Raw genomic sequence first — 56,606 nt, 5'->3', positions numbered from 1 at the left:
ACCCGGGTGTGGACCGAAGGGGCGGCGGAAACCGTGGAGCTTGTGGTCTTCCCCGCCGGGCGAGGGGTGGCGTTTGATCCCTCCTGGCCAGCCAAGCCCCTGGCCCGGGTTACCGGCAAACCCGGGAGCCTGCTTTCCCTTTCGGTGGACGCCCCTTTGCCCCTCCGGGTGGAGGTGCGGGCCCCCGAACATGTGGCCATGGCGCTGGAGGTATGGCTTCCCCAGCAGCTCCCCTTACCGGAGGCGTGGCTTTCCCGGGGTGAAACCAAACTCCTTCACACTCCGTCCCTTGGGAAAGCCTCCACGGTTGCCGTGTTCAGCCCGCTGGCCCAGCCAACCAACCTGGTAACGGCAGCGCTTCGCTGGCGTCCAATCGTGGCCAGCCAGCGGCTTCCGGCTGAAAAGAAAGTGGCGGTAGCGCTTCCGGAAAGAATTCCGGTTCCCTTAGTGGCTCTCGCCGAGGACGGCCGGTGGGCCCTTGCCAACGCCAGCCTCTCCGAATTCCACTGGATCTACGCGTCCAAGCCCATCCGCGTGCGGGTGGTGAACGAACAGGGGCAGCCGGTGGCCGGGGCAGAGGTGGCCACTCAAGGGGGGCCTCTGGGGTCGGCTGTACGAACAGCTGAGGACGGGACAGCGGTGGTCTGGCAGTACTCGGAAGAGCCAAGGGGCGTTGTGGCGACACAGGGCGCTTTGGGCGCCGCGGCCGTGACCCGGGCAGCGCAGGTGGAGCTGGTGCTCAAGCCGGTGCCCGCCCTCCGCCTGGTTCCGGCAAAGCCCTACGGCCCGCTTCTGGTGCGCACCAGCGGCTGGCCCGAGGCCTTGAGCGGGACCTTTTGGGTGCTCCCTCCCGAGGGCGGACAGGTCCCCAATCCCGGCCTCGAAGCTGCCCTCTGGGTGGCAGCTCCGGGTCAGTGCTTTGCCACCTATCCCCTGGAGAGGGATCGTGAGGAGCTGGTGGTGCGTTTGGTCCCTGCCGCTTCGTTGAAAGGGCGAACCCTGGACCCCCAGGGGCGACCTCTGGCCCACGTACCCATCCGGGTGGCGGCACCGAACAGGGCGCCGCTGCGCCCGGGAACCCAAGAGAAGGGCAACGACCAGGGCGTGCTGGCGGTAAGCGACAGCCTGGGGCAGTGGCAGGTGGCGGGGCTTCCCCCCGGGGAGGTTTGGGTTCAGGCGAGGTGGGGTCAGTGGGTTGCCAAAAGCCCAAGCTTGCAGCTGGCCGCCGGTGAGGTTGGCTCGCTGGATTTGACGCTCAACCCGGGCGTTCGCTTGAGCGCTACCGTACAGGATCAAAGCGGCCAGCCGTTGTCGGAAGTGCAGGTAGAGCTTTACAGGCTGGAGGAGGATGAAACCTTCTCCGCGTTTTTGGCCGAACGGGAAGCGCCCTTTGCCAAAGGGAAAAGCGACACCCAGGGAAACGTGGTGATCACCGCTCTTCCCACCGGCAAATTTGGCTTGCGCTTGCACCGAAGGGGCTTTGTGCCGTGCCTTCTGACCGTGCAGCTGCCGGCCAGCGGTTTGCACCTAGGGGTGGTCACGCTGGAGCCGGGGGTAAAGGTGGCGGGAAGGGTGGTGAACGAACGGGGAGAAGGGGTGGGCCAGGCAACGGTTTGGCTGGGGAGCTCGCCAGGCGCCAACGATCTGGGGTGGGCGCTGACCGACGAGCATGGCTTTTTCAGCTTTTCTGATCAACCGGTAAAAGGCGTGGTCTACCTCAATGCCGTGGGCGATGATCTCATTCCCGGCTCCCCAACAAAACTGGACCTTCCTCCGGCCGGCCCCGTGGAGTTGCGGGTGACCACTGGCCTCCGCCTTCAGGGGAGGGTGGTGGACGAAGCTTCCGGCGAGCCGGTCCGGGGCGCGCAAGTCCAGGCCGGCGCCCCCGTGCCCCTCGTAGGCGCCGGCTGGGCGTACCGCCGGATCTACCAAGACTTCGCGTTAACCGACGACCAAGGGACGTTCCAGCTGGGCGGCCTCTCCCCTGGAACCGTGGTGATTCAGGTGGAGGCCAAGGGCTACATCCCGGTATCCCGCACCGTGGAGCTGGAAGCGGGCAAGGAACACCGTCCCTTGCTCATCCGGTTAAGCAAAGGCCTGGCCATCCGCGGGAGGGTTTACGAAAACAGCGGGGAACCGGCTGCCGGTGTGTGGGTGTCCGCGGAGGAGGCCCGTCCGCAGCAAGCAGCGGCCACAGCAAAAAGCTCCATTTACGTGTCAGACCTTACCGACTCTGGTGGTTACTTCCAGCTTTCGGGGCTTCGCCCAGGAACCTACCAGGTGCAGGCTACGGGGTCTTCCGGCGAACGGGACCGGGTCTTGGTGGCGGCGGGAACCACCGACGTGGAACTCCACCTGGGCAGCCTCGGTGAGCTGGAGGTGCTGGTGACCGATCGGCAGGGGGTTCCGGTGGCCCACAGCCGGGTGGTGCTTGCCGGCGGCTTGCACGAAGAGCGGGAAGGCGCCAGCGAGGGTGCCGGGCGATGGCGCTTTTCCAACCTTCCCCCCGGCAGCTACTGGCTGGAGGTGCAAGCCGAAGGCTTTGCGCGCGCCACGGAGTCGGTAGAGGTTGCGGGGGGCAAAACCGTAACCCGTACCGTTCAGCTCAAACCCGGCGGGGTGGTGGAGGGTGTGGTGCGGGGCCTAACCGCCGAGCAGCTTTCGCAAACCGAAATCCGCGCCTTTCATGGGGCCCGGACCACCGTGCAGGCCGATGGCCGCTTCCGCCTGGAGGGCGTTCCCCTGGGCAAAGAGCCGGTGGCTGCCCGCTTCCTGGGTTCCGGGGCCACCCGTACGGCAGTGGCGGAAGTGGAAGCCGGAAAGCCGGCGTTCGTGGAGTTTGACTTCAGCCACTCGCTCACCCTTCGCGGGCGTTTGCAACGGGCTTCCACGCCCGTCACCGGCTTTTTGGTGCGGGCACGGGTGGAAAACAAGGCCAGCTTTGCCGAGGACGTCACCGACCAAAACGGGGAGTTTGTGCTCGGGGAGTTGGAACCGGGAAGGGTACGGCTCACGGTCGTGGACCCCTCCGGGCAGATTGCCCTGCTCCATAGCCTGGACCTCACCAAGGACGACCAGGTGGAGCTGCGGCTGCCCACCGGTGCCCTCACCGGGAGGGTAACCGGCCAGGGCGAGCCCATCAGCGAAGCCACCGTTACCGTGAACCTGGGCCCCGGGGGCTACCCCGAGCGCGTGGCCCGCACCCTGGATGATGGCAGCTTCAGCTTTCGGGACCTGCCACCCGGGAGGCTGCGGGTAACGGCGGTGGCTAACGGCTACGCCCCTTCCCAGCGGGAGGTGGAGCTGACAGAAAGCGGCTCCCAAACCCTGGAGCTGAAGCTGGAGCCGGAATCCGCGCTCCATGTGGTGGTGCGGGATGAGGATGGCAGCTTTCCGGAAGCGGTAAGCCTGATGGCGGTGCAACCGGGGTCCCCGCCGGTATGGCAGTGGGTGGAGCTGGATCGGCACGGCAGGGGGTTCGTGACCAGCCTTCCATCGGGGACCTACCTGGGCCTCTGGCGAAGCACTGGCGCCGCGGTGGCGTCCTTTTCAGTGCCCGGCAGGTTGAACCTGCAACTGCAACCGGCAGGGAAGCTGGAAATCACCGCAGAAGACGGCGACGAGGTGCTGGTGGTTGCTGCCGACGGCACACCCTTACCGCCTTTCAGCGTTTCCCTTGCCACTGCCGACGGCTGGACCCGGCTGCCGGCCTACTACAGCCCAACGCTTGCCCTCCCCGCCGGCGAGTACAAGGTGCAGCTCAGGCGCCAAGGCCAGCTGTGGCAAAAGAGCGTGCAGGTGCGACCAGGCACGGTGGCTGTGGTCAGCTTCAAAGACTGAGGGCCGCCGGGAAGCGGCGGCCCCGAAGGAAAGTTTTGGCCAAAGACGGTCAGTGGGTGGCCAGGTACTGGGCGGCACCTTCTGGCGTGGCCACCATGGTGTCCTTGCCCTCATCCCAGTCGGCCGGGCAAACCTCGTTGGTGTGCTGGGAAACGTACTGGAAGGCCTTGAGCGTGCGCAGGGCTTCCCGGGAAGAGCGACCCACCGGCAGGAAGTTCGTGGTTTCGTGGACAATCACCCCTTCGGGGTTGATGAGGAAAAGCCCCCGCAGCGCCACGCCCGCTTGCTCGTCCAACACGCCGTAAGCGCGGGAAACCTCCTTGGTCAAGTCTGCCAGCAGGGGGTAGTTCAACGAGCCACCCAGACCCCCTCGCTCCCGGGGCGCATCCACCCACGCCTTGTGGGTGTACTTGGAATCCACGGAAACGCCAAAGATCTGGCAGTTGCGCGCGGCAAACTCATGGGCGTCCCGGGAAAAGGCCAGCACCTCGGTGGGGCACACGAAGGTGAAGTCCAGCGGGTAAAAGAGCAAATACACCCACTTGCCCCGCAGCTTCTCCAGAGAAACGCTTACAAACTCGCCGTTGTGGTAACCCTCCAGGGTAAAAAGCGGTGCCGGTTTGCCTACCAAGCTCATGAACGTTCCTCCTTTCACGTGATCGCCTTGGGGGCATCACGTTCGAGAAGAATTATCCAAAAATTTCGAGCCGCAGTCAACCCACGGGGTCGTGAAAAGCTGTCAGGGTTTTCGAGGAACAACCTTCAGGTTGGGCCGCGCTAGGAACCCGCCGGCACCACCAAAACCGGAATCTTCAGCAGGTGCCGAAGGTGGTTTACGGTGGTGCCGTGCACCAAATCAGCCATCCCGACGTGACCGTGGCTGCCCACCACCATGAGCTCGGCGCCGTGCGTTTCGGCCAGGCGGGCCAGCTGCACCGCCGGTTCGCCAAACCCCAGCTCGTACACCGCTTCCACCCCCTGCTCCGCCAGCTCGGTGCGGTAAAGCTCCAGCCTCTCGGTGTCGGACCGCACCTCGCGGTCGTCCATCTCTCCGCCCAGGATCCTCACCCCCCCCGACTCCACCACGTGGAACAACAGCACCTGCGCACCCCGGCCGGAGGCCCGGGCCAAGGCCACGGCGTAGGAAAGCACCGCCGTATCCGCCGGCGAAAAGTCCACCGCCGCGGCAATGCGCTGGGGTGGGCGAGGGGGGGCCAGGGCCGGCATGGAAGCGGGACCGTGGACGCTGGCAATTTCCGGCAGCGGCAAGCCCTTCATCCTCTGCCAGAGCGGGCCGATGATCACAAACCCCAGAAAGACCACCAGACCCACCGCGGCAGGCACCACCGTCACCCACAGAAGCCACGCCCAACTCCCGGCGGCCGCCAACCAGCCGCTGATTTCCTGGTAGGCCAAAAGGGCGTTGAGACCGGTAATGAGCCCCGCCACCAGCCAGGCCAGCACCTTCAGCCGGCGGCCGATGGCGTACTGCCCCAACCACCGGCCGTCGGAAACCAGGTGCACCAGGGGAATGACGGCAAAGGGCAGTTGCAGGGAGAGAATGACCTGCGAAAGAACCAGAAGCTCGCCGGTGGCTTTTTCCCCCATGGTGGCAATCACCGCCACCGCCGGCACGATGGCCACCGCCCGGGTGAGCATGCGCCGCACGATGGGGCGCAGGCGCAGCTGCAGGAACCCCTCCATGACGATTTGCCCGGCCAGGGTGCCGGTAATCGTGGAGGACTGCCCGGACAGCAAGAGCGCCACGGCAAAGGCCACCGGGGCTATGGCCTCGCCAAGAATGGGCTCCAGCAGGCGGTGGGCCTCCAGAATGTCCTCCACCCTGTGAAACCCGGCCTTGTGGAAGGCCGCGGCAGCCATTACAAGCAACGAAGCGTTGACGAACAGAGCACCGTTGAGCGCCACGAAGGAGTCAATGGTGTTAAAGCGGATCCCCGAGCGGATCCCGGCAGGGGTGGGGGCAACCCGCCGCGACTGCACCAAAGCCGAATGCAGGTAGATGTTGTGGGGCATCACCGTGGCCCCCAGCATCCCCATGGCCAGGTACAGCGCCCCTTCCCCCGGCAACGACGGCACCAGGCCTGCAGCCACCTCCGCCAGCCCAGGTTTGGCCAGGAAAACCTCCAAGGCCAGACACACGCCAATGGTGGTCACCAGCACCACGATGAAGGCTTCCAAAAGCCGCACGCCGCGGCCGTGCAGAAGCAAAAGCAAAAAGGTATCCAGAGCGGTGATGAGGATGCCGGCGATGAGGGGCAAGCCGAAGAGCAGCTGCAGACCAATGGCGGAGCCCAGGACCTCCGCCAAATCGCAGGCCACGATGGCAATTTCCGCCAATACCCAAAGGGCCAACCCCGCCTTCTTACCGTAAAGGGCCCGGCAGGCTTGGGCCAGGTCCATGCGGGTGACGATCCCTAACCGGGCGGAAAGGCTCTGCAGAAGCAGCGCCATGAGGTTGGACATCACCAAAACCCACAGCAGCGCGTAGCCAAACTTGGAGCCTGCGGCAATATCCGTAGCCCAGTTCCCCGGGTCCATGTAACCCACGCTCACCAGGTAAGCGGGACCCGAAAAGGCCAGAAGCCTCTTCCAAAAGGAAAGCTGGGGGGGAACCGCAATGACCCCCGGCTCCAGCGCATCCCCCTTGGTGTAAGGCGCGCGTATCACGGGAGAATCCTTTGCGAATGTGTCTCAGAAGTCAAGGTTGCCTGGAGTCGTTAGTACCGGAAACCGATCCAGAAGCTGGTGTTGAACCCTTTGTCCAGGGTCTTCTTGAAGTCCCACCGTTTGGCAAAGTCCCAGTGCACCGGCAAGCCGAAGAGCTCCACCGAAAAGCCAAAGCCGTAGGAGGAAAGCCCGTCCTGGAGCTGTCCGTCTTTCATGAAGCGGAAGGGCTGGGTGTACCCCGGGACGTCCACCCGCGCGGCTCCCACGTCCAGGAAGAACCGTCCCCGGAAATCCCGCAGGTGCAACCAGGGAAGCACCAGGTGGTCAATGAGCGGGAAGCGCCACTCGGCGTTGAAGTAAGCGGCCTGGTTACCCAGCACCGAGCGGTAATCAAAGCCCCGCAAGGTGTCCACGCCGCCAAAGTAAAAGATGCTGGGGCGGTTGCCATCGGCCACCGCCGCAAACAAACGGAAGGCCAGCTCGTTGCGGCGGGAAAGCGGCAGGTACTGGCGGGCGTCCAGGCGCAGCTCCCGGGACAAAGTTCCCCCGTTTTTGGCGTCAAAGGCCTGGGCCAAAAGCAGCGACCACCGCCGGCCCCAGTGCGGGCCGTAGTCGTTCCAGCCGGTGGTGTCGCCGGTAAGCCCCGCCTGCACAAAGGGGATGTGGTCGGTGATGGGGATGAAGAACAGCTGCCCGCCAAACAAGACGGGGTAGTCAATGTCGCGGTAAATGTAGCCAGCCGCCGCTTCTGCACGCAGGTAAAGGGAAAGCGGGTACTGGGCAAACACCGCGGCCCCGGTCTCTCGGTAAAGCCTTTTAAGACGCACTTCCCTTCCGGTAAAGGTATCGGCAGCCACGAAGTAGGAGCGATCGTCGAAAACCGTGACCCCCCACTGCCAGCGCTTCTCCAGGTTCACGTAGGCTACCTGGAAGTTGGAGTACCCGGAGACCGACTCCAACAGCACGTTGAGGCGGCGGTCACCGTAGTGGTCGGCAAAGGAAAGGAAAGCCTGGGAGATGAGCGTTTGGTCTTCGGAAAACTGCACGGCAACCTGCACGTTGTCGGCAAACAGCTTGTGCCCCTTCACCGGCGAGATCTTGTCCTGGGTCACCGGTACGGTAATGGCCGGCACGAAAACCTCCCGCTGCTGCACCGGGGCAGCCTCTTCCTCCCGCCCCACCTCTTCCCCTTGCCCCGGATCGGTGAGGTAAAGCTGCCAGCGACCTTTGGTGTAAGCCTGGTACACCACCCGCTCCCCGTCCTTGGTCACCACCGCCACCGGGTTTAAAGCGGCACCGATGACCTTGGTGAGGCGGGTGAGCTTGCGGGTTTCCAGATCCAGGCGGTAGATGTCAAAAACCCCTTGATCGCGATCGGAAGCAAAATAAAGGGCCTTGCCGTCCCGGGAAAAGCTGGCGCCTTCATCGTCCCCGGCCCCAAAGGTGAGCTGCACGCGGTTTTGGGGGTTGGCCAGCTCCAGCTGGAAGAGCTTGGCGTGTTCGCCGCTTTGGGAGGAGTACACCAGGAACTTGCCATCGGGGGAAAACACCGGGGCGGCATCGTAAGCCGGGTCGTTGGTGAGGTTTTGCACCGTGCCGCTGGCCAAATCCAGAAGGAAGATATCCGCCTGGCCGTTGGCAAAGGCGTGAAAGGCCACGGTTTTACCGTCGGGGGAAAAGGCCGGCTCCATGGCCTGGTCCTGCGGGATGGGATACTCCTTCGCCACACCCCCTTTCAGGGCATCCAGAAGCAAGAGCACCCGTCCCCGGCCACTACGGGCAAAGACCGCCACCGTGTCGCCGTCGGGGGAAAAGGCCAAATCCCTGCCGCGGTTAGGTCCCACCGTGAAAAGCTGCGCCACCAGGTACTCGTAGCGGGTGGTGTAGCCGCGGGTGAGGTTTTTGTAGAGCTTGCGCTTGGGCACCGAAAACAGCGCCACGTCCACATCGTCCTTATAGGTGGTAAAGGCGGCAATGAGCTCCCCCGAGGGCGAAACCGCTGGGGAGGCCTCCGCCGAGCGTACCCCCTCCTCGATCCGGAACGCCGGGCCAAACTCCCGGGGGTCCCCCCGCTCCAGGGCCACCGGCTGGTACTTCTTGCGCAGCCACGCCCGGAAGCGGGCGTCAAACTCCTCCACGTCCAAATCGAAGGCGCGCTTCACCGCCTTGTCCACCGCGCCGGTGAGGGTGTTGCGGGTTTCAAAGATGAAGTCCCGTAAGCCCTCCACCCCCCACTCGCTTTCCACAAAGGCAAACACCATGTGCCCAAAGCGGTAGGCGAAGTAGCCGGTGACGTTATCGGCCACCGAGGGAACGCGATCGGCCAGGGTCGCATCCCGCATCACCGCCTTGGCCCGGGAGTCCTCGTCCTGGGCCAGGTACGAGGCCATGCCTTCCATGAACCACTGGGGGATGTTGGTAGTGAGGGCCTTGCCCAGCTTGCCCTGGAACAGGATCTCGTACTGGAAGATGTGCACCAGCTCGTGCTGGATGAGCTTTTGCAGCTCAGCATCGGGCAAATCCACCGGCAGCACCATGCGGTTGCGGGCCGGCACCGCAAACGCCCCCACGCCTTCGGGGATGCCTTCGATGATCACGTTGGTTTGCTCAAACTCAGCGTGGGTGGCGTAAGCGATGAGGGGAATGGGTTCGGGAATCTGGAAGTTGAGCTTTCTCGCCAGCTCATCGTAGGCGCTTTCGGCAAAGGAAGCCACCTTGCCCAGCTGCGGCTCCACCCGATCGTAAAAGGAAATGCGAAAGTGCGGGGTGGCAAACTCTTGCCAGGAAAAGGTGTCGTAGCGGACCTTGTTCTTGCCAAAGTACTGGGCGTGAGCTGCAGCAGCCACCAGTACGCTTAACGCCAGGATCTTGCCACGCATAAGCGCCCCCTTTTAATCGGTAAACAAGATGCGCTTGCTCTTCACCGTACGCGGGACAAAAATGCCGATGAGCTGGTTTTCCAGAGCGTAAAGGTTGGAAAACATGCCGGTAAACTCGTCAAAGCTGCGGTCGGCTCGCTCCTGGAAATCCTTAAGGGGTTGCTCCAGAAGCAAAGCCCCGGTGCGGCCGTCGTAAACCTGCAGCAGGATGTCGTAGGCAAAACCGGTTTGCTCCACCAGCACCTGACGGTAGTAGGTGCGGCCGTCAATGGGGGAAACGTACTCCTCGGTCTTGTACCCCGAGCGGTCCTGCACCTGGAAGTCCACGCTCCCCGCCACGATGAGGTCCGCCCCCGTTTGCGAGCCCAGCTCGCGCCAAAACTGGGTGGCGCGGGCCAAGGCAAGGGCGTCGGCGGCGGGGGGCCGTAGCCCTTCCACCGGGGGCAGCAGCTGCAGCTTGGATTCCCGGCGCAAAAGCCGGCGCAAGTAGCGTTCGAACTCCTGAGCCACGTCAAAACCCAGCTTCTGCTGGGGCACGTCGGCCTTGGGTGCCTCGCGGATAAAGGGACCCAAATACACCCTTTCGTGGCCGGTGAGCAGGAGCTTGGGCCGCACCGGCAGGGAAATTTCCACTTCCCGCACGCCGGCCAAGGCCACCGCCGGAACCAGCACCGCCAAAAGCCAGCTAACGCCCCTCATCGTCCCCCCCTTTGGGCCTAATGCCGCGGATGTAGGAGGCGTAAAACTCGGCAAAACGCGCGTAGTTGCGGCGGATGCGGGAGTTGTGGGGGGAAAGCTCCAGCGCCCGTTTGTAGGTGGCCAGGGCTTCCTCGTAGCGACCCAACGCCTCGTACGCAACCGCCAAATTGTTTAAAAGCTCCGGGCTCTCCCCCGCCAAAGCCCGGGCGCGCTCAAAGCGGAAGGCCGCCTCCTGCCAGAGACCCGCCACCGCCGCCTCCACCCCCTGCCGCATTTGCTCCCGCGCCGAAAGGGCAGACTTTTGACTGGCGCAAGAAGCTAGGAAAAGGACCGCCACCCCAAGCAGGACCGCCCGCCTCATACCCGTCCCCCACGCAATGCCACGGTTATGATAACGCTTGCCGGCCATGGATGATTCTCTCTCGGCACTGGCTTGGGTATTGGCGGGCTCCGGGCGCAAGGGGCGGGAGGAAGCCCGACGGCACCTGCAGGCTGGGGAAAGCCCCGAACCAGAGTTCGGTGAGAAAGCCCAGCGCGCCTTAGCCGAGGCCGCCCGCGCCGGCTTTACCTGGTATCCAGCTTCCGATCCTTCCTTCCCCGAGCCGCTCCGGGCCCTTGCCGATCCGCCCTTGGGGCTTTTCCTCAAGGGCCGCTTTCCCACCGGACCCACGGTGGCCATTGTGGGATCGCGGCGGGCCTCCGCATACGGCAGGGAAGTAGCGCACTACCTGGGGCGGGAGCTGGCGCAAGCCGGGGTGTGGGTGGTTTCGGGAATGGCTCGGGGGGTGGATGCGGCAGCGCACCGCGGTGCTCTCGAGGGAGGTGGCCTCACGGTGGCGGTTTGGGGGAGCGGCTGCGACCGGGTTTACCCACCCGAACATGGGGAGCTGGCCACGGCCATTGCCCAGCGGGGTGGCATCCTCACCGAGTACCCCCCGGGCACCCCTCCCCGCCAGGAGAACTTCCCCGAGCGCAACCGGCTCATTGCCGGGCTTTCCCAAATTTTGGTGGTGGTGGAAGCCGACCAGCGCTCCGGGGCCTTGCTTTCCGCCAAGCTGGCCCTGGAGGAGGGGCGGGAGGTCATGGCCGTGCCCGGTTCGGTGTTTTCCCCGCTTTCCGCCGGTCCCAACGGTTTGCTGCGCGCCGGTGCCGCTCCCGTGCTGTGTGCCCAGGACGTTTTGGATGCGCTAGGGCTTACCGCCAGCGCTCAGCCACCGGCCGTAAGCAAGGAAGAGCCGGGCTTGTTGCGGTTTTTCCCCCAGGGGCTTTCCTTAACCGTGGACGAGCTGGCCGCCCGCTGCGGAAAGCCCGTGGCCGATTTGCTGCCGGAGCTCACGGCCCTGGAGCTGGAGGGCAAGCTGGTGAAGGAAGCCGATGGCCGCTTCCGGAAGGCTTAGCGGGCCTTGAGCACAAAGGGCACCCGCACCTGGGTTTCCACCAGGTCAATGCCCAAGGTCCAGCGGCCGGCTTGGATCCCTCCCGGCACGAAAAAGTAAAGCCTCCCCTCGCAAACCCGCCGGTCGTCCAGGTGCACCGAAGGGTAAACTAGCCCTTCCCCCGGTGCCGCAAAGAAACCCAAAGCGCACGGGATTTCCCGGTTGAAGTAGCCCAGAGGGTCAGCAGCCAAAGCAGCCCGCCGGAGGGTGGGTTGCAGCGCCGCATACGCCTGCGCAAACTGCTCCTGGCTGGCCAGGGGCAGACGCTCCCCGCCAGGCGTCAGCACGAAAACTCCATCCCTTTTCACCTCCACCACCTTTCCCGGGGCGGCGGTGATGGCCAAATCCAGCATCAGCCACTCGTCCCCCAGGCTCAAGGTGGCAAAACGGTAACCCAGGGCCAGCTCAACCTCCGGCCCCTGGTAGCGCAGCACCGTGGCCCCCATTTGTTCCACACCGGGAACGCCGGTGGGCACGCCGGTACTGCACCCGGACAAGCTCAAAACCAACACTCCCGCCAACCAAAGCCTCTTCATAGCTTCCCCCGATCCTTCAGCAGCATTGTAGCCCCACCCTTGACAGGTCTTGCTAAAGTGCGCGCGGAGGGAACGTGGGCGAGAAGCTCTTGATTGTGGAGTCCCCAGCCAAGGCCAGGACCTTAAGCCGCTACCTGGGGAAGGATTTCCGGGTGGTGGCTTCGGTGGGGCACGTGCGCGACCTGCCCAAAAACGAGCTGGGGATTGATCTGGAAAAGGGCTTCGAGCCGCGCTACGAGGTGCTCCCGGGCAAGCGAGCGGTGGTGGCCCAGCTGCAAAAGGCCGCCAGGGAAGCGGAAAAGATCCTGGTGGCCACCGACCCCGACCGGGAGGGGGAAGCCATCGGCTGGCACGTGGCCGAGCTCCTGAAGGGAAGCCAAAAGCCGGTGGAGCGGGTGCTCTTCCATGAGATCACCAAGCAGGGCGTCAAGAAAGCCCTGGAACACCCCCGGGAGCTGGACCCCCACCTGGTGGACTCGCAAAAGGCCCGGCGGGTGCTGGACCGGCTGGTGGGGTACACGCTTTCCCCCTTGCTTTGGGAAAAGGTGAAAAGGGGGCTTTCCGCGGGACGGGTGCAGTCGGTGGCCCTCAAGATGATTTGCGATCGGGAAGCGGAAATTGCCGCGTTTGTTCCCGAGGAGTACTGGAACCTGGATGCGGTGCTGGCCGCCGCGGTGCCCCCCCAGTTTGCCGCTCGACTGGCGCTCAAGAACGGCAAGAAGCTCAAGATCGCTGATCAAGCCACCGCCGAAGCGGTCCGGAGCGAGGTTTCCTCGCTGCCCTTCCGCGTGGCCAAGGTCACCAAGAAGAAGCGGCAGCAGCACGCCCCGCCCCCATTCGTCACCGCCAAGCTGCAGCAAGCCGCTTACCAGCGCTTCCGCTTTCCCGTGCGCAAGACCATGCAAATTGCCCAGAGGCTCTACGAAGGGGTGGAGGTGGCGGGGGAACGGGTGGGCCTCATCACCTACATGCGCACCGACTCGGTGCGGGTGGCGCAAGAAGCGGTGGAGGCCACTCGCGCCTTCATCGCCCAAACCTTTGGCCCCGACTTCCTGCCGGAAAAGCCCAACGTGTACAAGAACCGCCAGGCCGCTCAGGACGCCCACGAGGCCATCCGCCCCACCGACGTCACCCGCACCCCGGAAAGCTTGAAGGCCTTCCTTTCCCCGGATGAGCTCAAGCTCTACACGCTCATTTGGCAGCGCTTTGTGGCTTCGCAAATGAAACCCGCGGTTTTCCACGTCACCGAGGTGCTGGTGGAAGCCGGGCCCTACGGCTTTAAGGCCAAAGGGGAAGTGGAGGTGGATCCGGGCTTTTTGCGGGTTTACCGGGAAGAGCGGGAACCGGAGGAAGGCGAAGAGGGGGAGGAGAGAACCGCCAAGCTACCGCCGCTGGAGGAAGGCCAGCACCTCACGCTTTGCGAGCTCAAAGCCGAACAGAAGTTCACCCAACCGCCCCCCCGCTACACCGAATCCACGCTGGTCAAGGCGCTGGAGGAAAACGGCATTGGCCGTCCTTCCACCTACGCCCAAATCATTGCCACGCTTTCCGACCGCAACTACGTGGTCAAGGAAAAGGGCACCTTCATCCCCACCGAGCTGGGCAAGCTCGTCACCCGGCTTTTGACCCAGAGCTTTGGCGACCTCATCAACGAGCGCTACACCGCCCGCCTGGAAGAGGAGCTGGACGCCATTGCCGAAGGGGAAAAACCCTGGCGGGAAGCCATTGCCAGCTTCTGGCGGGCGTTCCAGCAGGACCTGGCCAAGGCCAAACACACCATGGAGGACGCCAAAGCCGGTGTGGTCACCGACCAGACCTGCCCCACCTGCGGCGCTCCCATGGTGCTGCGCTTTGGCCGCTTCGGGGAGTACTTAGCCTGCAGCAACTACCCCACCTGCAAGACCACCCGCGAGCCCGATGACACCGGGGAGGAGGCCCCCACCTGCCCGTTGTGCGGGGCGGCCATGGTGAAAAAGCGCTCCCGCTTTGGCCCCTTCTGGGCCTGCAGCCGCTACCCGGAGTGCAAAGGAACGCAGCGGATTGCCGCCAAAACCGCCTCCCCCAACACCCCATCGGGCGTGCGCTGTCCCCAGTGCGGGGAGGGGGAGCTGGTGGAAAAACGATCCAAGCGGGGCCGCTCCTTTTGGGGGTGCAGCAAGTACCCCACATGCACCTTCACCCTCCCCGCCAAGCCGGTAAACCACGCCTGCCCCTCCTGTGGGGCACCTTTCATGCTGGAGAAGAAATCGGTGCGCCGGGGCGTTTACCTTCAGTGTGCCCAAAAGACCTGCGGTCATATCGTGAGCCCCGAGGAGAACGGGTGAGCGTTCTCCCTGCGGTGACGGTGGTTGGGGGCGGCCTTGCCGGCTGCGAAGCGGCCTGGCAGCTTGCTGAGGCCGGGGTTTCCGTGGTGCTTTACGAGATGCGCCCGGCCAAGCCCACCCCCGCCCACCACAGCGACCGCCTGGCGGAGCTCGTGTGTTCCAACTCCCTGCGCTCGGACAACCCGGAAAACGCGGTGGGGCTTTTGAAGCGGGAAATGGAAGCGCTGGGCTCCCTGATTTTGGCCTGCGCCCGGGCCCACCGCTTGCCGGCGGGGGACGCCCTGGCTGTGGATCGGGAAGGCTTCGCCCGCGCCGTCACCCAAGCGGTGGAGCAGCACCCGCGGATTTCCGTCCTGCGCCAGGAGGTCACCGAGCTGCCGGCGCCCCCGGCCATCGTGGCCACCGGCCCCCTCACTTCGGAAGCCCTCCATCAGGCGCTGGAAAGGCTTCTGGGGGAAGGCTCCTTGAGCTTTTTCGACGCCATCGCTCCGGTGGTGGCCGCCGATTCCCTGGACATGGGCAAGCTGTTTAGGGCTTCCCGCTACGGCAAGGGCAGCGGCGAGGACTACCTCAACGCCCCGCTCAGCCGGGAGCAGTACCTGCGCTTCGTGGAAGCGCTTCGGGCGGCAGAAAAAGTGCCGCTCAAGCCCTTCGAGGAGGACATCCCTTACTTCGAAGGCTGCCTCCCCATCGAGGTGATGGCGGAACGCGGCGTGGACACGCTGCGCTTTGGACCCATGAAGCCGGTGGGGCTCGTGGACCCCAAAACCGGCACCACGCCCTACGCCGTGGTTCAGCTGCGCAAGGACGATTTGGCCGGTGAGCACTACAACCTGGTGGGGTTCCAGACCCGCATGACCATCCCCGCCCAAAGGGAGGTGTTCCGCCTCATCCCCGGGCTGGAGAACGCCCGCTTTGTGCGCTTTGGCATGATTCACCGCAACACCTTCATTTGCGCCCCCAAGTTCCTCACCGAGAAGTTGGAGCTGCGCGGGCTTTCCGGGGTGCGCCTGGCGGGGCAAATCACCGGTGTGGAGGGCTACGTGGAATCGGCAGCCACGGGCCTGCTTGCCGCCCTCTTTACGCTGGCCTCGCTTCTGGGGGTGGAGCTCCCGCCTCCCCCACCCTGGACCGCCCACGGCGGCCTCATCCGCCACCTCACCCAGCGGGACCCGAGGCGCTTTCAACCCGCCAACGCTTCCTGGGGGCTCATGACCGACCCGCCGGTGGCGCTTCCCAGAGACAAAAGCCAGCGGCGGCGACGGGCGGTGGAGGTGGCTTTGGAAACCATCCTCGCCTGGCGCGCCCAACTGGACGTCCCCATTCCCCGACCGACCGCAAACCCAGCGCCGGAGGCCGCATGGAGCGCTTGAGTCGGGAGCTGGCCTTTTTGCTTACCCTGGACCGTCTCAAGGAGGTCCAGCGGCAGAGCTACACCCTGGCCGGCAGGCACGAAAACAGCGCCGAGCACTCCTGGCACGTGGCGGTGGCCGCCATGCTCCTTTCGGAACACGCCAAAGAGCCGGTCAACCTCCTGCGGGTGCTGGAAATGCTGTTGATCCACGATGTGGTGGAAATCGAAGCCGGTGACACCTACGTGTACGACGAAGACGCCCGCAAAAAGCAGGAAGAAAAGGAAAAACAAGCGGCGGAAAAGCTCTTTGCTCAGCTTCCCGAAGATCAAAGCCGGCACTGGTGGGAGCTCTGGCAGGAGTTTTCCGCCGGTACAAGCCCCGAAGCCCGCTTTGCCCGCAGCCTGGACCGCCTCCTGCCGGTGCTTTTGAACGTGGCCACCGAGGGCCGCTCCTGGCAGGAGCACGGGGTGCGGGCCAGCCAGGTTTTGGCCCGCAATGCGGAAGTGGCAGCGGGAAGCCCGGCGCTTTGGGAGGTGGTCCAGAAGCTGGTGGCCGAAGCGCAGGCCAGAGGTTTCCTGGCAAGCGACGGCGAAACACAAGCCCCCAAGGGCTGAGCTTCGCCTTCAGATGCCAGCTTTCTTTAGCGTTCTTGCCTGATTGGCAGCACCGTGCCTCCGCGGGCTCCCGTGCCCTTTTCCTCCACCAGCACCGCCAGCTTGCGGGCTTGCGTGGGCAACCGCATGGGACCCTGGAAGGTCCACGTTGCCCCCTCCTCGGCGCGCACGTCCTCCTGGAATTCGGCACGGTAAAGGAACGGATCCGGGTCACCCAGGTCTACGGCCACAACCAACGCCAGCTGCGCCAAACCTACCTGGCGAAGGGTAGTAACCACGGAAGAAAAATCGGCTCGGACCGTAAGCGTGGTTTCCCTGCTCTTCCCGCTTCCCCGCAACGCGGAAAGTTCGGCGGTCACCGGCAACTCCCCTGGCGTCTGCCCCCAGGCCAGAAGCGCCCGGGCGGCCCCTTCGTCCCCCAGGCTTGCAGCCCCGTGGCGGACGTAGGCTGGGGCCCACAGCCTTTGCCCATCGCGATGGCGAACCTCCAGGCGATGGAGGTTGCCATCGGGAACCCCTCCCACCTGGTACGTCAAAAGGTAAAGATCTGACCCCGACCACACCGCGGTGAGCGGCTCCCCTGCAGGAACCACGGCGCCCCCAGTTTCGGCGGCCAGGACCTTTAAACCCTCACCAGGGCTTCGGAGCAGCTGCATGCTTTTCAGTGAAGTTTTGGGAGCGTAACCCACGGTCATGAACTCCTGAACCATGCACGCCCCCGAGCTGGCGGCGGCGCCCGGAAAAAAGGCATTGCCAGCAGTGCCCAAAAAGTTAGGCACCGCCACCACCCCCTCCGCCGCTAAATGGCGGGCAAACCACGCTGCCGGATCGTCACCAGCTGGTTGAGCTGGGTCCCCCAAAGCCAGGGCCGCTTGCTCCCAGGGGGCGTCCAGGGCACCGGGCATCCCCGCCATAAAACGCGGCCAAATTCGGGAAGGGAAAGCTTCAAAGCCATCGCTAAAGAGCACCAAAACAGTGGCAGGTGCTTGCTTTCCCGAAGCCACAGCCATTTGGATTTGCTCTTGGATTAGGCGCAAACGGGCCGCCGTCCGGAGGCCAAAACTCACCTCGCCGATACCTGGGCCGAAGCGGCCGGGGTCACCCCATCGGCGCCAGACCTCAAAAGAAAGGGCATCAACTTCCTTCCGAAAGGTGTTTTCCACCCACACCTTGGGCAGCTCGTCCTGAGCAAAGCGCCGCAGAACCTCGGCGTCCCGCACGCCCCGGGCCAGTTCCTGCGGTCCAGAAAAACGGGCCACCACCACACGCACCGGACCCAAGCGCACCAGGCTTTCCGCATCCCGGGCCAGCACCCGCGAGGCCTCCGCCCGGCAAAACTTGGAGCAAAGGTGTGCGGCAATCACCACCGCCACTTCCCGGGTAGGTGGCGAAGCTGCAGCCGGCGTCGCGGTAGCCCCCTGGGGCACGGAACCTGAAAAAGAGGGAGCTTCGGCCCTGGCGGGCGTATTCAGCGGCAAGGCAGCACTGGCGAGGGGTTCTAAAGCCAGCACCTGCACCGGCTGGCCGTCCACCAGCACCTCCAGGTTTTCCTTGGTCAGCCCCTCCCCCTGCCCGCGAATCCACACGGAAACGGCTAAAACGTCGGCCCTTTCCGCAAACCTCGGTGCTGGCAGCTCCTGCGTCCACCCCGCAATAGAGCCAGCCACCAGCAAAGTTGCCCATGAAAGCACGGAAGAACCAAAGACGTTGCGTTTCATGGCCCGGCCTCCTGCTGGCGCTTTGAGCAAAAACCGTGCCTTTTCGTAACACGTTGGTAGCATACCTGCCCGTACCTTACAATAGCCGCGTGTCCTGGCAAGTGGACAGCTTTGCCTCGTTCCTCGAGCACGAACGCAACTACTCGGCGCACACGCTCCGCGCCTACCTGCGAGAAGTGGAGGGGTTCATCGCCTTTTGCCAAAGCGAGCTTGGCCTTTCCCAACCCCAAGCGGTGACCCCCGCAGCGGTGCGCTCTTACCTTGCCCACCTGCACGAGAGGAAGCTGGCCCGTACCTCGCTCCAGCGGGCTTTGGCGGCGGTGCGCACCTACTTCCGGTTTTTGGCCCGGGAGGGGGTGGTGGCCAGCAACCCTGCCCGGGTGGTGCCCACCCCCAAGGCCCCCAAGCGGCTCCCCGAGGTGCCCACGGTAGCCCAGCTTTCGGAAATGCTGGAAGCCCTGCCTGCCACCCCCCAGGGGCTGCGGGACCGGGTGGCACTGGAGCTGCTTTATGGCTGTGGCCTGAGAGCTTCCGAGCTGGCGGGGTTAAACCTCGACGATGTGGACCTGTCCCGGCGTCTGGTGAGGGTCCTGGGCAAGGGGCGGAAGGAGCGCATCGTGCCCTTTGGCCGGGAAGCGGAAAAGGCCCTGCGGGCGTACCTTCCGGTGCGGGCTGAGCTGCGGCAAAAGGTGCACGAGGAGGACGGGGACCCGCTCATCGTGAACCTCCAGGGGAGGAGGCTTTCCGACCGCTCGTTGCGGCGCATCCTGGAGCGGGCGGTGCGACAGCTGGCGGTCGTTCACAGAATCCACCCCCACACCTTGCGCCACGCTTTCGCCACCCATCTCTTGGAAGCCGGCATGGATCTTCGCGCCATCCAAGAGCTTTTAGGCCACGCTTCCCTGTCCACCACCCAGCGCTACACCCACCTGGACCTCGCCCACCTCATGGAGGTGTACCGCAAAGCCCATCCCAAGGCTTAGCCAGGCCCAAAGCGGCTTCCTCAGCTACGCCTTGGCCGGGAAAGCTTGTTCGGTTCCGGACGCCCGTTACAACTTTTTTTGCGTACGGCTCCGACGCGGTCGCCCGCGGCAGGCTAGGGGAACGAGGGACGCGGCATGGGGCCGGCGGGTTGTGCCGGTGGTGGCGGGCAACCTTCCGGGGATAGCCCCTTGCACTGAGCCCACTGCCGGCAGCTGCGGTAAAAGCGGTTCCACTGCTCCCAGTACCGCAGGTCCTTGTCGCGGATGCGGTTGATTTGCTGCTGCACCTGGGGCATGAGCTGGCGTACCTGCTCCCAGGAGCTCACGAAATCCAGCGCGGCCCGCCTGAGGCTATGACCCACCGGCGCCCCGCAACCCTCAATCCGCGATCGCATGTTCCCCGCCCAGTTGGCTTCGCTGGGGAAGGCGTCCACCAGCCTTTCCGCCAGTGGTCCCCAGGTGTCGCTGGGCACCAGGTACGATAAATCCCCACCTACTAGCTTGGTGATGAACTCCACCAGCTCGCCGGCGTTTCCCGCGCCTCCCTCCATCGTTTCCCCTACGATATCCCAGATGGCACAGGCGTCCAGCAACGCCTTGTACCCCTCGAAATTGCCCAGCATTGCTTGGTGCGCCTGCTGAAGGCGTTGCCAGTCCTGCTCCAGGGCCTGGGCATAGGCCTGGCGCTGCTCCCAGAGAACATCCACGTTGGCTTGGTCTCTCGCCAGGTCGCCGCAGGGATCGGGGGTGGGCGGCACTTCCGAAGGTTCTGCTCCTGGGCCTCCTGAGGGAAACTCCGGAGGGGGAGGGCAACGCACACCCTCCCGGCAAACGCTCCAGCTCACAGTCCGAAGTAACCCGATGCAGCGTGTGGCATAGCTTCCACGCATGATCGTGCCGTCCGCTTCCAACCGACGTACTTCTTGGTCGCCGCACTCCGCGGCCGGGGCCCCCAGGTGGACACCCACAGAAGGACCGTCAAACTCCATTTGGTGGGAAGTGGCGGCAACACCTGGTTCTGTGCACGTGTAGGGTAGCTGGTCCTTGGAATCAAAGTGCAAGAAGTAAGCGCCGCTCCTCGCTCCAAGCGGTATGTCGAAACCGAGGCAAGCCGTTGTGTCGATGTTCACCGCCTTGACGAAAATCACCGAGGAATTGGCAACGCCCGGCTCCGGCCGGACCAGTAGAGAGCTGCCGCTGCCACTGCAAAAGGCAGCTCCCTTCTCGTAGCGGAAGTGGCTCTCCAACCCTGTCCCCTCGTAATCGAGGTGGACCAGGGTCCCAACCCGCATGAACCCCTCCCCTGTTCCCGCCCGGCAGAGTAGCGGCAAACGCCGCTCGCGGAGCCGTACCTGAACGGTGACGCTGAGGTCGAAGCGATACCCGTGCTCAGTGGTGCCATAGTGACGCATCCGAACCTCACCAAGCCACAGGGCGCCGCGTTCACCGTAGCCGGGGGACAGCGGCGGAGGGGTGGGGTTGGCGGGCGGCGAAGGCACCGCCGTTGGCCGAGGTGTCGGCACCGGCGAAGGTTGCGGCGTGGTGCGCGGGGTAGGCTGCGGGGAGCCGGGCGTTGGGACCGCTGTTGGTGCCGGCGTGGGGTGACTCCCGGGCGGTGCTGTGGGCTGGACGTGAGAGCCTGCACCCGGGCCGGGCGACGATGGTAGCGGAGGCGCAAGGTGTATCCACCGCACCTCGGTGCGCGGGAATGAGCCCCGCTCGGTTACCACCTCCCGGGAGTTGATGCCCACGAGCTTTGCCACTTCTACACGGCCGTCGCTCCGGTGCACCTCGTCAACAGCGGTTTGGGTGGGCGCCGGCGGGGGCGGAGCTACCGAAAAGCCAATCCACGCCAGCTCGGCCCGGTCAAGGGCCACCCCGCCCAGGGAACAGCTTGCGGCAACACAACCCAGGAGCTGGCCTTTCAGTACCTCCCCCCCTCGGGTGATCACCAGGTCCGGGAGCGCTTGGGGGGTTGCCCGCCCCTTGGGTAACTGTGCAGAGGCTGGAAAAGCAACCAGAAGAACCGCAAACAGGCAGCGGTATTCCCGAAAACGGGTCACGGCCCTTGAACCACCACGATTTCCACCCGGCGGTTTTTTTGGCGGCCCGAGGGATTGTCGCTGCCATCGGCCTTGGTGTTGCCGGCCACCGGCTTGCTCTCACCCCAACCCCTGACCGCAAACGCCGCAGCCGGCAGCCCATGCCGGCTGGTCAGCCACTCCACCACCGCGTGGGCTCGGCGCTCGGAAAGCCGCACGTTGTAGGCTTCGTCGCCAATGCTGTCGGTGTGCCCTTCCACCCGCACCCGAGCTCCCGGGTACGCGCGGATCACCTCGCCCACCTTGGCCAGCGTCGCGGCCGCTTCCTGCCGAACCACTTCCTGGTCAAAGTCGAAAAGCACGTCGGCGGCCAAATCAATGCGGATCTCCTGGCCCACCGTGCGGGCCTTTAGATCGGCAAGGACCTGCTGCAGACCGGTAGCACTCCCCGCCACCGCCTTGGCTGAACCGTTACTGCCCGCAATTCCGACGATCACCTTTGGCGGAGGCAGCACCAGCTGGAGCACTCGGGCATTGGGCAGCGCTGCCACCGCCCGGGCCTGGGCATCGGGCGGTTCCTCGTCGGCGCTCGCCAGCGACGCAGCAAACCACAGCCCCACGAGGCCACAAAAGACCCTAGCGGACATCGCTGATGGGCACGTCTTCGAAGGGCTCGCAGCCGGGCAGGGAAACCGTTACCTGTGTGGTGCTGGCCGGCGGCGCCGGAAACTTCCACCATGCGGTAAAGGTCTCTCCCGATTTGAGGTAGACCAGAGCCCGGTCCCCGTAGTGCTCGGAGCGGGTGGCAATGGCGTTTTTGTCGCTGTCGCGCAGGATCTCGTACTGTTTCCCTGCGCCCACATCCACCACGTAAGTTTGGTTGTGCGGGAGTTCGATTTTGGTATCGGCAGTGGCTTTGAAGCGGACCTTGACCGTAAGCACCCCTTGTTTGCGCTTGCACTCGTAAAGCTCGGCTGTGGCTTTCCAGTTGGTTTCCGCCGTGGCCAGGGCCTTGCCTTGGGACCAAGCCAGGGCCGGAAGCAACAGCACCGCCAGGGCCGCCCCTGCTATCAGTCTTGCCATCGTTACCCCCCTTCCAACCGCCTCGCCTTGCCGGTTGTGCTGCTGTTCTTGTACTTCGCTAACCGCCGAACCAAGCCGGGAATTCCCACCCCCGGCACTCTGGCGTGCGACAATTACTGTTTGGCGGAGGCAGCCATGGAGCACTTTCATCACACCACCATTTGCGCCGTGCGGCGGGAGGGGGTCACCGCCCTGGCCTGCGACGGGCAGGTGACGCTGGGCAGCACGGTGCTCAAGCATGGGGCTTCCAAGCTCAGGAGGCTAGCCGGCGGACGGGTGTTGGCGGGCTTTGCCGGCTCCGTGGCCGATGCGCTCGCGCTTTTTACGCGGTTTGAGGCCAAGCTGGAGGAGTTTGGCACCAACCTGGAACGGGCGGCGGTGGAGCTGGCCCGCGACTGGCGCACCGACCGTGCCTTACGGCATCTGGAAGCGCTCATGATCGTGGCCGATCGCGACAAGCTCCTGCTCTTGTCGGGAAGCGGCGAGGTGATCGTCCCCGATGACGGTATTCTGGCTGTGGGCTCCGGCGGGCCCTTGGCGCTAGCTGCGGCGCGGGCGTTGGTGCAGTTCACCACCCTCCCGGCTCCCGAGGTTGCCCGGGAAGCCCTGCGCATTGCCGCCGGCATTGACCTTTACACCAACGACCGCATTACCGTGGAGGTGGTGCCGTGAACGAACCCCTGACCCCGGCAGCCATCGTGGCCGAGCTTTCCCGCTACATCGTGGGGCAGGAAGCGGCAAAAAAGGCGGTGGCCATTGCCCTTCGCAACCGCTGGCGGCGGCAGCAGCTTCCCCCCGAGGTGCAAAAGGAGGTCATGCCCGCCAACATCATCCTCATTGGGCCCACCGGCGTGGGCAAAACCGAAATTGCCCGCCGCCTCGCCCGCTTGGCCAACGCCCCCTTCGTGAAGGTAGAGGCCTCCAAGTTCACCGAGGTGGGCTACGTGGGGCGGGACGTGGACTCCATCGTGCGGGACCTGGTGGAAGCGGCGGTGGCCCTGGTGCGGGAGGAAAAGGCCGCCAAGGTGCGGGTCGCCGCGCAAAGGGCTGCCGAGGAAAGGCTCATTGAGCTGCTCATGCCGAAAGGCGCCTCCGACCCTGAGGAAACCCGCCGCTCCCTCAAGCGGCTCCTCCGCGAAGGGCAGCTGGAAAAACAGGAAGTGGAGCTGGAGGTCACGGAAAACCGCGCCCCCAACATTGCCTTTTTGGGCGGTCAAGGGCTGGAAAGCCTGGAGCTTTCCCTGCGGGAGGCCTTTGGTCCGCTTTTCGCCCAGCGGGCCCAGCGCCGGGTTACGGTGGCGGAAGCCCGCAAGATCCTGGAAACCGAAGAGCTCGAGCGGCTCTTGGACAAGGCGGAAATCGAGCGGGAGGCAGTGCGGCGGGCGCAGGAGTCGGGCATCGTGTTTTTGGACGAAATTGACAAGATCGCCTCCCGGGGAACTCCCGCCGCCGGTCCTGACGTGTCCCGGGAAGGGGTGCAGCGGGACCTGTTGCCCCTGGTGGAGGGCACCACCGTCAACACCCGCTACGGGCCGGTGGCCACCGACCACGTGCTGTTCATTGCCGCCGGGGCCTTTCACGTGGCCAAGCCCTCGGATTTGATCCCCGAGCTGCAGGGCCGCTTCCCGGTGCGGGTAGAGCTTTCCCCCTTGAGCGAAAACGACCTCTTGCGCATCCTTACCCAGCCCGAGCACGCGCTTTTAAAGCAGCACCAGGCGCTTTTGGCCACGGAGGGGGTAACGTTGGAGGTCACCCCCGACGGTGCGGCGGAAATGGCACGCATTGCCTTTGAGCTCAACCGCAGCGGTCAAAACATCGGCGCGCGCCGGCTGGTGACGGTGGTGGAAAAGGTCATGGAGGAGGTTTCCTTCACCGCCCCCGAGCGCAGCGGGAGCCGGGTGGTGGTGGACGCGGAGTACGTGCGCCAGGCCTTGGCGCCCCTTTTGCAGCAGGAAGATTTGGCCCGGTACATCCTATGAGACGAGCGCTTTTGCTGCTTTTGGTGTTGCTGGCCGCCTGTGGGCGCAAGGGTCCGCCGCTGCCGCCGCTGCGGGAGGTGCCGGAAACCACCACCGATCTGGTGGCCAGCCAAGAGGAAAACGAGGTGGTGTTGCGCTGGAGCTACCCGGCGCTCACCCGCTCCGGCCAGCCCCTCCGGGACTTGGAGGCGGTGGAGGTGTGGCTCACCGAGGTTCCCCCCGGGCAGGAAAAGAGCCTGGAGGGCCCGCAAGCGGTGGAGCTCAAGCGCCAGCTCATCCTGGGTCGCGGCAAGCAGGTGGCGCGCTTGAGCGGCAAGGCCCTGGAAGCCGCCACCCGCGGTTCCACCCTGGAATACCGGGAAAGCGCGGTCCTTCCCGCCGGGCAGGCGGCTCCCACCTTGCTTTACGCGGTCCGCTCCCGCCGGGCCAAAGGTGGGGTTTCGGACTTCTCCAACGTGGTGAGCTTCCAGGTGCAAAGCCCGCCGCCGCCACCATCCAACCTGCAAGCCCAGCCTCTGGCCGAAGGCGTGGCGTTAAGCTGGGAAGCACCGGCCGAGGCCAGCTTCCGCGTGGAGCGCAAGGAGGAAAAGGGAAGCTGGCAGGTGTTGGCGGAAAACCTGGCTGCGCCCCGCTATTTGGATACCACCGCGCAGCAGGGGGCCCGCTACGCCTACCGCGTGCGCACCACCGTCCGGCAGGTGACCGGCCCGGCCAGCCCCGAGGTGGCCGTGGACTACCGGGACACCTTTCCCCCTCCCGTGCCCAGCAACCTGGTGTGCCTCCCCGAGCCGGGGCGGGTGGTGCTGCGCTGGGACCCGGGCGCGGAGGAGGGCGTGCGCTTTAAGGTCTTCCGGCGCTTGGGGGAGGGGAGCTGGCAGCATTTGAGCGACGATTGGGCCAGCGCTTCTTACGTGGACGAAAACCCGCCCACCGGTGAGCTCACCTACGCGGTGAAGGCTTTCGACCGCCAGGGCAACGAATCGGCAGAAGCCACCTGCACGGCGCGAGGGGGATCATGAGGTTTGCCAAGTGGCACGGGGCCGGCAACGACTTCCTGCTGTTCCTGCCGGAAGACGGCCCGGAGCTTGAGAAAAACCTGCCACGCTGGGCCCCCAGGCTCTGCCACCGGCAGATGGGCATCGGCGCCGACGGGGTGCTGCTCTTGGTCCCCGAAGGCCAGGCCACCGTTCGCCTCCTCTATTTCAACCGCGACGGCTCCCGAGCGGCCTTTTGCGCCAACGGCAGCCGCTGCGCCGCGGCGTTTGCCTTCCGCCGCTTGGGTTTGGCGGCCATGGTGCTCCACACCGACTTTGCCCCCATCCCCGCTGAAGTTGGGCAAAACCGCGTCACCCTCCAGCTGCCGGCACCGCAGCCGGTGGTGGGTTGGTTGGAGCTTCCTGTGGGCCAAAAGACCTTGCGGGGCTTTTTCCTGCAGGTGGGTGTTCCCCACCTGGTGGTGCCGGTGAGCTGGCAGGACTTTTGGTCTTGCCCGCTGGAAGAAGCCCCGGCCTTACGTGCCCACCCGCTTTTGGGCCCGGAAGGTGCCAACGTCCACTTTGCGCAGGTTGTTGGGCGGGAGCTAGCGCTGCGCTCCTTTGAGCGGGGCGTGGAGGCGGAAACCCTGGCCTGCGGCTCAGGGGCGGTGGCGGCAGCCTGCGTGGCGTTGGCTGAGGGCTGGCTTTCCCCACCGGTGGCGGTGCGCACCGCTTCCGGGCGGGTCCTGGAGGTGGAGCCGCTGGCTCGCGACCCCTGGGGCCCCCTGCGCCTTTCCGGACCGGCAGAGCCGGTGGCGGAAGGGGAGGTGGCTCCGGAGCTTTTGGAGACGGAAGAGCAGAGCTAAAGCATGCCGTTTTTTGTGGGCTGTAGCGGTTTTTCCTACCCCTCCTGGCGCGGGCGCTTCTACCCGCAGGAGCTTGCCTCCCGGGACTTTCTTGCCTTTTACGCCCAGCACTTTCCGGCGGTGGAGCTCAACGTCACCTTTTACCGCTGGCCCCGCCCCAGCACCCTGCGTTCCTGGCGGCAAAAGGTAGGCTCCGAGTTCCGGTTTGCGGTCAAGCTCCATCAAAGCATCACCCACAAAAAGCGGCTGCGGGACACGCAAACCGAGCTTGCCAGGGTCGTGGAGCTGGTAGGCGAGCTGCAACCGGCGCTGCTTCTAGCCCAGCTTCCCCCCAGCCTCCGCTTCGACCCCGCCCTGCTTGAGGACTTTGTGGCCACTCTGCCTCGCGGATTGCCACCCCTGGCCTGGGAAGCACGCCACAAGAGCTTTTTTACCCCTGAAGCCCTGGAGTTCTTCACCCGGAAGCGCTTGCCGCTGGTGGTAGCCGACTCCGGCGGCAGGTACCCCACCGCCAGGGTGGTGACCGCCTGGCCCTTGTACCTGCGCTTCCACGGCCCCGGGGCGCTTTACGCTTCCAGGTACACCCGTGAGCAGCTTTCCGACTACGCCCAGTGGGTGCGAAGCGTGCTGGTTGGGCAAGCCGAGGTGTACGCCTTCTTCAACAACGACGTGGGAGGCTACGCCCTGGACAACGCCCAAGAATTTCGCCAGCTCCTTTCGCCCCAAAACCCTTGCCCCAACGCTTTCTAGAACCTAAACTTGCGCTTGCGAGGGGGAAATGGCCCTACCGGCAGCCGCAACCCTGGAGCTTAGGCCCCGGGCCCGCTTGGACATCATTGACGTCAACCGGCTCCTTGCCGAGCAGGGAAGCTCTGTGCCTTCCTACCCCCGCGCCCTTTACTGCTCCTACCACACCACCGCCGGTTATCTGGAGCAGAGCCTGTGCGCCCGCATGGCTTACCAGCCGGAAGCGGTGGCGCGCTTCGTGCGCAGCTTCCAGCGCCTCTTTCCCCCCGAAGCCCCCTACCTCCACGATCGCATGGAGCTGCGGGAAGAGCTGAGCGAAGAGGAGCGCGAAAAAGAGCCGGCCAACGCCGATTCCCACCTGGCTTTTATTGGCTCCGGCCTTAAAAACTGCGTGACGTACCTCAACCCCAGCCGCAACCCGGTTTTCTTCATTGACCTGGACGGGGTGCACCGCAGCGGCGCCCGGCTGCGCAAAACCACGGTGGTGGGCTACAACCGCGAGGACGTGGTGGTCCGCGAGCGGGTGAGCATCCCGGTCTCCCACCACGCCGTGGATTCCATCAACCTCAAGGACCCCAAGGTGGGCTTTTTCCGCTACGTGGAGGACCTCATCGCCCAGCACCGCATCGAAACCGGGCGGCTGGACGTGGCTTTAGCCCCCGAGGAGCGCCACGCCGGCCTGACCGTGAACGAGTACGAAACCCTGCTCATGAAGCACGACCTGCGGGAGGTGCTGAAGGACCCCTTCCGCTTCATGGTGGAAAAAGGCAAGCACATCTTGGCCGATCCCCGGGCGGTTCCGGAAAAAACCCGGTCTTACGCGGCTTACGACCTCATCCACATGTTCAACGAGCTGATGGAGGCCCTGCGCATTTCCCAATCGGCCCTGGAGCGGCTGATCGTGCGGGCCACTGGCGGTGCCGCCTCGCGGTTTTTGCGACTTCGCAAGCAGGTTAGCTTCCTGGTGGCTCCGGGAGTGGCGGAACCCCCGGCCACCATCGTGCAGGGGCGCTACCAGAGCCCGATCCTGGTGCAGTGGCACCAGGGGGACGTGACCTCCCGCACGCTGGTTGTAACCCTCACCCGGTTTTCTTAAATCAAGGAGCGGGATTGGCCACCGTCCACGGTGATGCACGCCCCGGTGATCAGCGAGGCCCGGGGGGAAGCCAAAAACGCCACCACGTCCGCCACCTCCTCCACCGTGCCAAACCGCCCGTACGGCAGGTTTTGCTCCACAAACCGGGCAATACCTTCCGGGTCTTCTTGCGCCCGGCGGTCCCAGCTGCCGCCGGGAAAGCGGATGGACCCCGGGGCCACGGAGAGCACCCGGATGCCGTAGGGTGCTTCCTCCAAGGACAGGATCTTGGCCAGCGAGATGAGCGCGGATTTGGTGGTGTTGTAAAGGGAAAGCTCACGCCCTCCCGCTTCCCGGCCAAAGATCGAGCTCACAAAGATCACCACCCCTCGCTTTTGCTGCCGCATGGCGGGCAAAAGCGCCCGGGTCAGGCGCACGTGGGCCAGGAGGTTGAGGTTCAGCAGGAAGTCCCAGTCCTCGTCGGTGGTTTCGATGAAGCTCTTGCGCCTGTTGCCCCCCACGTTGTTCACCAGGATGTCCAGCCGCCCAAAGCGGGAAAGCGCCGCTTCTGCAAGCTCCTGGGGTGCTTGCTGGGCGGTAAGGTCGCAGGCCACGGTCAAAACCTCCACCCCGAAGGCGGCGAGCTCTTCCCTTGCCTTTTGCAGGGCCTCCTGCCCCCGCGCCGCCAGCACCATATGGCAACCCTCGGCGGCCAAAGCGCGGGCGATGCCCAGGCCTATGCCCCGGGATCCCCCGGTGACCAACGCCACGGAACCGGCCAACTTGAGGTCCATACCCACCTCCGCCGTGGTAAAGTTAGCGCAAGAACGTTGCTCGGGAGGAGCCATGAAAAAAATCAACCAGAAAAGGCTGCTTTTGGGAAGCTTGGCGGGTGGTGTGGTGTGGGCCCTTTGGTCGTGGATTGTGAACAGCGTTTTCCTGGCCGATGCGTACCGGCAAGCGCAAAGCGCCGGGGCGTTGCTTTCGGAGCCGCGCTACCCGTTCTTTTTGCCCGTGTGGTTTTTAACGCTCTTCCTGGTTACCTTCGTGCTCGCGTGGTTTTACACGGGAATGCGGGAGGTCTTCGCCCCGGGACCAAAAACCGCGCTGGCGGTGGGCATCCTCGGGGGGTTTGCCATCGCTTTCCCCTCCAACTTTTCGGCGGCCACCTGGGCACCGGTGGCCAGAGCGGTGCCCCTGGGCTGGCTTTTGGACCTGTGGGTGGGCGCCATCGTGGCCACCTTTGTGGCCGCCTGGCTGTACCGCGAGTCCTGAGGTCCTCGCACGGTGCACTGCCCTGCCTGCCGCAGTGAGCTGGTGGTGGTGGAGCGGGAAGGGGTGGAGCTGGACTGGTGCCCTTTTTGCCGTGGCTTGTGGTTTGACTCCGGGGAGCTGGAAGCCGTGGAGGCCACGCTCGGGGTCAGCTTCCCCCCACTGGCAGGGGAAAGAAGCGCCGGCAGGCGTCCCTGCCCCCGCTGCGATAAGCCCATGGACGTGGTTTCCGTTCCCGGATCGCCGGCGCTTTCGGTGGATGCCTGCTCGCAAGGGCACGGCTGGTGGTTTGATGCCGGCGAGCTGGCCACCCTGGCGGAGCGGGACGGGGGAACCTCGGGTGATGTCATCTCGTTTTTAGGGGAGAAGCTGCGGCGCAAGTCGTAGCCCAAAGGAGGTGGACGGTGGCCTTTTGGATTTTCATTGCGCTTTTGGTGGTGGTGGTTTTGTGGGTGGTGGGCCTTTACAACCGGTTGGTGCGGGCCCGCAACGAGGTGCGCAACGCCTGGAGCCAAATTGATGTGCAGCTCAAGAGAAGGTGGGATTTGATCCCCAACCTGGTGGAAACCGTCAAGGGGTACATGCACCATGAAAGGGAAACCCTGGAGGCGGTGACCAAGGCTCGGCAGCAGGCCATTTCGATTTCCGGTGATGTGGCCGCCCGCGCGCAAGCGGAAAACGTGCTCTCGCAAACCCTGCGCTCGCTCTTTGCGGTGGCGGAAAACTACCCTGAGCTGAAGGCCAATCAGAACTTCTTGGCCTTGCAGGAAGAGCTGACCTCCACGGAAAACAAGATCGCCTTTGCCCGACAGTACTACAACGACTCGGTGCTGCGCCTCAATAACCTCATCCAAATGTTCCCGTCCAACATCATCGCCAACCAGTTTGGCTTCAAGCCCGAAGTTTACTTTGAGCTGGAGACCCCCCAGGAGCGTCAGCGCCCCGAGGTCAGGTTTTAGGTAGCAGGCCGTGTGGGAGCTCGTTAGCGCCAACAAGCGCCGGTCTCACCTCTTGCTGGCGAGCATGGCGCTGGTGCTGGTGGCCACCGGTTGGGCGGTGGGGGAGGCGCTGGCCGCCGCTCCGGTCCCCGGCATCCTGGTGGCGGGGGGGCTTTGGGTGGTCATGGCGGAGCTGGCCTTTCGCGCCGGGGACAAGGTCATTTTGAGCATCTCCCGCGCCCGTAAGGTGAACAAAGAAGATCACCCGGTGCTCTTTAACGTGGTGGAAGAAATGAGCGTGGCTTCTGGGCTTTCCAAGCCGCCCGAGGTTTACATCCTGGACGAGGCAGCCCCCAACGCCTTTGCCACCGGCACTCGGCCCGATCGCGCTGCGGTGGTGGTCACCGCCGGGCTTTTGGAGCGCCTCACCCGGGACGAGCTGCAGGGGGTGATTGCCCACGAAATCTCCCACATCAAGCACCGGGACGTGGTGTACCTCACGGTCATGGCGGTGATGGTGGGAACCGTGGTGATCTTGGCGGACTTTGCCCGGCGGGTGCTGTTTTACGGCGGCGGCACCCGCCGCCGGACCTCCAGCAGCAGCCGGGGGGCAGCTCCTCTCTACCTTTTGGCCATCGTCCTGATCCTTTTGGCCCCACTGGTGGCCCGCCTCATGTACCTGGCCCTTTCCCGCCGCCGGGAGTACCTGGCCGATGCCGGTGCTGCCCTGGCCACCCGCTACCCCGAAGGCCTTGCTTCCGCCTTGGAAAAGATCGAGCAGTCCTGGAGCCCCCTCACCAGTGCCAACGCCGCCACCGCCCCCATGTTCATCGTCAACCCCCTCACCAAAGCTGCCTCGGCCATTACCGGGCTTTTCAGCACCCACCCCCCCACCGAGGAGCGCATCCGTATCTTGAGGTCCTTGGGCGGCACGGTTTCCTTCGCGGGCTACGATGAGGCCTTCCGCAAGGTGACAGGAAGACCCGTGGGCGTGGTGCCCGCGGCGGCCCTGCGTTTGCCCGCCACACCGGTGCGCCCGGCCAGCGCCGACCCGCGAACCGCCTTGGACCGGCTTCGGCAAGCCACCGACGTGCTCTGGCGGCTTTCCGGTTTTGCCTTTATCCCTTGCAGTTGCGGCACCACCCTTAAGGTTCCCCCTGCCTACCGGGGACAGGAGCTCCCCTGCCCGCACTGCGGAACGGTGCACAAGGTTGTGGCGGTAAGCCCTTAGGGGCTGGCTACCGTTTTAAAGTCCGGCAAAAACAGGAACTGGTCATAGCGGGGCTGGAACTGCAACCAGCTCGACATCCCCAGGTAAAACCAGCGGATCACCAAGGGCAGGTAGTAGCCCTGTTCCAAGACCCGGCGCTGGGCTTGCTGGAGGAGCGCCCGGCGCTTTTCCTCGTCCAGCTCGCGGGAGGCCTCTTCCAAGAGGCGGTCCACCTCAGGATCGGCCATGCGCGGGTAGTTTTCCTGGCCCCAGCCGCGGTCGGGATCGTAGGAGTGGGCCTGGGGATCCAGAAACTCCGAAGCGTCCGAGGTGGTGCAGGTGCGGGCAAAGAAAATGACTGGGAGGCGACCGTCCCGCGCCCGCGCCAGCACCTCAGGAAACGGCAAAAACTCAAGCTCCACCCGCACCCCAACCTTCTCCCAATCCTCCTGAACGATGCGAACCACGTCTTCGGCCCCTCTTCCAGCGCCCAGCCGCACGGTAAAACCCGAGGCAAAACCGGCTTCGGATAGAAGCGCCCGCGCCTTTTCAGGATCGTAGGGCACCGGCGGCAGGGAAGGGTCGTAGCCGAACACCAGGGGATGCACGAGCTGGCTGGCCACCACTGCGTCCCCCCGGGCGACCTCCTCCACCAAACGCTGGCGGTTTAGAGCCAAAAGCAAGGCGCGCCGCACCCGCACATCGGCCAGCGCCCGCGCGGCCTCCCCGCTAGCCGCCCGCGGGCTCAAGGCCAGCATTTGCACCGACAAACGCGGCTGCTGGACCACCCGCAGGTCCTTTTGGCGTGCCGCCTCTGCCACATCCTCCTTTCGCAGCCACGCGCACACATCCACCTTTTTGGCCAGAAAAAGGCTGGTTCGGTGTTGGTCGTTCTCCTCAAAAAGGAAACGGGCCTTCTTAATCTGGGGCATACCCCCCCACCACGGGACCGCCCTCATTTCCAGGGTCGTTCCCTCGCGCTTCACGATCCGGTAGGGACCGGTCCCAATGGAAACCAAAATTTCGCGCTCCTGCGCTTGAGCTTCGGGCACCACACCCACGAAAACCAGCCTATTGAGCAGCGTGGGGGCGGGGGTCGAGGTCCGAATAACGACGGACAGAGGCTCTTCCGCCTTCACCTCCACCACATCCCGCACCAGGTGCTTGAGCTGGGACCTGGGGTGGTCCCTCGCCCGCAGCACGCTGGCCACCACGTCCCGGGCGGTGAGCTCCTGCCCATTGTGAAAGACCACCCCCTGGCGCAGCCAGAACCGCACCGCAGTGGGGCTTTCCTGCTCCCAGCGTACAGCCAGGGCTGGCTCCACCTGGAGGTAGGGCGAAAAGCGCACCAACCCTTCCACCACATTGCTCAACGTGGAGGAAACCACGGTTTCGTTGGCCAAATGCGGGTCAAAGGTCGAAGGCTGGCTCTGCTGGGCCACCACCACCGGTTTTTCCTCGCGGAAGAAACCGCATCCCCCGGCAAGGACAACAAGCCCAACCACCACACCCACCCACCAGCGCCTCATGGTTAGTCCCCAGTGCTCAATGTAATCGCTTGCCCGCAATTTGACCAGGGGTCCTAGCTAAAACCGGGGGGGTTGTCCTGCCGCGTGAGAACTTTTGTGCACGGTGTGTGCAGAGTCAAGTCTTAGCCGGTGAAGCGGCACGGGCAACCACCGCCACTGTTCAATAAAAACGGCATTGCTAGCTGAAAAGAAAGCACCCAGGAGGTGACTTGCCAATTTCCTGCCCAATCCCTAACGCCGCCCCAACTCCAGAGGGAGACCCTCGCCTCCAGGTAAATGGCTGGCAACTCCGCCGCCGCTTTCACCGCCACCGCCTGCTTAGCGCCCCGGTAAACCGCGCCAAACCGCCAATGTTTCTGCGTTTCGCCTAAGTCTCGGGAGCCAGCAGCTCCTGCCCGCCCAGGTAGGGGCGTAAAGCCTCGGGGATGACCACCGTGCCGTCCGCCCGCTGGTAGTTCTCGAGGATGGCAATGAGGGTGCGACCTACCGCCAGACCCGAGCCGTTGAGGGTGTGCAGGTACTGGGCCTTGCCTCCCCCTTTGGGCCGGTACTTCAGGTCCGCCCGGCGAGCCTGAAAGTCCTCGCAGTTGGAGCAGGAGGAAATTTCCCGGTAGCAACCCTGCCCTGGCAGCCAAACCTCCAAATCGTAGGTTTTGGCCGCGGAAAAGCCCATATCGCCGGTGCAAAGGGTCACCACCCGGTAAGGAAGCCCTAAAGCCTTGAGCACCTCTTCGGCTTCGCCGGTGAGCACCTCCAGCTCCTGGTAGCTGGTTTCCGGGGTGGCCAGGTGCACCAGCTCCACCTTGTCAAACTGGTGCTGGCGGATGAGGCCCCGCACGTCCCGGCCGTAAGAGCCCGCTTCCGCGCGAAAGCAGGGGGTGTAGGCGCAGTACCGCCGGGGGAGGCTTTCCTCCTCCAGGATTTCCCCGCGGTGGAGGTTGGTGACGGGGACTTCAGCAGTGGGGACCAGGAAAAAGTCGGTGCCCTCCACGTGGAAAAGGTCCTCAGCGAACTTGGGGAGCTGTCCGGTGCCCACCAGGCAATCGCGGTTGACCAAGAAGGGAACGTACACCTCTCGCCAACCCCGGGACCGGTGCAGGTCCAGCATGAAGGTAATGAGCGCCCGCTCCAAGGCCGCCCCTTGCCCCCACAGCACCGCAAAGCGGGCGCCGGCAATTTTGCCGGCCCGCTCGAAGTCCAAGATGCCAAGGGCTGGACCCAGGTCCCAGTGGGCGCGGGGTTCAAAGTCGAAACGTGGGGGCTCGCCCCACACCCGCTCCACGCGGTTGCCCCGTTCGTCTTCCCCTTCGGGCACCGAAGCGTGGGGGATGTTGGGCAGCAAAAGCTCCAGCCGCTCCACTTCGCTGCGAGCTGCCGCCAGCTCTTTTTCCAGCTCGGCGATGCTTTTGGAAAGCTCGGCCAAGGAGCGACGCAGGGCTTCGCCTTCTTCCCTTTTTCCCGCGGCAAACAACGACCCCACCTCCCGGGATCGGCGGTTGAGCTCGGCTTTTTTGCCATCCAGCTCCGCCTGCAGCCGGCGAAAACGCTCATCGGCTTGCCGCAGCTCCTCAAGCGGCGCCTCGGAGCGCCGCATCTGCAGCGCTTTGGCCACCACCTCAGGATGATTCCGCCACAGCTCTCGGTTCAGCATGCCCCCTCCACTGGCCACCTAGTTTAAAGCGTTCCTCCCCCAGCGTTAGGGCTCCCGTTTGCGAAGGGGCAAGCCCACGGCTGGCGCAAAAGCTCCGTATACTGGCCGAGGTGCGGTGGGTGCGGTTTCCCTTTGTAAGCCTTGCGGCTTTGCTCCTGGCCGGGGTTTTGGCCGGGATGGACGGTTTGCCGCTGGCGGAGGCGCTGGCCGGAGGTTTGGCGCTGGCCTTCCTGGGGCTAGTCATTTCCAAGCTTTCGGGCTGGGTGCGCTTTGGCTGTGAGCTGCTGCTGCTGCCACCGGCTTACGTGCTGGTGCTGACCCAGGACCCCTTCCAACGGCAGATGCTGCTGGGGTTTTTGGTTCCCCTGGCGGCAGGGGCCGCAATTTGGGGCTTGTCCCGGCAAAAGCCCGCGCACGGCCTGCTGGCGGCTAGCCTTTGGGCTTTGGCCCTGGTGTTGCCGGGGCTTCCGGTGCTGGTGGGCAAGTTCGGGCCGGCCGGCGTGGTGGCCCTGGTGCCGGTGCTGGCGGCAGCGCTGCTCGCAAGCCAAAGCCCCTGGGTTTGGGGCTTGGGAGCGTCCCTGGGGGTGGCGCTGGCTTCACCACTCCACCCGGGGGTGGGAGCAGGTTTTCTGGCGGTGGTTTGGCTTTTGAGCCGGAAACAGCCGGCGCCTTTTCCCCGCGTGACGCCGGTCGTACAGCGGTGGGCGGTACCCCTGGCCGCCCTGGGGTTTTTGGGTACCGTGCTTTTCCCCTGGGGCGGGGTTCTGGCCTTCCCCGGCTTTCCGGCAAGCCCATGGCTTTGGGTCCTGGTTGTGGCGCTGGCGGTGGTAACAGCGTTTTTGCCGGTGCCTTTGGCGGCAGCCGCGTGGTTTTTTGGGCTTCTTTGGGCTTGGCCGGCGTTGCCGGTGCCTCCGGATTTGCCGGGGCCCACTTTAACCCGGCAACAGCCTGAAGTGCTTCTTCCTGCTGGAGAAGCGGGCAGGCTTTACGCCCTGGAGCTGGCCTTGGCCAACGCTGGCAGCCTCCCCAAAGGGACGGTGGTGGGTTGGCTGGAGGTCGGGAAGGAGCGGGTGCTGCTGCGGGCGGGAAGGGACACCGCAGAGTGGGCGTTGCTCCGGGAGGAGCTGAAGCAGCGGGGAGCCCACGGTTTGCCCGCCCATCCGGTGTTTCGGCCCACCTGGGGCGCCGACCCGCCGTGGGCGGTGGCCGGTCGCTTGGAGCTCTTCGTGCCCGCTGGCCTCCAGCCCACGCTGGTGCTGGCGCAGGAGCTGGCGAAACAGGTCACGCTTTCGGTTCTGCAGGCGGGACCGCAAAGACCTACCCCCAAAAGAAGCGTTTCCGCGGAAAAGCTGCTTTTGGCCGCGGGAGTGTTGGTGCTGCTTTTCCTGCCGGGCTTCTGGCGTTCCTCGCTGGTCTCCGCGCCCTGGGTCTTGCTGGCTTTTGGCCGCCTGACCCTAGGGCTTCCATTGCAGCCGCTGCGGGTTTTGCTGGAACGCCACGGGGTGGATTTGGCCTTGGCGGCGTTTCTTTTGGCCTGGTGGCTGGCTTTTGCCAGGGCCATCCGCGCCCAGCGTTGGGCCCTGCCGGTGGTGGCCTTGCTTGTGCCTTTGGCGCTGGCGGCACCGCGCTTGGCCGAGCTTATGGGGGATGAGCCGTACCACGTGCTGATGGCCGAGTCTTTGGTGCGGGACCACGACCTTAAGCTGGAAAACAACGCCTCGCCCGACCGCTACGCCCAGTGGGTGGTGGATTTGGTGCGGCAGGTCCCCGATCGCTTCCTCCATTCCCCCGGCCTGGCGTTGCTGCTGAGCCCGGGTTACGCCCTCGCCGGACGCGCTGGCATGGTGCAGCTCATGAGCCTTTTGGGGGCACTGGCCTTTGTGCTGTTACAAAGGCGGGCTGGGGCTTTGCCTGGTTCAGCCCACGCTCGTTGGCTTGCCGCTCTTTCGCTGCTTTTCGCCTACCCGTTCGCCACCTTTGCCACGCAAATTTGGGTGGAAATGGTGGGGGTGCTGGCCGTGACGTTGCTTTTGCTCTGGGTGCAGCACGCCCGCCCCTTTCCGGCAGCGGCGGTGGCTGTGGCCACGGTGGTGATGAAGGCGCGTCTGGGGCTTGTTTCCGTGCCGCTGGCGGCGGTGAGCTTTTGGCGACGCTGGCAGAAAAAGCTCTGGGCCCCAGTGGTGGGTTTGCTCTTGGCGGGAGGCTTGGGCTTGGGGTTGGCGGCCCTTTGGTTTGGCAACCCCCTGGATCCCCTGGGGCGCCGGGCTTTAAGCCACCTGGTGCCGCAAAGCCTCAGGCAGCCCCTGGTGGTTACCGGGGGGTTGTTGTTCGACGCAGCTTACGGCATCGCCTTTTCCTCTCCGATTTGGCTGGTGGCGCTCCTGGGCTTGCCGGCCCTCTGGCGGGGGAGCGGGGTGGGGGAGCGGACGCTGCTTTTGAGTGGCCTTGCCACCTGGGTAGCGCTTTTGAACTACGTGGAGTGGCGCGGGGGTGGGTCTCCCCCCTTTCGCTACCTGGTGCCCCTGGTGCCGTTGTTTTTCCTCGGCCTTGCCCAGGCCCTACGCCGGGGCCGCACCCGGGCGCTGTTCTTCCTGGCGTTGCCGCCGACGCTCTTCACCGCGTGGATTGCGGTGACCCGGGCGCCCATGCTTTTTAACATTGGCGACGGCGGGCAGTGGCTGGCGGACCGGCTAGCGGCGCGTTTTTCGGTGGATGCCCGGCATTTCTTCCCGTCCTACCTGCGGATTTCCCCGGCCAGCTACGTCACACCGGTGGTGCTGGTGCTGCTCGCCGCGGGCCTTTGGTACGCCTGTTCGCGCCCGGCCTTTCGCCGCTTCCTCCCGCGGCAGGCGGTGGCGCTTTGGCTGGCGGCGGCCGCCGGGTTGCTTTTCGCACTGAGGACGGTTCCCGACCGGGTGGTGGAGCTGGAGGACCCCCAGGTGGAGCACCGGGGCGGGGCTTTGGAGCCCCATTTGGGCGCCTGGTCGCGGTTCTTGTACCCCAACGGCTGGCGGCTTTTCTCCGGGGATAGCCTGGCCGTTCCCCTGCACCTCCCCAAAGCCCGGGCGCTGGTGGTTTCCGGTTGGCTGGAAGGGCCAGGCTCCGGCGAGCTTTGCTACACCTTGGGCTCCGGGCCGGCCTCCTGCCTCCCGATAAGCCCGGGGGCCATAGCTGTGCCGCTTCCGGCGCCGGATCCCGGCCGGCATCGCCTCACCCTGCAGGCGCGGCTGCCGGAAGGGGCAAGCCTGGTGCTGGACAAGCTGGAGGTTCAGCGGTGAGCGTTGGGGTTTTTGTGGTCACCCACAACCACGGGGCCACCTTAGCTGCCACGCTGGAGGGGCTCAGCCAGCAGGGCCAGCTGGTGGCCAGGGTGGTGCTGGTGGACAACAACTCCAGCGATGAAAGCCTGGCCGTGGCCCGGAGCTTTGAGGGCAAACTGCCCCTTTCGGTCTTGCCCCTGCCGGAAAACACCGGCTTTTCCCGCGCGGCCAACCTGGCCCTGGCCCAGCTGGAAACGCCGTGGGTCTTATCCCTCAACCCCGACTGCCGGCTGCTGCCGGGGTTTCTCTCGGAGCTGCTGGCGGCGGTGCAAGGGCAAAGGCAGGTGGGAAGCGCCTGCGGGTTGTTGCTGCGCGGTGAAGGCCCCAACCTTTTGCCCACGGACCGCGTGGATTCCGCCGGCATGGTGGTTTCCGCCTTTGGTCGGCACCACGATCGCGGGGCCGGAAAGCGGCTACGGCAGGCCTGGACTCAGCCGGCCTGGGTGTTTGGTGCCACCGGAGCCTGCGCCCTTTACCGCCGGGAAGCGCTGCAGGATGTGGCTTACCCCGGAGGGGAGGTTTTTGACGAGGGTTTTTTTGCCTACCGGGAGGATGCAGACCTGGCCTGGCGGCTGCAACGCCGGGGGTGGCGCTGCCTCTTTTGGCCCGCCGCCAGGGCCGTGCACGGACGGGGGTTGAAGCCGGAGGAAGGACGTGCCGGGCAAGCAGCCATCAACCTGCACTCGGTGAAAAACCGCTTCCTCTTGCGCTTGGCCAACGCCGATTGGCGCTGGCACGTGGGTTGTTTTCCGTTTTGGCTCTTCCGGGACCTGTTGGTGATTGCCGCCTGCCTCACGGTGGAGCGCTCCTCGCTGGCCGCTTTCGGGCTTGTGCGCCGTCTTTGGCCGCAGTACCGAAAGCGGGGGCGGGAAAACGCGGCCCGCGCTAGGGTTTCCAGCTGGCGCCTGCTGCCCTGGTTTTACCCGCCCTGGCAAACCCGGAGGTTTAAGCCGTGCGGGTAGCGATTCTCGGCACCCGGGGGATTCCGGCCCGCTACGGCGGCTTTGAAACCTTTGCCGAGGAGCTTTCCCGGCGTCTGGTGGCGCGGGGGCACCAGGTCACGGTGTACACCCGCAGGCACCTGGTGCCGGAAGGACTTTCCCAGTACCAGGGGGTGCGCTTGGTGCTGCTGCCGTGCCTGCGCCAAAAGCACCTGGAAACGCTAAGCCACACGCTGCTTTCGGTACTGCACCTGTCCCGGAAGGACTACGACGCCGTGCTGCTCTGCAACGCCGCCAACGCCCCGCTCTTGCCGCTGCTCCACGCCAAGGGGTTGCCGGTAGCCCTCAACGTGGACGGGCTGGAGCGCAAGCGCCGCAAGTGGGGGTGGTTGGGGAGGCGGTACTACCTCTGGTGCGAGGCGCTTTCCGCCCGCTGGGCGGATCAGCTGATCACCGATGCCCGGGCCATTCAGCGCTACTACCGGAGGGTTTGGCGGCGGGAGTCAGCCATGATCCCCTACGGCGGCGATTTGGCCTGGCCGCAAAGCCACGAGACCCTCAACACCTGGGGGCTGAAGCCCCGGGGCTACGTGCTTTACGTTTCCCGCTTTGAGCCCGAGAACAACCCCGACCGGGTGCTCTTGGCCTACCGGCAGGTGCCGGGGGATGTGCCGCTGGTGATGGTGGGGGGCGCCCCTTACGCCCGTAGCCTCACGAGGCGGGTGCAGGAGCTGGCGGCGGGCGACCCACGGGTGGTGCTCACGGGCCCGGTGTACGGGCAGGGGTACCGGGAGCTCATGGCCGCTGCCTTGGCGTATATTCACGCCACCGAGGTGGGGGGGACCCATCCGGCGCTGGTGGAAGCCATGGGGGCGGGGCAAGTGGTGTTTTACCTGCAAAACCGCGAGAACCGGGAGGTTGTGGGCGACGCCGGCCTGGGCTTTTCCTTTGTGGGCTCACCTTCCCTGGAGGAACAACTGGCGCGCTTCCTTGCCAACCCCGAAGCTTTCCAGTTCCTGCGGGAAAAGGCCAAGGCCCGCGTGGCGGCCCACTACCGGTGGGATCAAGTGGCGGCCGCTTACGAAGCGCTTCTGGAGGGCATGTGCTGCGGGAAAGCGCGAAGCTCGTAACCTACCGCCGCTTGCTGTGGGACAGCGTGCTCACCTCCCTGGCCTTCCTTTTGGCCCACCAGCTGCGCTCCCACGGCCTTTCCCAGCTGTTGCCCTCCCTCTTCCCCACGGGCCTTTACCCCCTGCGCCAGTACCTGCCGCTCTTGGCTTTGGCCCTTCCCCTGTGGGCGGGTTTTTCCCTGGCTTTTCCCGCAAGCATGCCAGGAAGGCGGGTTTCCCTTTCTCGGGAAATTGCCGCCTGCTGGGGCACGGTGGCCCTGGGGGTTTTGGCGCTGGCAGCCTTAGGCTACCTGTTCCGCTTGGACTTCGTGTCCCGCCCCTTTCTCCTCCTCTTTGGCCTTTTGGATGGGCTCTTGCTTTCCGCCGCCCGCTGGCTGGAGCGCAAGACCCCCCTGGGGAAGAAGCTGTTGGCGGCTCCGGAGCGGGTGGTGGTCATCGTGGGCACCACCCCCCAGGCCGCCAAGCTGGCGCAAACGCTGCAGGAGCACCAGGCCTGGGGCTTTCGCCTGCTGGGTTTCGTGGGGGTGGAGGAGCACGCCAAAAGCCCTATCGCCGGGATTCCGGTGGTGACCCATGTGGGGGCTTTGCCTGAGTTTTTGGAAAAGACCGTGGTGGACGAAGTGATGGTGGCCCTGCCCCTGGCCCAGCTGGCCAAACTGGAAAACACCATTGCTCGCTGTCAGGAGGTGGGGGTGCGGGTGCGGGTGGTGCTGGCCCCCTTTCCCCACCTCAAACCGCGGGTGGAGGTGGAGCCTCTGGGGGACCAGGCCATCCTCACCCTGGCCCCGTCCCCCATTGCACCCCTGCCGCTCTTTTGCAAACGGGTGATGGACGTGACGGTGGCGGTTTTGGGCTTGGCGGCGTTTGCTCCTTTTTTTCCGCTGGTGGCGCTGGCCATCAAGCTGGATTCGCCGGGGCCGGTGTTTTTCAAGCAGTGGCGCTGCGGCTTGCGCGGCCGGCGGTTTTTGCTTTACAAGCTGCGCACCATGGTGGAGGGCGCCGAGGCTTTAAAGCCCCAGCTTTCCCACCTCAACGTCATGGACGGGCCGGTTTTCAAAGCCCCCAACGACCCCCGCATTACCCGGGTGGGGCGGGTCTTGCGGCGCTTTTCCCTGGACGAGGTGCCGCAGCTGTGGAACGTGCTGAAGGGGGACATGTCGTTGGTGGGTCCCCGACCCCCGCTGCCCGAGGAGGTGGCCCGCTACGAGCCCTGGCAGCGGCGGCGGCTGGCCATGAAGCCAGGGCTGACCTGCCTTTGGCAAGTTTCCGGCCGAACCGAGCTTTCCTTTGCCCAGTGGATGGCCTTGGATTTGGCGTACATTGATTCCTGGTCCCTGGGGCTGGACCTCAAGATCCTGGCGCGGACGATCCCCGCCGTGCTGCGGGGGAAAGGGGCAGCGTGATCTTGAGGGTTTCCGAGCGCACGTTGGAGGTCATGCGCTCCACCCCCCAGAGGTAGCCCCTGGGTCGCAGGCCCGCCGGGGAAAAAACCCAGAGGGACGGCACCACCAGCAGCAAGGCGAAGGCCAACGCCAACCACGGGCTGGCCCCGTAAAGCTCCCGCTGGCGCAGGGGGTGCGGAGGCTTGGCGGCCAGGGCCCAAAGCAAGCTCAAAAGCAGAACCAGCAGAAACGGCGGCAAGCTGGCAACAGGAAAACGGGGGGCGGAGGCCAACACCCAGGCCAGCCACAGCCCCGCAGGGACGCCCACGTGCAGGGCCCAGGTTAGGAGCTTGCGGCCAAAGGTGGGGCCGCCCGGCAGGTGCCAAAGGTAGGAGCCAAGCCCCAGAACCACCGGCCGAACCAGGATCCCGGCAACAAGGGCCATGCCCCACCGGCAGAGCTGGGGATCCTGGTGAAAAAAGCGGGAAAGCCCAGCCACGAGCCCGTCCTCCAGCCCCAGGCTGGGAAGCCAAGCAAGCCCCAAGAAGCTGGCGGCCAGGGCCAGATGGCTCAAGAGCAGGTGCCGGCTCAAAGAAGGGCCCGGGGGCAACTGGGGCAGCACCAACGCCAGCAAAAAGGCAGCTAAAAACGGCGGCAGCCAGTAGGCCCACAGCGCCGTGCGGGTGGCGGCAAAGCCCACCGTGGGCTCGTTCACCAGCGCCCAGGGCTGGGTCCAGGTGGGGAGGGAAAGGCCAATGAACTGGCCGCCCGCTGCCGCGGTGGCCAACCCCTGGATTACTGGCAACGCCCACCACACCAGCACCCAGGCGCAAGCGGCCAAAAGCCAGGAGGTGAGCAGTGCCGGAAGCGAAAGCAAACCCTTTGGCATCCCCGCTATCATAGCCTGGTGAAAAAGCTCTTGCTCCCGCTGGTGTTCTTGGTTTTCACCGGGCCTGCTTTTCCGCAGGCCATAACCACCGGGCGCACCGAAAAAGGCCTCCCCTGGGCGGTGGTGGAGCTGCCGGGAGGGGATGGGGAATGGGCAGCGGTCTGGCTTCCCCCCGGGGTGAGCGCGCCGGCGGGGTGGGAGGAGGCCAGTGGGCCCGTGGAGAGCGTGGTGAGCGCCTGGTTTCCCGCCCTTTCGGCGCCCTCCCAGCTGCTTTCCGCTTTGCCGGCTTTTTCGAGCGCTGTGGCGGTCATCCTGGTAGGGCCGGTGCCGGCCCGGGAGCTTACGGCCTCCCTGGAAGCCCTGGAAGCGGTGACGCCGGCCTTGCCCCTCCGGGCTGCCTGCCGCTTTGCCGATGGGCTGGTGAACCCCACCCGCCAAACCGTTGAGGGCTTCCACTGGAGCTTTCCGTTGCCCCCTCTCTGGGATCCCCGGAGCGAGCTGGCGCCGGTTTTGGCGTTTCTTCTGGAAAAGCGCTGGCAGAAGCTCGGATTTACCGGGCCGGTGCGGGTGGAGGGCAGTCCCTGCCCGCTTTTGGTGCTGGAACACCGGGGCCCCAACCCCCGGAAAATGCTGACGATGGCCCGGGAAAGCAGAGCAAAGCTTGCCGCTGCCGTAGGCGAGGGTGAGCTGGCGGACTTTTCCGCCATCCAGCGGCGGGAGGCCAGCCTGTGGGCGGTGGACCCCAAGAAGGTGGCGCTTTCCGGCGTAGAGCGGCTGGGGTGGGGGAAGGAGCTGGGGCCGCTCCTTTACCCGGTGGAGCCGGCGCCGGCGGCAACGGAGGCTTTGCTCAAAGAGGTCCTTCTCGCTTACGCCGGGCAAGCGGAGCTCTGGGAGAGGGAGCGCCGCACCTTGCCTCCCGAGGTACGAACGTTGAGCTCCGGCGTGGTGCTGGCCTTTCGGGAAACCGGAAGCGACGTGGGGATCATGGCCGTGGCCTTTTCCGGCGTGGAGGGGGCTTTGGCCCAAGCGCTGGCGCAGGAGGTGGGGCTGCGAGCGGCCAAAAAGGGGCTTCCCTCGCAGGTGACCGTGGCTCTGGGCATGGCCGCCGCGGCGGTGGTGGGCTCCCCCGAGGAGCTGGTGGAAGCCCTGGAAGAGGTGTCAACTCTGGTGGGGAGCGCTGCCAGGGAAACCAAGGCGGGCCCGGCCCTGCTGCGGGCCCGCAGCGCCCTGGGCCTGGCCCCCCAGGCCTTTGCCGAAAACCTGGGGGTTGTTCTGGAGCTGCCGGAGGGCAGCGATGAGCTGGCCGAAGCCGCGGAGAAGTTCCTTTCGGCTTTGCCTTCCGGCAAGGTGCTGCGGCTGCCGCAGCTGGCCCCCGGTCTTTCCTGGGAACCCCAGGAGGGTCCCGCCCAGGTGGTGGCGGTGGTGGAGCTTCCGGCCACCCTTCCGGGGGCGGTCGCCGCTGAGGTCTTGCGTCAGCGGCTCGTGGCCCAGGGGGTGGAGGCGGAGCTCCAGCATCCCGCCGGCAAGCTGGTGCTTTTGTTTGGGCAAAGCGGGCAGGCCACGGTGCAGCAGCAGGACGAGGCTTTGGGCGCCGCCTGGGCCAACGCCTGCCTCTTTTCCGCTGAGGACGTGGGCAAGGCGTGGGCCAGCCTTTCCCAGCGTCTGGTGGGCTCCGCCGCCCAGGCCACCGCCCGGAAGGCCCTTTCGGTGTTCTACCCGGCGCTGGGAAATGGCCACTGGGTGGCCCCGGAGGAAAAAGAGGTGCGGGAAGTGGTGGCCGGTTTGCCGGGCTTTAAGATACTGCCTCGCTTCGGCGTGGGTCGCGCCGCAAGCGAAGACAAGCGTCGTTGAGGAGGTGGGTGTGGTGAAGGTTTCCGAGCAGATGGACTTGCTGTTGAAGGGGTGCGTGGATGTGGTGCGCCCCGAGGACCTGGAAAAAAGGTTGGAACAGGCACAAAAGGAAGGGCGAGGGCTGGTGGTAAAGGTGGGGTTTGACCCTTCGGCGCCGGACTTGCATTTGGGGCACACGGTGGTGATCCGCAAAATGCGGCACTTCCAAATGCTGGGGCACACCGTGGTGTTCTTGATTGGAGATTTTACCGGCATGATTGGCGACCCCACCGGGAAAAAAGCCACCCGGCCTCAGCTCACCCGGGAACAGGTGCTGGCCAACGCCGAAACCTACAAGCGGCAGATCTTCAAGCTCCTGGACCCGGAAAAGACGGTGGTGGACTTCAACTCCCGGTGGCTGGGGGCGCTTACCTCGGAGGACTGGATCCGCCTCACCGCCAAGGTAACGGTGGCACAAATGCTGGAGCGGGACGATTTTGCCAAGAGGCTGGCAGCTGGCCAGCCCATTGCCCTCCACGAGCTTTTGTACCCGGTGGCGCAGGCCTACGACTCGGTGGCCTTGAAGGCTGACGTGGAGCTGGGCGGCACCGATCAGCTCTTCAATTTGCTGGTGGGGCGGGACCTCATGGAAAAGATGGGCCTGCCGCCGCAAATCGTCATGACCCTGCCGCTGTTGCCGGGGCTGGATGGGGTGGAGAAGATGTCCAAGTCCCTGGGCAACTACGTGGCAGTGGAGGATCCCCCCGAGGAGATGTTTGGCAAGCTCATGTCCATTTCCGACGAGCTCATGTGGCTTTACTGGGAGCTTTTGACCGACACTCCGGCCTCGGAGCTGGCCGCCCTCAAGAAGCGGGTGGAGCAGGGGCAGGAGCACCCCATGGAGGTGAAGTTCCGGCTGGCCCACACCATTACCCGCGACTTCCACGGTGAGGACGCCGCAAGGGAAGCGGAGGCGCACTTCCGCAAGGTGCACCAGCGGCGGGAGGTTCCCGAGGAGGTGCAGGAAATCACCCTCCCCGCCGGGGAGCCCCAGCTCCTGGCCAAGCTGCTGGTGGCCAGCGGGCTTGCCCCCTCCAACGCCGAAGCCCGCAGGCTCATGAGCCAGGGGGGAGTAAAGGTAGAGGGGACGGTGGTTTCCGACCCGTTTACGACCGTCCCCTGTACGGCAGGATCGGCACTTTTGGTGCAGGTGGGCAAGCGCCGTTTTGCCCGTTTGCGCTTTGACCCCCGTTCGTAGCCCGGCGACCCAAGAGGTGCAGCCCGGCGGTGGCAAGCCACGCCAGGCCGGCGATGGTGTGCAGCCAGCGGAAGCTCTGGCGGAGCGCCTCCTCCACGCTCACCTGCAACCCGTAGCCCGAGGCCACCATCACCAGGGCCAAAAGCAAAAGGGCCACCCCGGAAAGCCGGCGCGGCCGGCGGGCCCGGAGGAAGGGGCTGGCGTGCCGGGCCCACAGCAAGCCCAGGAAGAAAACCAGGATCGGCGCGGCAAGCACGTGGGCGTGCTGCCAAAAGGGAAAAGAGGGGGCCACCGCCGCAAAAGCATCCTCGGGTGGCGGCGAAAGCCGCAGGACAAGCAGGGCCACGCCGGTGACACCCACGAGCAGCTGGGCCAGCCAAAAGGCCACCAGCTCAGCAAGGCTCAGCCCCGAGCGCCGCACCCCGTTCATGGCGAAAGCACCTGGTGCAAAGCCAAAACCCGCCGCACTGCAGTAGCGGTAGCCTGGGCGGTGAGGGTGGCACCCGCCACCGGGCGGAGGTTCTCACCCAGACGCGGCGGCTTTTCCGGGGAGGTCCCGGCAAACTGCCGGTACCAGCTCTCCCGGGGCAGGTAGTCCGGGGGCTCGGCAAAGGCCAACACCTCCACCCGCAGCACCTGCCCCTGGGGGTTGAGGATCACCAGAAGGGTTTCCGGCAGGGTGCGCACCCGGTGGGTGTCCAGGTAGGCAAAGGCGAGAAGCTGGCCCTCCCGCTGCACCCGGTACTGGAAAACCAAGCCCGGCACCTCCCCCACCCCCTGGGCGGCGAGGGTGGCCTTTTGCTGGGGGGTGAGGTAGTGGGCTTCTTTGGTGACCTGCGTCCCGGGGAAGGCCAGAGCAATCGCCTCTTCCGGGGTTTTCAGCACCCGCGCGGAAAGGACCGCGGCGCAAAGCCCGGGGAGGAGCAAGGCTCCCCCCCGGCGCAGCAACGTGCCGTTAAAACACATAGCCCAAAGCCAGGTTCCACTGGTTGATGCCGCTTTTCGCGCGGTTTTGGACGTTTTGGGCGTCCAGCTTGAAGATGATTTGCGGAAGGGGCTGGAAAGCCACACCCAGGGTGAGGATCTTCTGGTCGTTGGCGGGGTTGGCGGCAAAGCCTGCGGGCATGGTCTTCTGGGTGTTGATCTTCTCGTAGCGGATGAACGGTGCCAGCACCCGGCGCTCGGCGGGGAGGAGGTCGTAGGCCACCTCCAGGTAGCCCCCTTGCAGCTTTTCAGCCACCGCGGCGCTTCCCGAAAGCCCCAGGGTGCGGTTGAGGGCAGCAGCCTCGCCCACCGTGGCTTGGGCCCAAAGCCCCCGGAGCGTGAGCCCGCGCAGTTTGTACTCGGCGTGGGCCTCAAAGATGCGGGTGGGCACCGAGAGCTCGCGGCCATCGCTGGTGGAAAGCCCCTGGCCCGCTTCGCCCAGGTAAACGCCGATGCCGGCCAAAAGCCCTGGGGTTTGGGTCCAGTCCACCCTCCCCGCCCAGGCGAAGCTTTCGGCTTTGGCTAGAGCTCCCGACTGTCGGCCAGAGCGAAAGCCGGAGGCCGAAAACTTGCTGGCATCCAAGCCGGTGAGGACGTAGGTGCGGTAGGAGAAGGGTCCCACATCCCCGTAGGCGCCAAAGCCCAGCTCCATCCAGGTGGCGGGCAGGATGCGGGTTTCGGTTTCCGCCCGGCGGGCAGGGAAGAAGGTGGTGGGCTCGTGCACTTCGTTCACCAGGCCCAGGGGAACCAGGATGAGGCCGGCCCGCAGGTTGGCCGCTGGGGAGGCGAGCCAATCCAGGTACGCAAACTCCAGCTCCACGGCGCCCCCTTTTTCGGTGTGGGCGTGCTCCACCTCCAGCTCGGAGTTGAAGATCCAGCGGTCGTCGAACTTGTAGCCGGTGTAAAGCACCGCCCGGTAAGCATCGGCAACGTCGACCTTGCCCGAAGGGCGACCGTCATCGCGGGTGGTGGCAAAGTTTTGGTAAAGGAGCTCCCCGTAACCCGCCAAAGAAACCCCGGGCTTGGCGGCGTACACCCTGGAGGCCGCCGGGCCTAACCCCAAGGCCCGGGGGGCGGCCATGGCCTCCCCCAGCTCGCCCAAGCGCAGGCGCTCCAGCTCCTCGGCGAGCACCGCCAGCTTGCGCTCCAGCTCCGAAAGGCGCGCGTTGTCCTTGGCACCCTGGGCGGCGGCCACCTGCTGCCGGAGAGCCGCCACCTCGGCTTCCAGCGCCTTGACCCTTTCCTCCAGGGTCTGCCCCCAGGCGGAAAGCGTGACACCGAACGCACAGAACACAAACGCAACCAGCCATCGCTTCATGGTTTTTCCTCCTTTTGGCCTTGGTGCGGCCAAACGATCTCCTCCACCTGCACGTTGTTTGCTTTGGGGATGAGCCTTCCCCGGTGGGGGGTGGTGAGCAAGCGCAAACCCTTTCCCTCCCGCACCAGGAAAACCGCCGCCACCTCCCGGTGGTTCGCTAAAAACCGGAAAGCATTTTCCGGCCCTAAGACGAAAAGCGCGGTGGACAGGCAGTCGGCGGTGATCCCCTGCGGCGCCCACACCGCCACCGAGCCAAAATCCCGGGCGGGCTGCCCGCTCCGGGGGTCCAGAAGATGGCCCAGGGGCTTGGCGTCCACCCAGCGGGCACGCTCGCTGTTCCCCGAGGTGGCCACCGAGCCGGGGGGGAGGATCCAGGTGGCCACCACCTCCCCGCGGTGGTCGGGGTGCACCAGATCCACGGCCAGGGCTTCCTTTCCCCAAAAGCTCACCTGGCCCCCCAGGTTGAGCTCCACCGCTTGCACCTTGCCGCCCACCGCGGCAAGCGCCGCGTCCAGCGCGGCCCCTTTGCCAAAGCCACCCTCCTCCAAAACCACATCCGGCGCGGTTTTCAAAAGGCGGCAGCTTTCCAAGCGCAGTTTCTCGTAACCCACGGCCCTCTGGGCTTGCGCCAGCTCCTGAGGGCTTGGCCAGCGGCCCGGGCCCCGGAGGTCATAGGCGCGGATCAAAGCTCCCACCGTGGGATCAAAGGCCCCGCCGGTTGCCTGGGCCCAGCGCAGGGCCGTGGAAAGCTCGTGGCAGAGCTCGGAGGAAAGCGGCACCGCTTGCCCCGCCGGTGCCCGGTTGAGGGCGGAAAACTCGCTGTCCTGCCGCCAGGTGGAAAGCCGCCTCTCGGTTTCCTCCACCGCGCCAATGGCTTTTTCGGCCAAAAGGCAGGGGTCTTCCGGGGGGTTGGCCCAAACCCTTACCGAAAGCGTGGTCCCCATGAGAACCACCTGACGCCAGCAGGTGCTCGCCTCCAGGGGGAGGGCGGCAAGAGAGCAAGCTAAAAGTGAACACAATCTCTTATTTGTGGCAGAGGCGGGGCGGGGAAGGAGAGCGTGTATCACCGCCGTCTCCTTACTGGGAACTACCCGCTGCCAAAAGGCAGGTGTTGGTGCAGAGGTCGCAGCGGGCTTCGGGGGGACAGCTGGCGGTGGTTTCCTTAAAAACCGCCAGCGCTTCCCGCGCCGCCGGGTGATCGGAGCGCAAGAAGCGAATGAGGCGGATGAGCGCTGCCCCCGTTTCCTCCGACAGCAGGTGCTCCACCTTGCAGGCGTCCAGCGCTGCCGCTTGCGGCCGAACCCCCAGGATTTCCTCCAGGAACACCCGCACCACCTCCCGCTTGGAGGCCACCCGGGCCACCACATCGGCTCCCGCCCGGGTGAGGTGCAGGCGCTGGCGGGCGTCCACCTCCACCAGCCCGTGCTCCTGCAGGCTGCGCAGCTGCAGGGAAGCGGCCGCCCGGGAAATACCCAGCTCCCGGGCCACGTCTACCGCCCGGGGGTCGGTGCCCTTACGGTTGAAGGCGGCAATGGCCAGGAGGTAGTGGGCCGCCGAGTGGGTGATCTCGTTGGCCTCAAAAGCCCGCCAGGTGGTGGCAAAGCTCTCCATACGCAGGGCAGTCTATAGCATCCCAAAAGCGATGTCAAGCATGCTTAACAATCACCACTCGGCCACTGGCCGCACGTAAATGCCGCCGGCAATGTCGTCCTCTAAGGCCAAAAGCGTGCGGTCCACCTCCACCACCACCGAGGGCTGCTTTTGCTTCAGGTGCACCACCGCCCCTGGGGTGAGGCCGAGGTCCGCCAGCTGCTCCAGGCGGTCCCGGTGCTTGGGGGCCAAGAGCACCACCTTGGCCTGCTGTCCCGGCTTGAGCTGGGTGAGAGGCACCAAAAGCGGCGCCTGCGGACGGCTTAGGGCCTGGCAGCACTGGCCGGGGGGGATGGGGCGGCCGTGGGGGCAAACCGGAGGGTGGCCCAGGAAGGTGCACACCGCTTCCGCGGCTTCCGAAGAGAGCAGGTGCTCCAGCCGGCAGGCTTCCGCTTCGCTGTCCTTCATGGGCAAGCGCAAAACCTCGTAAAAGAGCACCTCGGCCAGGCGGTGGTTGCGCACCACCTCCCGCGCCCGGGCGTCCCCTTCGGGGGTCAACCGCAAGAGGTCCCCGTCCAGCGCCACCAGCCCCTCTTCGATGAGCTCCTGCACCACACCCCCCCAACCTTCGGAGGGGCCGGCATGGATGCGCCGGGCCAGGGCGGAAATGGTGAGGGGGGTTTGGGCTTCCTGGGCGGTCCACAGCTCCTCCAGCACTTCCTCCCGGGCCCAGGTGGGGGGCTTGACCAAAAGCACGTCTTCGCTCATCACGCGACCCTTTTCTTGAACAGCTTGGCGACCCGCGTCAGCCACGGCGAGGTCAGCACGAAGCGGTAGTGGCAGTTGGGACAGCAGAGGGTTTGGCAGTTCTTAGCAAGCGGGCATCCCGCGGGGCAGCTGGCCTGCCCGGGAAAGGAAAAACCGCACAACGGACAGCGCACCCACTCCCGGCTCACAGGGAGACCCCCAGGGCGCGCAGCACAAAGTTCAAAACCCCGCCCACCAGAAAGGCAAAGGGCACGATAAAGGCCACCATGGCCAGGGCGGTCTTCAAGCCCCGCTCCTTGATCATCATGAAGAAGTTGGCGATGCAGGGCACGAAAAGGGTAATGACCACCAGGGCTACCACCGCCTGCACGCCGTCCAGCTTGCCGGCATCCCGCAGGGCGTACAGGCCCGCGGCCCCGTAGTCACGACGCAAGAACCCCACCAAAAACGAGCTGGCGGCCTCGGGCGGCAAACCCAAAAGCCCGGACACCACCGGCTTGGCCAGGCCCTCAAAGACCCGCAAAAGGCCAGTGGCGTCCAAAGAAAAGAGCACCAGGGTGCCGAGGATGAAGAGCGGCACGGCCTCTTTGAGGTACCACTCGGTGCGAGCGGCGGTTTTGATGAAGATGTTGCCCAACTGGGGGACGCGCAGGGGAGGGATTTCCAGCAGGAAATCCGAGGAGCGGCCCGGCAGCAGGCGAGCGGCGGCCCACCCCACACCAAAGAGGGTGGCCGCCACCACCCCACCCCACAGGAAGGTGCCCAGGAAGGACATGCTGGAAAGCATGGCCAGGATCACCCCCAGCTGCGCCGAGCAAGGGACACCTAAGGCCAAAAGCAAGGTCACCAGCACCCGCTCCTTTTTGGAGGGCAAGATGCGGGTGGTCAAGGTGGCCATGGTGTCGCAGCCCAAACCCAGAACCATGGGCAGCACCGCCTTGCCGTTGAGCCCCATGGCCCGGAACACGCGGTTCAACATCACCGCCAGGCGCGGCAGGTAGCCCGAGTCCTCCAAGATGCCAAAGAAGATGAAAAACGTCCCCACCACCGGTAGCACAATGGCCAGCGAGTAGGTGAGGGCCATGGTGATCACGCCGTAAGGCCCCACCAGCAGTTCGGTGATGAGCCCCGGCCCTAAAAGCGTCTGGAAAAACCGTTGGGCGGCCGGGTTAATGATCTTGCCAAAGAGGCCGTCTTCAATGAGGTCCACCAGGGTACCGGCGCCAAAAACGCCCACAAACAGGTAGGCCGCCAGCAATACCCCAGCCAAGAAAAAAGCACCCCAAACCGGGTGCATGGTGAGGGCCCCCAGGGTTTCCCGGAAGGAGCCGTAGGCCGCCCGGTCGGCGCGGAAGGTTTCCTTGAGGAGCTCTTCCACCGCCCGAAAGCGCGAGCGGGAGAGAACGCCAGCCACCCGCCGCCCCAGCTGCCGCTCCACCTGGGCACGGATGAGACCCACCTCGGCCAGCACCTCCTCCCCCACCTGGGGCGTAAGCCAGGGGAGCAGGGAGTCGTCGCCCGCCAGCAGCATCAGGGCAATCCCCCGCCGGGCAGGTCCCAACGCCTCAGGGAGGAGCGCTTCTACCTTCTGGCAGGCGTCCTCAATGGCCCGGGGGTAGGAAGCGGAGAGGCGCGCCACCGAAGCTTCCGGCAGGCGCTTGGGGATTTGCTCCAGCCCGGAGCCGCGAATGGCGGTGGTGGAGAGCACCGGGATGCCCAGGCGGGCCTCCAGCTTCCCGCGGTCCACCCGCACCCCTAAGTCTTGCGCTTCGTCCTGCAGGTTTAAAAGCAGGATTTGCCTGCGCCCCAGCTCCGCCAGCTGCAGGGTCAAGTAAAGGGTGCGGCGAAGGTTCTTGGTATCCCCCACTTGGATCACCAGCGCATCGGGTTCCCGCAGGAGGATGTCGCGGGTGACCTGCTCGTCCTCCGATTGGGGGATGAGGGAGTTGGTGCCCGGGGTGTCCACCAGCTCCGGGGCACCGGGGATGGCGGTGGCCCGGGCGCGGGCAATTTCCACGGTGGTCCCGGGGTAGTTGGCCACGGTCACGTAGGTTTTGGAAAGAGCGCCGAAGATGACGCTCTTGCCCACGTTGGGATTGCCCACCAAAAGCAATCGTGGTGCCGAAGTAGTCTGAGCGGCAGTATGCGCCATAACCCCCCAAGGAGCGGAAGCCTAGCGGCTTCCCGCGCCTCTGTCAAGCATGCTTAACGTTATTGTGAAGCGCGGTATTTCCTTTGGGGGCTATTCGGCTTTGCGGCAATCGGCACAAACCCCGTGGATTTGCAGGGCAAAGTAGCTCGGCCGAAAGCCGTGTTCCTGGCAAACCTGGCGCTGCCGGGCCTCCAGCTCGGGATCGAAGAACTCGATGATCTTGCCGCACTGCACGCACACCATGTGGTCGTGCCGCTGCCCGGGTGTGACCTTCTCGTACACGTAGTGCTCACGACCCAAGCGGGACTTGCGGGCCAGACCGCACTGCACCAGGAGCTCAAGGGTGCGGTAAACGGTGGCGCGGGACGCCTTCTTGCCGCGCTGGCGCACCTGAAAGAGCAGGGTGTCGGCATCCAGGTGGCCGTCGGAGGTGAGCAGCTCCTCCAGGAGCATGAGCCTCTCTTTGGTCACCTTGAAGTTGTTGTCCCGCAGAAACTGCACAAAAAGCTTTTGGGCGCGCTTGATATCCATGACCTCGGCCTCCGTAGCGAGTCTCAAATTCACTAAAGCAAGCCTAGACCTTCTGCTTGGGCGTGTCAAGGGGCAAGCCGTTGGCCATATGCACCATGCCTTCCACCACACCCCCCTCTTCCACCACCAGGGCCGGCGTCCAAATTTCCGCCAGGACCTTGCCGCCCGGATGCACCACCAGCTTTTCCTTCACCTTCACCTTGCCCTTCACGGTCCCGGCCACCGCCAGGCGCCCCACCTCCACCTCGCCCTCCACCAGCCCTCCTTCGCCCACCAAGAGCTCGGCGGCACTGCGCACGCTGCCAATGACGTGGCCGTGCACCCGCAGGAGGTCGGCAAAGTCCACCTCCCCGCGGATGGTGCAACCCTGGTCCAAAAACCCGTTAAGGGTGGCCGGTCGTTTCATGAATCCTCCCCGGCAAGCTTGCGGTACAGGCGGATGAGCTCGGCCTCGCTGGCAAAGGCAATGCGGATCTCACCCCCCCGCCGGCGCCGATGAATGGCCACTTTGGTCCCCAAACTCATGGCCAGACGGTCCTCCGCCGCCAGCGTCTCAGGGTCCTTGCTGGGCTTGGCCTTGCGGGCCGGGGGGCGGAGTCGGCGTTCCAGCTCCCGCACCGACCAGCCCTCAGCCACACAGCGCTGGGCCAGCTCCTCCTGCTTTTGGGGGTCGGAAAGCCCGGCCAGGGTGCGGGCATGGCCAGCGGAGAGCTTTCCCTCATCCACCAGCGCTTGCACCGAAAGGGGAAGGCTCAACAGGCGCAGGGCGTTGGCCACCGTGGAGCGGTCCTTGCCCACCCGCTCGGCAATTTCCTCCTGGGAGAGGCCCAGCTCGGTGCGCAGCTGGAGGTAAGCCCGGGCCTCCTCGATGGGGGTGAGGTCTTCCCGCTGGAGGTTTTCGATAAGCGCCAGGGCCAACCTTTCGCCGTCGGTGTCCGCCTGGTGCACCACCGCCGGCACCTTGGCAAGCCCCGCCAGCTGCGCCGCCCGCCAGCGGCGCTCCCCGGCAATGAGCACGTACCCCCCCTCCGCCGGCGCCACCACCACCGGCTGCAGGAAGCCGTGGGTCTTTAGGGACGCGGCCAGCTCCTGGAGGCTTTCCTGGGAAAACTGCCGGCGGGGCTGAAGGGGGTTGGGGCGGATGGCGCTGACGGGTATTTCCAAAACCCCCCGCCCGCTGCCCCCGCCTTCGGGGAGCAGCGCTGAAAGCCCCTTACCCAGCGCGGCGCGTTTCATGGGCAAGCCTCCGCTCCAAGAGCTCGCGGGCCAGGCTCAGGTACGCCTGGGCGCCGCGGCTCTTGATGTCGTACTCCAGGATCGTGCGGCCAAAGGAGGGGGCCTCGGCCAACCGCACATTGCGCGGAACCACCGTGGAAAACACGTCGTCGGCAAAGAAGCGGCGAACCTCCTCCACCACCTGGTTGGCAAGGCTCAGGCGCTCGTCGTAAAGGGTGAGGACCACGCCCTCGATGGCCAGGTTGGGGTTCCAGGCCGCCCGCACCCTTTCCAGCGTGCGCATGAGCTCGCTCACGCCTTCCAAGGCAAAGTACTCGCACTGAATGGGGATAAGCACCGACTGGGCGGCAGCCAGGGCGTTCACGGTCAAAATCCCCAGGGAAGGGGGACAGTCAATGAGCACCCAGTGGTGGGGCGGCGGGGACGCCTTCAGGGCTTGGGCCAGACACAACGCCCGGTCCTCCTGGGCCAGAAGCTCCACCTCCGCCCCCACCAAATCGGGGCTGGCCGGCAAAAGATCCAGGCCCGGGAAGGAGGAGGGCACCACCGCATCCATGAGCGGCACCAGACCCTCCAGGACGTGATAGGAGGTGGGCGCGTCCTGCCGGCTCCAACCCAAACCGGAGGAGCAGTTGGATTGGGGGTCCAGGTCAATCACCAGCACCTTCTGCTCGAAGGTGGCCAGGGCCGCACCCAGGTTCATGACCGTGGTGGTCTTGCCCACACCACCCTTCTGGTTGGCCACCGCCACAACCCTCTGAAAGCCTTGATCTTCGCCTTGGTGTTTCACGTGAAACATCGCCCCCAAACCACCAACCACCCCCTTTCGGGGTTAGGCAACGGGCAGGTTACCACATCCTCCAGCCCTTCGGGGGGTGTCAGGCAAGCCCTGGGACCCGCCCACCACAAAAACCGCCCGCCGGGTTTCAGGAGTTCCTGCGCCTTCCTTTCCCAAACTTCCCGGGCTAAGGCCCGCACGCTCACGTTTTCCACGCCGGAAAAAGCCCCATCCTCCAACCGACCCCGCCGCACTTCCGCCGCCAACCCCAGCTCCCGCACCGCTTCCTTGAGGAAGGCCCAGCGGCGGCTGCGCGGCTCCAAAAGCACCCCCCGCACGTCCCGCCGGGCCAAAAGCAAGGGGATTGCCGGAAAACCCGCCCCGCTCCCCACGTCCAGAAGCACGCCAGGGACCAACCACGGGGCACCGCTCAACGACTCCAAAACGTGATCCCGCAGCAGGCTTTCCGGGCCCAGCTCGGCAGTCAAATCGCAGGCCTCACCCCAGCGCCCAAGCAATTCCAGGAAAAGCGCCAGCGAGGCCGCCAGCTCTTCAGAAACCCCGGCGGCGACCAAGCGATCGCGCCAGGCGCTCCCATTCACTTACGCCCCGCTTGTTTCCCGGCTCAAGAGCTTGTCGGTGAGCAGCTGTTGGCCGATGGTCAGCACGTTGTTCACCAGCCAGTACAGCACCAGCCCCGCAGGGAAGTTCATGAACATCAAACCAAACACGAAGGGCAGCAGCATGAACATGCGCCGCTGCGCCGGATCGCCCGTTTGCGGGGCCAGCCTCTGCTGGAGAACCATGGACGCCGTCATGAGGATGGGCGTGATGTACGTGGGGTCCTTGGCGGAAAGGTCGCGAATCCAAAAGATGAAAGGCTGGTGCCGCAGCTCAATGGCAAAGGCAAAAAGCGTGTACAGCGCCCAGAGGATGGGGATCTGCACCAAAAGCGGCAAGCAGCCACCCATGGGGTTGACGCCCTCCCGCCGGTACAGCTCCATAATTTCCTGGTTCATGCGCTGGCGAGCGGCCGGGTCCTTCTTTACCCTTTCCTGGTACCGCTCCTGAATGGCCTTGATCTTGGGCTGGAGCTTGGCCATCCCCCGCATGGCCACCGTGCTCTTGTGGGTGAGCGGGAACAGCAGCACCCGAATCAGGGCCGTGAGCACAATGATGCCCACACCCCAGTTGCCCGACCACCCGTAAATCCACCGCAAAACCTCCAGAAACAACAGCGAAAGAAAGCCAAAAAGCCCGAAGGAGAGAGTCTCCTCCAGGCCCCTGCCGAAGCTCTTCAAAAGCTTGTGCTCCTTGGGAGCAGCCACCAGCGTGCCGGCAAACTCCCCGGAGCTCACCACCACCGCTCGCCCCTCGGCGCCTTCGGCGCGACCCCCGGCAGCCTGCTCGGGCAGGAACGCCAAAAGGAAGTAGCGGTCCTCCGCGCCCACGAACGCCACGGCTCCAGTGGCCTCGACCTTTTCCGCCTTGCCCAGCGTCACCCGCTTGAGCTTCCCGCCGCTGGCCACCACGAAATCCGCGCGCCCCAAGCTGTCGGTCTTGCCGCCGCCCGCCCAGGTGGCCAAGGAGCCCACCACCACACCCACGTCCTTCCCGAAACCCAGAGCCTTCCCCTCCACCCGCAGCCGGTACGGGCCCTCCACCCACAGACGCTTTTCCACCAGGTGCCCCTGGCCATCCGCCCACCGCAAGCTCACCCTGTTGCCATCCCGCTCCACCCGGTAAAGCTCGCGGTTCCAGGGGCCGTCTGGTACCAGCGCCAGGGGCGGGATGCCGGCACCCACCAGCTCCTGGGGGTTGCCCTTCTCATCCCGGAAGCCACCCAGTTGCAGGGAAACCACAACCCCACCGCGGTTGCTCACCACCACCCGGAACTCCTCGTCCCCCAAAACCACCTGCTCTTCCCGCTCCCCCACCACGGCTTCCGCCGCTACCGGAAGAGCCGCGGCTTCTGCCGGCACCGTGCCCTCCGCCGCCGCCGTGGGTGTTGGGCCCGGTTGGCTCAGCTCCGGCGGGACCGGCGGCTTGGGGGGAAACAGG

49 protein-coding genes (2 of these 49 cut by a window edge) are annotated in these 56,606 nt (G+C 65.3%); 22 read left to right on the top strand and 27 right to left on the bottom strand.

Annotated features, from left to right (window positions below; genetic code table 11):
• A protein-coding gene (locus tag EG19_RS00715) for a carboxypeptidase-like regulatory domain-containing protein (protein ID WP_038046312.1) crosses the window boundary here: on the top strand, nt 1–3,840 show its 3' portion. It extends 84 nt beyond the left edge of the window; the window shows 3,840 of its 3,924 coding nt (coding positions 85–3,924); its start codon lies off the left edge, out of view; it ends in the stop codon at nt 3,838–3,840.
• A 49-nt stretch (nt 3,841–3,889) separates the two neighbouring features.
• Here the strand turns inward: EG19_RS00715 and EG19_RS00710 are convergent, their stop codons facing one another.
• The 5 genes from EG19_RS00710 to EG19_RS00690 form a co-directional block, all read right to left on the bottom strand.
• On the bottom strand, nt 3,890–4,477 hold the full coding sequence (locus EG19_RS00710) for a peroxiredoxin (RefSeq protein WP_038046310.1): 588 nt from the start codon (nt 4,475–4,477) through the stop codon (nt 3,890–3,892).
• A 140-nt stretch (nt 4,478–4,617) separates the two neighbouring features.
• Nucleotides 4,618–6,495, bottom strand: coding sequence for an Nramp family divalent metal transporter (locus tag EG19_RS00705; protein WP_053334733.1), 1,878 nt, complete (start codon nt 6,493–6,495; stop codon nt 4,618–4,620).
• Nucleotides 6,496–6,578: 83 nt separating this feature from the next.
• Nucleotides 6,579–9,407 (bottom strand): PD40 domain-containing protein, encoded by a 2,829-nt coding sequence (locus tag EG19_RS00700; RefSeq protein ID WP_038046309.1) that lies wholly within the window; start codon nt 9,405–9,407, stop codon nt 6,579–6,581.
• A 12-nt stretch (nt 9,408–9,419) separates the two neighbouring features.
• The gene (locus EG19_RS00695) at nt 9,420–10,106 is read right to left on the bottom strand and encodes a hypothetical protein (RefSeq protein ID WP_038046307.1); all 687 of its coding nucleotides are present in this window, start codon (nt 10,104–10,106) and stop codon (nt 9,420–9,422) included.
• Nucleotides 10,093–10,467, bottom strand: coding sequence for a tetratricopeptide repeat protein (locus EG19_RS00690; RefSeq protein ID WP_038046305.1), 375 nt, complete (start codon nt 10,465–10,467; stop codon nt 10,093–10,095). The genes EG19_RS00695 and EG19_RS00690 overlap by 14 nt, the downstream gene beginning before the upstream one ends.
• Before the next feature lie 46 nt (nt 10,468–10,513).
• On the opposite strand from EG19_RS00690, the gene dprA reads away from it, so the two are divergent.
• On the top strand, nt 10,514–11,503 hold the full coding sequence (gene dprA / locus EG19_RS00685; RefSeq protein ID WP_081799798.1) for a DNA-processing protein DprA: 990 nt from the start codon (nt 10,514–10,516) through the stop codon (nt 11,501–11,503).
• Here the strand turns inward: dprA and EG19_RS00680 are convergent.
• Nucleotides 11,500–12,078 (bottom strand): hypothetical protein, encoded by a 579-nt coding sequence (locus tag EG19_RS00680; protein WP_038046303.1) that lies wholly within the window; start codon nt 12,076–12,078, stop codon nt 11,500–11,502. The genes dprA and EG19_RS00680 overlap by 4 nt on opposite strands.
• 74 nt (nt 12,079–12,152) lie before the next feature.
• On the opposite strand from EG19_RS00680, the gene topA reads away from it, so the two are divergent.
• Genes topA through EG19_RS00665 form a run of 3 tightly spaced genes read left to right on the top strand, consistent with a single transcriptional unit; the run spans nt 12,153 to nt 16,371 of the window.
• Nucleotides 12,153–14,402, top strand: a complete 2,250-nt coding sequence (topA, locus tag EG19_RS00675) for a type I DNA topoisomerase (RefSeq protein ID WP_038046302.1) — start codon at nt 12,153–12,155, stop codon at nt 14,400–14,402.
• Nucleotides 14,399–15,775 carry a methylenetetrahydrofolate--tRNA-(uracil(54)-C(5))-methyltransferase (FADH(2)-oxidizing) TrmFO gene (trmFO, locus tag EG19_RS00670; protein ID WP_038046300.1) on the top strand — a complete coding sequence of 459 codons (1,377 nt, stop codon included), beginning with the start codon at nt 14,399–14,401 and terminating at the stop codon, nt 15,773–15,775. The genes topA and trmFO overlap by 4 nt, the downstream gene beginning before the upstream one ends.
• The gene (locus EG19_RS00665) at nt 15,763–16,371 is read left to right on the top strand and encodes an HD domain-containing protein (protein WP_038046297.1); all 609 of its coding nucleotides are present in this window, start codon (nt 15,763–15,765) and stop codon (nt 16,369–16,371) included. The genes trmFO and EG19_RS00665 overlap by 13 nt, the downstream gene beginning before the upstream one ends.
• Nucleotides 16,372–16,397: 26 nt before the next feature.
• On the opposite strand, the gene EG19_RS00660 is transcribed toward EG19_RS00665, so the two are convergent.
• Nucleotides 16,398–18,089 (bottom strand): hypothetical protein, encoded by a 1,692-nt coding sequence (locus EG19_RS00660; protein WP_038046295.1) that lies wholly within the window; start codon nt 18,087–18,089, stop codon nt 16,398–16,400.
• A gap of 89 nt (nt 18,090–18,178) precedes the next feature.
• Here EG19_RS00660 and xerC point away from each other — a divergent pair, with 89 nt between their 5' ends.
• The gene (gene xerC, locus EG19_RS00655; RefSeq protein WP_038046292.1) at nt 18,179–19,072 is read left to right on the top strand and encodes a tyrosine recombinase XerC; all 894 of its coding nucleotides are present in this window, start codon (nt 18,179–18,181) and stop codon (nt 19,070–19,072) included.
• Nucleotides 19,073–19,185: 113 nt separating this feature from the next.
• Here the strand turns inward: xerC and EG19_RS00650 are convergent, their stop codons facing one another.
• From EG19_RS00650 to EG19_RS00640, 3 genes are all read right to left on the bottom strand, one after another.
• Entirely contained in the window at nt 19,186–19,890 is a 705-nt protein-coding gene (locus EG19_RS00650; RefSeq protein WP_152543828.1) for a hypothetical protein, read from the bottom strand.
• 1,241 nt (nt 19,891–21,131) lie between these two features.
• Nucleotides 21,132–21,734 carry an OmpA family protein gene (locus tag EG19_RS00645; protein ID WP_053334706.1) on the bottom strand — a complete coding sequence of 201 codons (603 nt, stop codon included), beginning with the start codon at nt 21,732–21,734 and terminating at the stop codon, nt 21,132–21,134.
• A gap of 16 nt (nt 21,735–21,750) precedes the next feature.
• Nucleotides 21,751–22,197 carry a hypothetical protein gene (locus EG19_RS00640; protein ID WP_038046288.1) on the bottom strand — a complete coding sequence of 149 codons (447 nt, stop codon included), beginning with the start codon at nt 22,195–22,197 and terminating at the stop codon, nt 21,751–21,753.
• 135 nt (nt 22,198–22,332) lie between these two features.
• Between EG19_RS00640 and hslV the strand changes: the two genes are divergently transcribed.
• Genes hslV through EG19_RS00610 form a run of 6 tightly spaced genes read left to right on the top strand, consistent with a single transcriptional unit; the run spans nt 22,333 to nt 27,859 of the window.
• A complete protein-coding gene (hslV, locus tag EG19_RS00635; RefSeq protein WP_038046284.1) occupies nt 22,333–22,869 on the top strand; it encodes an ATP-dependent protease subunit HslV in 537 nt (178 codons plus the stop codon).
• On the top strand, nt 22,866–24,176 hold the full coding sequence (gene hslU, locus EG19_RS00630; RefSeq protein ID WP_038046282.1) for an ATP-dependent protease ATPase subunit HslU: 1,311 nt from the start codon (nt 22,866–22,868) through the stop codon (nt 24,174–24,176). Before hslV ends, hslU begins: the two co-directional genes overlap by 4 nt.
• Nucleotides 24,173–25,195 carry a fibronectin type III domain-containing protein gene (locus EG19_RS00625; protein WP_038046280.1) on the top strand — a complete coding sequence of 341 codons (1,023 nt, stop codon included), beginning with the start codon at nt 24,173–24,175 and terminating at the stop codon, nt 25,193–25,195. The genes hslU and EG19_RS00625 overlap by 4 nt, the downstream gene beginning before the upstream one ends.
• The gene (gene dapF / locus EG19_RS00620; protein ID WP_053334705.1) at nt 25,192–26,016 is read left to right on the top strand and encodes a diaminopimelate epimerase; all 825 of its coding nucleotides are present in this window, start codon (nt 25,192–25,194) and stop codon (nt 26,014–26,016) included. Before EG19_RS00625 ends, dapF begins: the two co-directional genes overlap by 4 nt.
• 3 nt (nt 26,017–26,019) lie before the next feature.
• Entirely contained in the window at nt 26,020–26,766 is a 747-nt protein-coding gene (locus EG19_RS00615; RefSeq protein WP_038046279.1) for a DUF72 domain-containing protein, read from the top strand.
• A 28-nt stretch (nt 26,767–26,794) separates the two neighbouring features.
• Nucleotides 26,795–27,859 (top strand): hypothetical protein, encoded by a 1,065-nt coding sequence (locus EG19_RS00610; protein ID WP_038046277.1) that lies wholly within the window; start codon nt 26,795–26,797, stop codon nt 27,857–27,859.
• On the opposite strand, the gene EG19_RS00605 is transcribed toward EG19_RS00610, so the two are convergent.
• Nucleotides 27,856–28,632: an SDR family NAD(P)-dependent oxidoreductase gene (locus tag EG19_RS00605; protein ID WP_038046275.1), complete on the bottom strand. Its 777-nt coding sequence runs from the start codon at nt 28,630–28,632 to the stop codon at nt 27,856–27,858. The genes EG19_RS00610 and EG19_RS00605 overlap by 4 nt on opposite strands.
• Before the next feature lie 52 nt (nt 28,633–28,684).
• Between EG19_RS00605 and EG19_RS00600 the strand changes: the two genes are divergently transcribed.
• From EG19_RS00600 to EG19_RS00585, 4 genes are read left to right on the top strand one after another with little or no spacing between them, the layout of a single operon-like run.
• Nucleotides 28,685–29,113 carry a hypothetical protein gene (locus EG19_RS00600; protein WP_038046273.1) on the top strand — a complete coding sequence of 143 codons (429 nt, stop codon included), beginning with the start codon at nt 28,685–28,687 and terminating at the stop codon, nt 29,111–29,113.
• A gap of 12 nt (nt 29,114–29,125) precedes the next feature.
• Nucleotides 29,126–29,497, top strand: a complete 372-nt coding sequence (locus EG19_RS00595; protein WP_038046272.1) for a zf-TFIIB domain-containing protein — start codon at nt 29,126–29,128, stop codon at nt 29,495–29,497.
• Between the two features lie 17 nt (nt 29,498–29,514).
• The gene (locus tag EG19_RS00590) at nt 29,515–30,069 is read left to right on the top strand and encodes a LemA family protein (protein WP_038046271.1); all 555 of its coding nucleotides are present in this window, start codon (nt 29,515–29,517) and stop codon (nt 30,067–30,069) included.
• 10 nt (nt 30,070–30,079) lie between these two features.
• The gene (locus tag EG19_RS00585; protein ID WP_038046270.1) at nt 30,080–31,279 is read left to right on the top strand and encodes a M48 family metallopeptidase; all 1,200 of its coding nucleotides are present in this window, start codon (nt 30,080–30,082) and stop codon (nt 31,277–31,279) included.
• Here EG19_RS00585 and EG19_RS00580 read toward each other — a convergent pair.
• Both EG19_RS00580 and serS read right to left on the bottom strand, forming a co-directional pair.
• Complete coding sequence (locus EG19_RS00580; protein ID WP_038046268.1) at nt 31,276–32,787, bottom strand: ABC transporter substrate-binding protein; 1,512 nt, start codon at nt 32,785–32,787, stop codon at nt 31,276–31,278. The two genes, EG19_RS00585 and EG19_RS00580, sit on opposite strands and share 4 nt — an antisense overlap.
• A gap of 367 nt (nt 32,788–33,154) precedes the next feature.
• Nucleotides 33,155–34,438 (bottom strand): serine--tRNA ligase, encoded by a 1,284-nt coding sequence (gene serS / locus EG19_RS00575; protein ID WP_038046266.1) that lies wholly within the window; start codon nt 34,436–34,438, stop codon nt 33,155–33,157.
• Nucleotides 34,439–34,548: 110 nt separating this feature from the next.
• On the opposite strand from serS, the gene EG19_RS13535 reads away from it, so the two are divergent.
• From EG19_RS13535 to EG19_RS00555, 4 genes are read left to right on the top strand one after another with little or no spacing between them, the layout of a single operon-like run.
• Nucleotides 34,549–37,716, top strand: coding sequence for a hypothetical protein (locus tag EG19_RS13535; RefSeq protein WP_038046264.1), 3,168 nt, complete (start codon nt 34,549–34,551; stop codon nt 37,714–37,716).
• On the top strand, nt 37,713–38,720 hold the full coding sequence (locus EG19_RS00565) for a glycosyltransferase family 2 protein (protein WP_053334704.1): 1,008 nt from the start codon (nt 37,713–37,715) through the stop codon (nt 38,718–38,720). The genes EG19_RS13535 and EG19_RS00565 overlap by 4 nt, the downstream gene beginning before the upstream one ends.
• Nucleotides 38,711–39,829, top strand: coding sequence for a DUF1972 domain-containing protein (locus EG19_RS00560; protein WP_038046262.1), 1,119 nt, complete (start codon nt 38,711–38,713; stop codon nt 39,827–39,829). The genes EG19_RS00565 and EG19_RS00560 overlap by 10 nt, the downstream gene beginning before the upstream one ends.
• Nucleotides 39,802–41,232 carry a sugar transferase gene (locus EG19_RS00555; protein WP_038046260.1) on the top strand — a complete coding sequence of 477 codons (1,431 nt, stop codon included), beginning with the start codon at nt 39,802–39,804 and terminating at the stop codon, nt 41,230–41,232. The genes EG19_RS00560 and EG19_RS00555 overlap by 28 nt, the downstream gene beginning before the upstream one ends.
• Here EG19_RS00555 and EG19_RS00550 read toward each other — a convergent pair.
• Entirely contained in the window at nt 41,177–42,100 is a 924-nt protein-coding gene (locus tag EG19_RS00550; protein ID WP_038046258.1) for a hypothetical protein, read from the bottom strand. The genes EG19_RS00555 and EG19_RS00550 overlap by 56 nt on opposite strands.
• 18 nt (nt 42,101–42,118) lie before the next feature.
• Here EG19_RS00550 and EG19_RS00545 point away from each other — a divergent pair, with 18 nt between their 5' ends.
• Nucleotides 42,119–43,951, top strand: coding sequence for a hypothetical protein (locus EG19_RS00545; RefSeq protein WP_038046257.1), 1,833 nt, complete (start codon nt 42,119–42,121; stop codon nt 43,949–43,951).
• Nucleotides 43,952–43,964: 13 nt separating this feature from the next.
• Entirely contained in the window at nt 43,965–45,188 is a 1,224-nt protein-coding gene (tyrS, locus tag EG19_RS00540) for a tyrosine--tRNA ligase (RefSeq protein ID WP_407702143.1), read from the top strand.
• Here the strand turns inward: tyrS and EG19_RS00535 are convergent.
• The 13 genes from EG19_RS00535 to yidC all read right to left on the bottom strand — a co-directional run.
• The gene (locus tag EG19_RS00535) at nt 45,097–45,618 is read right to left on the bottom strand and encodes a hypothetical protein (protein WP_038046255.1); all 522 of its coding nucleotides are present in this window, start codon (nt 45,616–45,618) and stop codon (nt 45,097–45,099) included. The genes tyrS and EG19_RS00535 overlap by 92 nt on opposite strands.
• Nucleotides 45,615–46,154 carry a hypothetical protein gene (locus tag EG19_RS00530; RefSeq protein ID WP_053334703.1) on the bottom strand — a complete coding sequence of 180 codons (540 nt, stop codon included), beginning with the start codon at nt 46,152–46,154 and terminating at the stop codon, nt 45,615–45,617. Before EG19_RS00530 ends, EG19_RS00535 begins: the two co-directional genes overlap by 4 nt.
• Nucleotides 46,144–47,490 carry an ABC transporter C-terminal domain-containing protein gene (locus EG19_RS00525; protein WP_053334702.1) on the bottom strand — a complete coding sequence of 449 codons (1,347 nt, stop codon included), beginning with the start codon at nt 47,488–47,490 and terminating at the stop codon, nt 46,144–46,146. Before EG19_RS00525 ends, EG19_RS00530 begins: the two co-directional genes overlap by 11 nt.
• Nucleotides 47,487–48,434: an FAD:protein FMN transferase gene (locus tag EG19_RS00520; protein ID WP_038046249.1), complete on the bottom strand. Its 948-nt coding sequence runs from the start codon at nt 48,432–48,434 to the stop codon at nt 47,487–47,489. Before EG19_RS00520 ends, EG19_RS00525 begins: the two co-directional genes overlap by 4 nt.
• 133 nt (nt 48,435–48,567) lie before the next feature.
• Nucleotides 48,568–49,101: a metal-dependent transcriptional regulator gene (locus tag EG19_RS12130; RefSeq protein ID WP_053334701.1), complete on the bottom strand. Its 534-nt coding sequence runs from the start codon at nt 49,099–49,101 to the stop codon at nt 48,568–48,570.
• A gap of 51 nt (nt 49,102–49,152) precedes the next feature.
• A complete protein-coding gene (locus EG19_RS00510; protein ID WP_038046247.1) occupies nt 49,153–49,848 on the bottom strand; it encodes a metal-dependent transcriptional regulator in 696 nt (231 codons plus the stop codon).
• A 184-nt stretch (nt 49,849–50,032) separates the two neighbouring features.
• Nucleotides 50,033–52,000 carry a ferrous iron transport protein B gene (gene feoB, locus EG19_RS00505; protein ID WP_038046246.1) on the bottom strand — a complete coding sequence of 656 codons (1,968 nt, stop codon included), beginning with the start codon at nt 51,998–52,000 and terminating at the stop codon, nt 50,033–50,035.
• Between the two features lie 90 nt (nt 52,001–52,090).
• The gene (locus EG19_RS00500; RefSeq protein ID WP_038046244.1) at nt 52,091–52,531 is read right to left on the bottom strand and encodes a Fur family transcriptional regulator; all 441 of its coding nucleotides are present in this window, start codon (nt 52,529–52,531) and stop codon (nt 52,091–52,093) included.
• 43 nt (nt 52,532–52,574) lie between these two features.
• On the bottom strand, nt 52,575–52,937 hold the full coding sequence (locus tag EG19_RS00495) for a bactofilin family protein (RefSeq protein WP_038046241.1): 363 nt from the start codon (nt 52,935–52,937) through the stop codon (nt 52,575–52,577).
• A complete protein-coding gene (locus EG19_RS00490; RefSeq protein ID WP_038046239.1) occupies nt 52,934–53,767 on the bottom strand; it encodes a ParB/RepB/Spo0J family partition protein in 834 nt (277 codons plus the stop codon). Before EG19_RS00490 ends, EG19_RS00495 begins: the two co-directional genes overlap by 4 nt.
• Nucleotides 53,745–54,566 carry a ParA family protein gene (locus EG19_RS00485; RefSeq protein ID WP_053334700.1) on the bottom strand — a complete coding sequence of 274 codons (822 nt, stop codon included), beginning with the start codon at nt 54,564–54,566 and terminating at the stop codon, nt 53,745–53,747. The genes EG19_RS00490 and EG19_RS00485 overlap by 23 nt, the downstream gene beginning before the upstream one ends.
• Nucleotides 54,554–55,147, bottom strand: coding sequence for a 16S rRNA (guanine(527)-N(7))-methyltransferase RsmG (locus tag EG19_RS12125; protein ID WP_053334699.1), 594 nt, complete (start codon nt 55,145–55,147; stop codon nt 54,554–54,556). The genes EG19_RS00485 and EG19_RS12125 overlap by 13 nt, the downstream gene beginning before the upstream one ends.
• Nucleotides 55,148–56,606 carry the 3' portion of a membrane protein insertase YidC gene (gene yidC / locus EG19_RS00475; protein ID WP_038046237.1) on the bottom strand. Its footprint extends 62 nt past the window's final position, so the window shows 1,459 of its 1,521 coding nt (coding positions 63–1,521); its start codon lies off the right edge, out of view — the gene reads right to left on this strand; it ends in the stop codon at nt 55,148–55,150.

This window comes from Thermoanaerobaculum aquaticum (assembly GCF_000687145.1).
Taxonomy (GTDB): Bacteria; Acidobacteriota; Thermoanaerobaculia; order Thermoanaerobaculales; family Thermoanaerobaculaceae; genus Thermoanaerobaculum; species Thermoanaerobaculum aquaticum.
This window is presented reverse-complemented; position numbering and strand designations above follow the sequence as displayed.

What these genes read in the sequence shown, in the direction of transcription:
- EG19_RS00530 (WP_053334703.1), bottom strand. Translation starts at nt 46,154, where the DNA reads ATGTGTTTTAACGGCACGTTGCTGCGCCGGGGGGGAGCCTTGCTCCTC.
- EG19_RS00665 (WP_038046297.1), top strand. Translation starts at nt 15,763, where the DNA reads ATGGAGCGCTTGAGTCGGGAGCTGGCCTTTTTGCTTACCCTGGACCGT.
- EG19_RS00695 (WP_038046307.1), bottom strand. Translation starts at nt 10,106, where the DNA reads ATGAGGGGCGTTAGCTGGCTTTTGGCGGTGCTGGTTCCGGCGGTGGCC.
- feoB (WP_038046246.1), bottom strand. Translation starts at nt 52,000, where the DNA reads ATGGCGCATACTGCCGCTCAGACTACTTCGGCACCACGATTGCTTTTG.
- EG19_RS00535 (WP_038046255.1), bottom strand. Translation starts at nt 45,618, where the DNA reads ATGAACGGGGTGCGGCGCTCGGGGCTGAGCCTTGCTGAGCTGGTGGCC.
- EG19_RS00660 (WP_038046295.1), bottom strand. Translation starts at nt 18,089, where the DNA reads ATGAAACGCAACGTCTTTGGTTCTTCCGTGCTTTCATGGGCAACTTTG.
- EG19_RS00510 (WP_038046247.1), bottom strand. Translation starts at nt 49,848, where the DNA reads ATGAGCGAAGACGTGCTTTTGGTCAAGCCCCCCACCTGGGCCCGGGAG.
- EG19_RS00520 (WP_038046249.1), bottom strand. Translation starts at nt 48,434, where the DNA reads ATGGGGACCACGCTTTCGGTAAGGGTTTGGGCCAACCCCCCGGAAGAC.
- EG19_RS00610 (WP_038046277.1), top strand. Translation starts at nt 26,795, where the DNA reads ATGGCCCTACCGGCAGCCGCAACCCTGGAGCTTAGGCCCCGGGCCCGC.
- EG19_RS00500 (WP_038046244.1), bottom strand. Translation starts at nt 52,531, where the DNA reads ATGGATATCAAGCGCGCCCAAAAGCTTTTTGTGCAGTTTCTGCGGGAC.
- dprA (WP_081799798.1), top strand. Translation starts at nt 10,514, where the DNA reads ATGGATGATTCTCTCTCGGCACTGGCTTGGGTATTGGCGGGCTCCGGG.
- serS (WP_038046266.1), bottom strand. Translation starts at nt 34,438, where the DNA reads ATGCTGAACCGAGAGCTGTGGCGGAATCATCCTGAGGTGGTGGCCAAA.
- EG19_RS00605 (WP_038046275.1), bottom strand. Translation starts at nt 28,632, where the DNA reads ATGGACCTCAAGTTGGCCGGTTCCGTGGCGTTGGTCACCGGGGGATCC.
- EG19_RS00490 (WP_038046239.1), bottom strand. Translation starts at nt 53,767, where the DNA reads ATGAAACGCGCCGCGCTGGGTAAGGGGCTTTCAGCGCTGCTCCCCGAA.
- EG19_RS00700 (WP_038046309.1), bottom strand. Translation starts at nt 9,407, where the DNA reads ATGCGTGGCAAGATCCTGGCGTTAAGCGTACTGGTGGCTGCTGCAGCT.
- EG19_RS00710 (WP_038046310.1), bottom strand. Translation starts at nt 4,477, where the DNA reads ATGAGCTTGGTAGGCAAACCGGCACCGCTTTTTACCCTGGAGGGTTAC.
- EG19_RS00625 (WP_038046280.1), top strand. Translation starts at nt 24,173, where the DNA reads ATGAGACGAGCGCTTTTGCTGCTTTTGGTGTTGCTGGCCGCCTGTGGG.
- EG19_RS00550 (WP_038046258.1), bottom strand. Translation starts at nt 42,100, where the DNA reads ATGCCAAAGGGTTTGCTTTCGCTTCCGGCACTGCTCACCTCCTGGCTT.
- dapF (WP_053334705.1), top strand. Translation starts at nt 25,192, where the DNA reads ATGAGGTTTGCCAAGTGGCACGGGGCCGGCAACGACTTCCTGCTGTTC.
- EG19_RS00495 (WP_038046241.1), bottom strand. Translation starts at nt 52,937, where the DNA reads ATGAAACGACCGGCCACCCTTAACGGGTTTTTGGACCAGGGTTGCACC.
- EG19_RS00640 (WP_038046288.1), bottom strand. Translation starts at nt 22,197, where the DNA reads ATGGCAAGACTGATAGCAGGGGCGGCCCTGGCGGTGCTGTTGCTTCCG.
- EG19_RS00615 (WP_038046279.1), top strand. Translation starts at nt 26,020, where the DNA reads ATGCCGTTTTTTGTGGGCTGTAGCGGTTTTTCCTACCCCTCCTGGCGC.
- EG19_RS00690 (WP_038046305.1), bottom strand. Translation starts at nt 10,467, where the DNA reads ATGAGGCGGGCGGTCCTGCTTGGGGTGGCGGTCCTTTTCCTAGCTTCT.
- EG19_RS00525 (WP_053334702.1), bottom strand. Translation starts at nt 47,490, where the DNA reads ATGAAGCGATGGCTGGTTGCGTTTGTGTTCTGTGCGTTCGGTGTCACG.
- hslV (WP_038046284.1), top strand. Translation starts at nt 22,333, where the DNA reads ATGGAGCACTTTCATCACACCACCATTTGCGCCGTGCGGCGGGAGGGG.
- EG19_RS00485 (WP_053334700.1), bottom strand. Translation starts at nt 54,566, where the DNA reads ATGTTTCACGTGAAACACCAAGGCGAAGATCAAGGCTTTCAGAGGGTT.
- EG19_RS00680 (WP_038046303.1), bottom strand. Translation starts at nt 12,078, where the DNA reads ATGAAGAGGCTTTGGTTGGCGGGAGTGTTGGTTTTGAGCTTGTCCGGG.
- EG19_RS00600 (WP_038046273.1), top strand. Translation starts at nt 28,685, where the DNA reads ATGAAAAAAATCAACCAGAAAAGGCTGCTTTTGGGAAGCTTGGCGGGT.
- EG19_RS12130 (WP_053334701.1), bottom strand. Translation starts at nt 49,101, where the DNA reads ATGGAGAGCTTTGCCACCACCTGGCGGGCTTTTGAGGCCAACGAGATC.
- EG19_RS00580 (WP_038046268.1), bottom strand. Translation starts at nt 32,787, where the DNA reads ATGAGGCGCTGGTGGGTGGGTGTGGTGGTTGGGCTTGTTGTCCTTGCC.